The organism is Acetobacter sacchari, from assembly GCF_017377715.1.
GTDB classification, from domain to species: domain Bacteria; phylum Pseudomonadota; class Alphaproteobacteria; order Acetobacterales; family Acetobacteraceae; genus Acetobacter; species Acetobacter sacchari.
Genome location: NZ_JAFVMF010000028.1, coordinates 1 through 42,058, shown reverse-complemented (window position 1 = coordinate 42,058; position 42,058 = coordinate 1). Strand labels below are relative to the sequence as shown.

31 protein-coding genes, 1 tRNA gene and 2 pseudogenes are annotated in these 42,058 nt (G+C 53.0%); 18 read left to right on the top strand and 16 right to left on the bottom strand.

Annotated features, from left to right (window positions below):
* The first annotated feature begins 381 nt into the window (after positions 1-381).
* Entirely contained in the window at positions 382-2,532 is a 2,151-nt protein-coding gene (locus J2D73_RS18180; protein ID WP_207883671.1) for a prolyl oligopeptidase family serine peptidase, read from the top strand.
* Positions 2,533-2,819: 287 nt separating this feature from the next.
* On the opposite strand, the gene hemJ is transcribed toward J2D73_RS18180, so the two are convergent.
* The 3 genes from hemJ to hemE are packed head-to-tail and all read right to left on the bottom strand — an operon-like array spanning position 2,820 to position 5,085.
* The gene (gene hemJ / locus J2D73_RS18175; RefSeq protein WP_207883670.1) at positions 2,820-3,269 is read right to left on the bottom strand and encodes a protoporphyrinogen oxidase HemJ; all 450 of its coding nucleotides are present in this window, start codon (positions 3,267-3,269) and stop codon (positions 2,820-2,822) included.
* On the bottom strand, positions 3,266-3,976 hold the full coding sequence (locus J2D73_RS18170; protein ID WP_207883668.1) for an HAD family hydrolase: 711 nt from the start codon (positions 3,974-3,976) through the stop codon (positions 3,266-3,268). Before J2D73_RS18170 ends, hemJ begins: the two co-directional genes overlap by 4 nt.
* On the bottom strand, positions 3,973-5,085 hold the full coding sequence (gene hemE, locus J2D73_RS18165) for a uroporphyrinogen decarboxylase (protein ID WP_207883666.1): 1,113 nt from the start codon (positions 5,083-5,085) through the stop codon (positions 3,973-3,975). The genes J2D73_RS18170 and hemE overlap by 4 nt, the downstream gene beginning before the upstream one ends.
* A gap of 390 nt (positions 5,086-5,475) precedes the next feature.
* Here hemE and J2D73_RS18160 point away from each other — a divergent pair, with 390 nt between their 5' ends.
* Together J2D73_RS18160 and J2D73_RS18155 are read left to right on the top strand one after the other, a co-directional pair.
* Positions 5,476-6,102, top strand: coding sequence for a Maf family protein (locus J2D73_RS18160; protein ID WP_243430078.1), 627 nt, complete (start codon positions 5,476-5,478; stop codon positions 6,100-6,102).
* A gap of 96 nt (positions 6,103-6,198) precedes the next feature.
* Positions 6,199-6,274 (top strand) — tRNA-Ala (locus J2D73_RS18155).
* 717 nt (positions 6,275-6,991) lie between these two features.
* Here the strand turns inward: J2D73_RS18155 and J2D73_RS21195 are convergent.
* Both J2D73_RS21195 and J2D73_RS18150 read right to left on the bottom strand, forming a co-directional pair.
* Complete coding sequence (locus tag J2D73_RS21195; RefSeq protein ID WP_341535126.1) at positions 6,992-7,063, bottom strand: helix-turn-helix domain-containing protein; 72 nt, start codon at positions 7,061-7,063, stop codon at positions 6,992-6,994.
* A 2-nt stretch (positions 7,064-7,065) separates the two neighbouring features.
* Positions 7,066-7,365, bottom strand: coding sequence for a recombinase family protein (locus tag J2D73_RS18150; RefSeq protein WP_341535125.1), 300 nt, complete (start codon positions 7,363-7,365; stop codon positions 7,066-7,068).
* A gap of 165 nt (positions 7,366-7,530) precedes the next feature.
* Here J2D73_RS18150 and J2D73_RS20920 point away from each other — a divergent pair.
* Positions 7,531-7,725: pseudogene (locus J2D73_RS20920) on the top strand (IS3 family transposase); the annotation flags it as partial.
* A gap of 125 nt (positions 7,726-7,850) precedes the next feature.
* Here the strand turns inward: J2D73_RS20920 and J2D73_RS18140 are convergent.
* The 7 genes from J2D73_RS18140 to cynS form a co-directional block, all read right to left on the bottom strand.
* On the bottom strand, positions 7,851-8,432 hold the full coding sequence (locus J2D73_RS18140) for a type II secretion system protein GspK (RefSeq protein WP_207883664.1): 582 nt from the start codon (positions 8,430-8,432) through the stop codon (positions 7,851-7,853).
* A gap of 259 nt (positions 8,433-8,691) precedes the next feature.
* Positions 8,692-8,865, bottom strand: coding sequence for a hypothetical protein (locus J2D73_RS18135; RefSeq protein WP_207883663.1), 174 nt, complete (start codon positions 8,863-8,865; stop codon positions 8,692-8,694).
* 295 nt (positions 8,866-9,160) lie between these two features.
* Complete coding sequence (locus J2D73_RS18130) at positions 9,161-10,360, bottom strand: phosphodiester glycosidase family protein (protein ID WP_207883662.1); 1,200 nt, start codon at positions 10,358-10,360, stop codon at positions 9,161-9,163.
* A gap of 1,334 nt (positions 10,361-11,694) precedes the next feature.
* Entirely contained in the window at positions 11,695-13,473 is a 1,779-nt protein-coding gene (locus J2D73_RS18125; RefSeq protein ID WP_207883661.1) for an acyl-CoA dehydrogenase, read from the bottom strand.
* A 1,052-nt stretch (positions 13,474-14,525) separates the two neighbouring features.
* On the bottom strand, positions 14,526-15,161 hold the full coding sequence (locus tag J2D73_RS18120; RefSeq protein WP_207883660.1) for a TetR family transcriptional regulator: 636 nt from the start codon (positions 15,159-15,161) through the stop codon (positions 14,526-14,528).
* A 441-nt stretch (positions 15,162-15,602) separates the two neighbouring features.
* Positions 15,603-16,067, bottom strand: coding sequence for a nuclear transport factor 2 family protein (locus J2D73_RS18115; RefSeq protein ID WP_207883659.1), 465 nt, complete (start codon positions 16,065-16,067; stop codon positions 15,603-15,605).
* A gap of 102 nt (positions 16,068-16,169) precedes the next feature.
* Positions 16,170-16,640, bottom strand: a complete 471-nt coding sequence (gene cynS / locus J2D73_RS18110; protein ID WP_207883658.1) for a cyanase — start codon at positions 16,638-16,640, stop codon at positions 16,170-16,172.
* A 265-nt stretch (positions 16,641-16,905) separates the two neighbouring features.
* Between cynS and cynR the strand changes: the two genes are divergently transcribed.
* On the top strand, positions 16,906-17,805 hold the full coding sequence (gene cynR, locus J2D73_RS18105) for a transcriptional regulator CynR (RefSeq protein WP_207883656.1): 900 nt from the start codon (positions 16,906-16,908) through the stop codon (positions 17,803-17,805).
* 324 nt (positions 17,806-18,129) lie between these two features.
* Complete coding sequence (locus J2D73_RS18100; RefSeq protein ID WP_207883655.1) at positions 18,130-19,716, top strand: class I adenylate-forming enzyme family protein; 1,587 nt, start codon at positions 18,130-18,132, stop codon at positions 19,714-19,716.
* Between the two features lie 318 nt (positions 19,717-20,034).
* On the opposite strand, the pseudogene J2D73_RS21455 reads toward J2D73_RS18100, so the two are convergent.
* A pseudogene (locus J2D73_RS21455) lies at positions 20,035-20,172 on the bottom strand (IS630 family transposase); the annotation flags it as partial.
* Between the two features lie 347 nt (positions 20,173-20,519).
* On the opposite strand from J2D73_RS21455, the gene J2D73_RS18095 reads away from it, so the two are divergent.
* The 9 genes from J2D73_RS18095 (at position 20,520) to J2D73_RS18055 (ending at position 28,298) form a co-directional block, all read left to right on the top strand.
* Entirely contained in the window at positions 20,520-21,299 is a 780-nt protein-coding gene (locus J2D73_RS18095; RefSeq protein ID WP_207883653.1) for an enoyl-CoA hydratase/isomerase family protein, read from the top strand.
* A 284-nt stretch (positions 21,300-21,583) separates the two neighbouring features.
* Positions 21,584-22,696 carry a nitronate monooxygenase gene (locus J2D73_RS18090; RefSeq protein WP_207883651.1) on the top strand — a complete coding sequence of 371 codons (1,113 nt, stop codon included), beginning with the start codon at positions 21,584-21,586 and terminating at the stop codon, positions 22,694-22,696.
* Between the two features lie 39 nt (positions 22,697-22,735).
* Entirely contained in the window at positions 22,736-23,161 is a 426-nt protein-coding gene (locus J2D73_RS18085) for a Zn-ribbon domain-containing OB-fold protein (RefSeq protein ID WP_207883650.1), read from the top strand.
* Between the two features lie 11 nt (positions 23,162-23,172).
* Entirely contained in the window at positions 23,173-24,309 is a 1,137-nt protein-coding gene (locus J2D73_RS18080) for a thiolase family protein (RefSeq protein WP_207883648.1), read from the top strand.
* Positions 24,310-24,358: 49 nt separating this feature from the next.
* Positions 24,359-25,150 (top strand): SDR family NAD(P)-dependent oxidoreductase, encoded by a 792-nt coding sequence (locus tag J2D73_RS18075; RefSeq protein ID WP_207883646.1) that lies wholly within the window; start codon positions 24,359-24,361, stop codon positions 25,148-25,150.
* Between the two features lie 68 nt (positions 25,151-25,218).
* Positions 25,219-25,980, top strand: coding sequence for an SDR family NAD(P)-dependent oxidoreductase (locus tag J2D73_RS18070; protein ID WP_207883644.1), 762 nt, complete (start codon positions 25,219-25,221; stop codon positions 25,978-25,980).
* The gene (locus tag J2D73_RS18065) at positions 25,977-26,189 is read left to right on the top strand and encodes a hypothetical protein (protein ID WP_207883642.1); all 213 of its coding nucleotides are present in this window, start codon (positions 25,977-25,979) and stop codon (positions 26,187-26,189) included. Before J2D73_RS18070 ends, J2D73_RS18065 begins: the two co-directional genes overlap by 4 nt.
* A gap of 156 nt (positions 26,190-26,345) precedes the next feature.
* Positions 26,346-27,128: an enoyl-CoA hydratase/isomerase family protein gene (locus tag J2D73_RS18060; RefSeq protein WP_207883640.1), complete on the top strand. Its 783-nt coding sequence runs from the start codon at positions 26,346-26,348 to the stop codon at positions 27,126-27,128.
* Positions 27,129-27,131: 3 nt separating this feature from the next.
* Positions 27,132-28,298 (top strand): acetyl-CoA C-acetyltransferase, encoded by a 1,167-nt coding sequence (locus tag J2D73_RS18055; protein ID WP_207883638.1) that lies wholly within the window; start codon positions 27,132-27,134, stop codon positions 28,296-28,298.
* 897 nt (positions 28,299-29,195) lie between these two features.
* Here the strand turns inward: J2D73_RS18055 and J2D73_RS18050 are convergent.
* On the bottom strand, positions 29,196-30,437 hold the full coding sequence (locus J2D73_RS18050; RefSeq protein WP_207883636.1) for a YdcF family protein: 1,242 nt from the start codon (positions 30,435-30,437) through the stop codon (positions 29,196-29,198).
* Between the two features lie 247 nt (positions 30,438-30,684).
* On the opposite strand from J2D73_RS18050, the gene J2D73_RS18045 reads away from it, so the two are divergent.
* The gene (locus tag J2D73_RS18045; RefSeq protein WP_207883634.1) at positions 30,685-33,102 is read left to right on the top strand and encodes a TonB-dependent receptor; all 2,418 of its coding nucleotides are present in this window, start codon (positions 30,685-30,687) and stop codon (positions 33,100-33,102) included.
* An 825-nt stretch (positions 33,103-33,927) separates the two neighbouring features.
* Positions 33,928-34,473 carry a Hint domain-containing protein gene (locus tag J2D73_RS21305; RefSeq protein WP_369334008.1) on the top strand — a complete coding sequence of 182 codons (546 nt, stop codon included), beginning with the start codon at positions 33,928-33,930 and terminating at the stop codon, positions 34,471-34,473.
* Positions 34,474-38,879: 4,406 nt separating this feature from the next.
* Here the strand turns inward: J2D73_RS21305 and J2D73_RS18035 are convergent.
* Positions 38,880-39,275: a hypothetical protein gene (locus tag J2D73_RS18035; protein WP_207883631.1), complete on the bottom strand. Its 396-nt coding sequence runs from the start codon at positions 39,273-39,275 to the stop codon at positions 38,880-38,882.
* A gap of 1,661 nt (positions 39,276-40,936) precedes the next feature.
* On the opposite strand from J2D73_RS18035, the gene J2D73_RS18025 reads away from it, so the two are divergent.
* Positions 40,937-41,440: a Spy/CpxP family protein refolding chaperone gene (locus J2D73_RS18025; protein WP_207883627.1), complete on the top strand. Its 504-nt coding sequence runs from the start codon at positions 40,937-40,939 to the stop codon at positions 41,438-41,440.
* Between the two features lie 70 nt (positions 41,441-41,510).
* Here J2D73_RS18025 and J2D73_RS18020 read toward each other — a convergent pair.
* Positions 41,511-42,058 (bottom strand): MFS transporter (locus J2D73_RS18020; RefSeq protein ID WP_207883626.1); only part of this gene is annotated, 548 nt, incomplete at its 5' end.

Sequence of the window (42,058 nt, the reverse complement as noted above, 5' to 3'; positions counted from 1 at the left end):
CGTCCACATCCAGAGCTTGAATCACATCAGACCGATTTTCCAAACAGGCTCTTAGAAATATATTCTCTAAAACTATGTTGTCTCTCTTAGAGTAATATCCGGCACGAAATCCTCTGAATTTTTTATTTTAACGAATATATTTATAGGTTATGCAATATAATTTAATAACATATTCTGATAAATCTCGGGCATAACATGAAAATATATAACTTTATAAATTTTTTTGTTATGTATTTTACTTTATATTTACAAGACGAATACTCTTTATAAAGTTAAAATTTCATTATCGTTTTGCATATATGAGGTACCCAGACGCGAATCAACTACATTTGTATAGAATGAACGCTGCCCGCTAGAGTCCCAACAAGGAAGGGAAACTTCATGCGCCGATCGTATTTTGCTCTTGCCGCCTTCATCCTGGCACAAACAGGCCTGTCGGTGCCGCTGAAAGCAGCCACAAGCCCTGACGAAGCAGACTATCTAAGTGAAATAGAAGGGGTAAAGGCTCTCGAATGGGTGAACGCCCAGAACCGTCGAACATCCGATACACTTGAAAGCGATCCCCGCTACAAGGGATTTTACGACGACGCGCTCGCGGCTGGCGAAAGCCAGGACCGACTGCCTAAACCCCGCTTTCTTGACGGACAGATATGGAATTTCTGGCAAGACGCCAGACACCCTCGTGGCGTGTGGCGCCAAACAACGTTGGGCGCCTACCGGCAGAAACTCACCAGTTGGGTAACGCGTCTCGATATCGATGCTCTCGCAAAAAAAGAAAATAAAAATTGGGTGTTCCAGGGCGCCGACTGTCTCGCGCCCAATGATCGGTATTGTCTCGTCGCCCTGTCCAATGGAGGGGAAGACGCACAAACCTTGAGAGAATACGACACCCATATGGGGTTATTCGTTCAGAACGGTTTTAGCCTGCCACGCTCCAAACAATCGTCGGCATGGGTGGACCGCGATACAATTCTGGTAGGCCGCGATTGGGACGGAACTGGGGCGACCCTGACCACGTCGGGCTATCCGTTCGTTATCAAGCGTGTGGGGCATACGCAGTCTCTGGAGAATGCCGTAGAAGTCGCGCGAGGAGAAAAGAGCGACGTCGCTGTGGAGCCTGTATCTCTGACAGACGGCGACGGCCACAAACTCGTGCTTATCCGGCGCTCCCCGACTTTCTTTACCAACCGTTTCGCGATTCTCGACGGAATGGAAAGCGCGCTGGAGGGGAAAGAGCCAGGGCATCTCCGCTGGCTGACACTGCCTGATCACGTAGAACTGCAGGGCATGCTCCACGGACGGCTCATTTTTACCGTGAATGATGATTGGATGCTTCCCGACCGTCGACTCATTCCAGCAGGCAGCCTGGTCTCCGTCGCTCCTGCTGCAAGCGATCAAGACGTGGAGCTTCTTTTCACTCCCAACAGTTCCCAGGCGCTTGATGAAGTCGCTGTGACGCGAAATACTGTCGTCGTTACCTATTTCGAGAACGTCCGCGGCCGAGCAGTGACCCTGACTGCTCCGCAAAAGACCGGGGAGCCTTGGATCCGACACGTCCTGCCTTTGCCAGACATGTCGACAGTTCACATCGTCGATGCAGATCGGACATCGGACAGGGCGTTCCTGACGGTCGAGGGATATATCTCCCCACCTCAGTTGTGGCTGGCAGGGGATGCTTCCGAGGCGGCTGAAAAGATCCGTGAAACCCGAGCTATGTTCGACGCCACCAACCTGACTGTGGAACAGTTTTGGGCGCGATCAACGGACGGCGCCAGAGTCCCCTATTTTATCGTACATCCCAAAATGATGAAAAAAAATGGGACCAATCCGGCGCTACTGACTGCTTACGGCGGGTTTCAGGCATCTTATACGCCAACCTATGCACCCGAGATCGGTCGTCTCTGGCTCACCAGAGGGGGCGTTTATGTCGTGGCAAATATTCGCGGTGGCGGCGAGTTCGGGCCAGCGTGGCATGAAGCAGGACGAAAAACAAAACGTCAAAAAGTATATGACGACTTTTTCTCGGTAGGTCGCGACCTCGTTGCACAGGGAATTACGTCCGTCGCACATCTTGGCATTCGAGGTCGTTCCAATGGTGGTTTGCTTATGGGTGTAGAATTCACCCAGCATCCAGAGCTGTGGAACGCAGTTATAATTGGTGTTCCACTTCTCGATATGCTCCACTACGAGAATATGTCCGCCGGCGCATCATGGGTGGATGAATATGGTTCGATGAGCGTTCCAACGGAACGGCTTTTCCTGGAATCAATTTCACCGTTACAACACCTTCGGGACAAAATTCATTATCCTGAACCATTCATTTTCACTTCGACAAAAGACGATCGGGTTGGCCCAGTACATGCGCGGCGTTTCGCGGCGCGGTTGAAAGAACTTGGCGCGCCGTTTCTATATTATGAGGATACGGAAGGCGGGCATTCCGGAACGGTCAATGCAAAGGAAGTCGCCCATGAGCGCGCGTTGGAAGCTGTCTATCTTTCACAAAAACTGATGGATAAACAAGACGTCCGCTAGATATAGGTAGATCGTAACAGTCACATGCCTCACCAATGAAATTCGTAAAATTGCGACTGTCTTTTGTCCCAGTGGTAATAGACAGTCGATTTTTAAATCGTTATCTATCAGAAAATTCATAAATTGATGATCTAAATATCATTTGAGTCATATGTTCAATATGCATCGAGTTTCGTAAAACACTTCATTTAAATTATTTAATATCATTCTATTTCTAGTGTGCGTTGTATGTTAAAAATTTATATAAAAATTTCCACGACAAGGAAGAATAAATAAAATACGAAACATCAAAATGGTTTCACAACGACCATAATCACGATCACAATCATCAAAATCGTCGGCACTTCATTTGCGATTCTGTAAAATCGCTCTGATCGGGCATTTTTGTCGTCCGCAAAATCACGACGCCACTTCGCGCAAGCTCCATGAAAAGCAAACATACCTGCAAGGGCTAGAAGTTTGGTGTGCCACCATCCCGCTTTCCAATCTATCACCCCTGGAGTCAGAACAAGAAGCACGCCAAATGCTAATGACGCCATCATCGCCGGATTAATAATTGCGCGCAGAAGTCGACGTTCCATAATTTTAAAACGCTCGCTTTCCTGCGAACCGTTTATCACCTGACAATGATAAACGAACAGACGCGGCAGATAAAACAGACCGGCCATCCACGCGATCACCGCCATGATGTGCATCGCCTTCAACCACGGATACCAAGGCTGCAACACGCTTATCATGGTGTTTTCAGTTTTTGGGAAAATAGCGTATTTTCTAAAAGTGGCTGAAATTCCGACAGCGTTTCGATTCGAATCAGATTGTCGTCATGTGGAGCGGGCTCTTGCGCTGGACGAAGAAGGACACAGGTCATTCCGGCCGCCAGCGCTGCCCGCGCCCCTGTATCGCTATCTTCCAACACGACGCATTCTGCAGGCGCCACGCCTTCGAGGGCCGCAGCATAGAGGTACACATCCGGATCAGGTTTCGGTTTTTTCATATCCCTTGCTGAGTGAATGCGTCCTTCGAGTCGATCATAAAGACCGGTGACACGGAATTTCACATCCATCTCGGCCATTGAAGAGTTTGATCCCACTCGAACAGGCAAACCCAAATCGATGACGCCATCCAGCATCGCATGTGCGCCGTCGACAAGATCAACACCATGTCCAAAAGCCTGAACAAAGCGATCCTGAATTGTGAGACACCAGTTCTCACCCAAAGTTCTGCCGGTAGCCTCTTCAATGTCCGTCTGGATCGAAGAAAGCGCCCTTCCAGCGAACCGCGCGACGGCAGCTTCGTCGGGCACATCCAGTCCCGCCTCCCGCGCAGCTTCCGCGACAATCCGGCAACTCATAGCCTCGCTGTCGACCAAAACGCCGTCGCAATCGAAGATCACAAGCCGCAATCTGCCCTCAGGCGATAGCGCCGAACCGCACGCCAGTGTCATGTGTCGATGTTTCGGATAGTCGCGATCAGTTCGCCAACATGTTCAGGCGGCGTGGTTGGCAGAACGCCATGGCCTAGATTGAAGACATGGGCTCTGCCACGTCCTGCCTCCCGAACGGCCAGGGCCTCCTTACGCATCGCTTCGCCACCCGCAAGCACCGATATCGGATCAAGGTTTCCCTGCAGCACCAGTCCCGGCGGAGCCTGAGCCGCAATCGCCTTGATGTCCGCCCCGGTGTCGAGCGCGAGAACATCGACCCCGGTTTCGCGAGCGTATTCCAAAGCCATAATGCCCGCCAGTCGAGGGAAACCGATGATTTTGACGCCGGGATGGCGGGCCTTCAATGCGGAGACTATCTGGCGCGCAGGCGCAATCACATGACGACGAAATTCCGTAGGTGGCAAAAGCCCAGCCCAGGAATCGAACAACATCACCGCCTGCGCGCCTGCTTCGATCTGCGCCGAAAGCATATCCACCGTGCTTTCCGTCAGCAGCGCTATCAGCCGGTCAAACAGGGACGGTTCGGAAAACGCCATCAACCGAGTTTGCGCAAACTCTCGCGAACTACCACCGTCGACCATGTAGCAAGAGACCGTGAAGGGCGCCCCGGCAAATCCCAGCAACGTTACGCTGTTGGCGGGCGCCGCACCAACCGGTTCGCTCAGGGCGCGACGCAGCCGAGACAATGTCTCCATGACTGGCGCAGTAACCTCCGCGACGCGACGGGGATCCAGCCGCGCCAGATCGGCTTCATTGCGGATCGGTCCGAGAACCGGACCTTTATTTTCAACGAAATCAAGAGATTGTCCCATTGCCCACGGGAGAATCAGAATGTCCGAAAACAGAATGGCGCCGTCCATCGCAAAACGACGAATCGGCTGCAGCGTCAGTTCAGTCGCGATATCCGGCGTCATGCACCGGGTGAGAAAATTCGCCCTTTCGCGAAACGCCCGGAATTCGGGGAGGAAGCGCCCTGCCTGGCGCATGAGCCACACCGGAGGAGGCCATACGGCTTCACCGTTCAGCGTTCGTAAGAGCCGCCGACCTTGATCCGTCGTATTTTCCACCGTCACCGCCCGTTCACCTCGTATCTCGATCAGTGCCGCCATCTCTAAACAAGAAAAGAGAAGAAAGAAATATTGGGTTTGTTATGAGCCCTGTGGATTAAGGGGTACCCGTCTTTCCAAAAACGTACCCCATGTTTCCCCAGATGTGTACAGATTGTGACTCATTGAAAAATAGGCGTTTTTTGAAGTTATCCCGCTTTACCCGCAGAAAGGCTGTGTACAACTCACCGTGCCCGGGGGCGAAGGACTTGTCCCCGGTACTCGGTACGTCCGAATTACGCCTCCAGTACTATCCACATGTACCCCAGTACTAAACGGCCTGCCCACCGAAGTACTCACCTCCTGCATCACACCCAATGTTTCGAGTCGATTGTCGAGAGCTATGTAGAGATCGCAAAAACCGACTCGGAAACTGTCACTAAGGGACGTCATATGCAGTGTGAACTGATGGGAAAGCCTGAAATTTTTCTTGCGAGTGGTTCGAGTGCCCGACGCTCGATTCTGGCGGCGGCGGGTCTGGGCTTCAGATGGCGAGCGGCGGTGGTCGATGAGGCGTTCTACAAGACGAAGGCGCGCGCAATGGGTCAGGATGCCGATGCGGCGGCGCTGGCGTTGGCTGAAGCAAAAGCTGAGGCTGTCGGGACGAGCCCTGATGTCTCCAGACTGTCCCTGATCATAGGCGCGGACCAGATGCTGAGCTGCGAGGGGCGCTGGTTCGACAAACCCACAGACCTTGAGGACGCGCGAAACCAACTTCAATATCTGAGAGGGCGGACTCATCTACTGCACAGCGCCGTGACGCTTTGGCGCGATGGAGAAATTATATGGAGGCATATCCAACACGCTTCCATGACAATGCGGACATTCTCGGACGCGTTTCTCGAGGGGTATCTGGAGCAAGAGGCCGATGCATGCCTCTCCTGCGTCGGGGCGTATCGGGTGGAGGGGCCTGGGATCCAACTGTTCGAGGCGATCACTGGCGATCAGTCCACCATCCTCGGCCTGCCGATGCTCCCGCTTCTTGGGGCGTTGCGGCGCTGTGGCGCAATTGGAGCGTAGGGTTTCAGGTTTTATCTTACGATAGGGGGTTGCCAGAGGTTTCTAGCAAGGTTATACCGCGCCCACTCCGCACGACGCCAATAGGCGACCTTGCGAGGGGCCATAGCTCAGTTGGGAGAGCGCCTGAATGGCATTCAGGAGGTCGTCGGTTCGATTCCGATTGGCTCCACCAGTTCCCTTCTAGAAATTTTCAAAATTCAGCAGATGATCGAACTGTGGCAGTCGAGTTTCGGACTCAATCCGGACTCTTTTGAGTCACATCGACCCCGACTCTTTGAAAACTTGATTTCTTTCATATCCGGCAAAAAATCTGCGCGTGAGACTGGCGCGGTTGAGGCCCCAGATCGCCCCTCAAGATTTGACCCGCCCCCCCTGCCGGCGCAGGCTCCCGATACATGCGTTTCGAGAATAAATAACCTGTAAGCAGATGTGTGTCTGCATACCTCTTTCTCACTGTTGTTCGAAAAAAAGTGTAAGAGGTGTAAATGTGTAATTTTGTTGCTTAAGTATATGATTTTAAATTGAAATTCCAGTTACACATTTTGCCCTTACCGCTTACACTTTTATCAAATGCGTAACTCACGAACGTTGAAATTCGGCAGTTTTCTGCGGATCGTACAAATCTCGGGGAAGTCCGCCACGCGCTCCCGCACGATATCAGTCGCACCTGAAGCGTTATGAATTATATATCTTTTTTATAAATGCGCCGCATTTCCCGCCCGGAATGCTCCATTTTGCGGGAAGAAAATCACCGCACTGCCCGCGCGCACGGACCGTCCTCTTCGGTGTGTTGCGCTGCACCTTGCGGGTTGCTCGATGCGATGCGTAGGCGGGATGGAGCGCAGCGTCCTGCGTCGTCACATCGCCGCTCTTTGCGCAAGGACCGGGCCTAGAAATCCCGCCCGAGGCAGCGATAGACGGAACTGAGGCTGATCCCCAGGCGCCGACTGATTTCGGTAATGGCTACACCGTCTCGCGCCAGATTCTGAACCTGATTGCTTTTGGCGCGGGCCGTGGGCGCCCGGCCCTGATACTTGCCCTCTGCCCTGGCGCGCGCGATGCCTTCCCAAGCATCAGATCCCGTTCGAACTGAGCAATGGCGCCCAGCATGGTCAGCATAAGGGCGCTGGTGGGCGAACTAGTGTCGAGCTCTGCGCCACCCATGCTCAGGATACGAAGTTCTGCTCCGCGCTCGCAGACGCGCTTCACAAGCGCAAGCAGATCTCCGGTGGAGCGCGCAAGGCGGTCCGGCTTCGTGACCACGAGGGTGTCGCCCTTGCGCAGGAACGAGACGGCAGTGGTCAGCTACGGGCGACTGTCCTTCACGGCGCTGATTCAAAAGGATCGGGCAGCCAACTCACTAACTTGGGCTGAGTTTCTTACTTGTGTGTCCGCATTCCATGAAACGCCGTGACAACTACGTGGTTTGCAGAGGGCTTCTTCAACCGGCTTAAGCGTGAAAGGATCAAGCGCAAGACACACCGGACCTGTGGGGAGGCGAGGCAGGACGTGTTCGATTATATAGAGACGTTTGACACTCCGAAACGCAGGTAATCTAGGAACACGATGTCGTCGCCCGCTGAGTGCGAACGGCAGCAAGTGGTGAAGCGCGCAGGCATATAGGAAGCTCAGGGCTATTCAGTTCGGAGCACGGACGCGCCCGCTCGATTGTCACCACCGAGAGAAACTCCACATACAAGCCGAAATCATCGTCCCTTACGTTCAAAATCAGGCGCGAGCGACCGCAATCAGCGATTCATCGATCTTTCCACATCGCCCGTTTCCCAACGCATGACGCGCCATGGAACGGGCCGGACTTGGGGGAGAAGCGTAACCTCCACGTGACGGAGCATCACGCCGCCGGCGAATGACGCCTTTGCGTCCACGACGACCAGCGTTTGGTCATTCTCCATATCTTCCTTCTGATGAGCCTGCTCCAGAATGGAGAGCCTCCTACTTACAAGCCCAGCTTTGAAGAGCGCCGTCCGGACAACGGGATCATTGGTAAGGGGCGATGTCCCCTGGATCTGCACAAACGAAATATGTGGGGCAAGCGCCTGAATTAACTCGCGTGTCATCCCCGGGACAACTCCAAGATCGTCGAAAGTGTGAAACGGCGCACCGAGCGATACGCAGCGACTTCTTTCCCCTCCTTGCGACAATGGGACCAGCTCATGCAAAGTTGGATTTTTCCAGATGAAAATTGCTTTCGCCAACGTCGTCGCCTCGTCCGGCGGTGGCCCGCTCGCAACCAGTAACGCCTGCATCAATCTTACATTGACAGCGTTGAAATTAATTTTGTTTCGCTCGATAATGGCACGGACCTGCACTAGGCCCTTTCCGTCACCAAATGTCTTCCAGACGCCGTTGGCGCCACTCGTGCCGGTTGCGACAGAAAACAACTCCGTCGTAATGGCCGCGTCCGCCATGGTCTCAAGTCTCGCTCGCTGAAGTGTAGTATTACTGAGACGGAGGGTAGTGCGACTGGTCGCAAGGGTCTGGCTTACCAGAAGGGCAAGAAAGCCGAGCATCCATAAGACCAGTAGCAGGGCGAACCCATCCTCTTCGTCGCGTTGTGAATGGCGACGATCAGTCATTCAGACCAGTAATGTACAGCACGCAGTGTTGCAGGTTATATGGCCCTGTCATCAGCACGATGTTCAGGTCGTGTTGCAACACGGCCGCGCGAGGGAGCTTTTCCCGCAAGTCGGCTGTCAGCGCGTAGGCGTCCGTCTGATTATGAATGACATGCGGCGTGATCAAGAGCCGACGCGCCTTTCGTTCGTAGATGGAGGGATTGAGGAATTATGGATGAAGGTAAGTTTTTGAAAATGATATGTATAAGTGATGTTTATTGATTGTCCTTCGTGTTGAGATTCGCTGTGCGTTGAGTGCTAAGTCGAAGTTGTGCAAGCGTGCGTCGTTATGCGGTTTCACAGGCACTGGGAAATTCCAAAAGGATTCGTGATATTTTCCTGATTAAGAAAAATCCATCAATTACGTTAATGATTTAAACGGGAAGAGGAGGGCTCCTCGAACCCTCCAGACTAGTAGGGTTTCAGTTCGCTAACGTTTTCTGCGGCACTTGCACATAGAAGAAAGCTGGCACCGGTCGAGCATTACCATCGGGTTGGGTTGGTTTCGAGCAGGTATAACCCGCAAGTGCACAACCGCTCTGAGGCGCTGTCGTTGTTGCTCCTGCCCAACGCGCCTGATTGCTATTAACTACAACGCTGGCTGATCCACCACCGTCCAGTTCCAGAGCCACGTCACTACCCAAGGCTTTAAAAAGAGAAGCCAAATTCGTTCTTGTTACGCCAGAAGTATACCCACCACCTTCAAAAATAAATAATTGGTCAGTCGATTTCTTGTACGCGATTGCAATTCTCGTGGTCGACTTTCCACCTGAATCGGGTCCGTCCCCAGCATCTGCACTCGAGGAACTGAGATTAGGCAACAACTCTGCGCCCGATATGGCTGTAAACCGTGCGTCATCATAGTTATAAGGCGCTTTTCCTATCCTCGCTTTAAAATTCAGATCGGTTAACGCGTTATTTTCAACAATATCGATCTGCCTATTATAAGAATCATAGCTAGAAGGGTTCGTATAATCGTTTCCCATAAAAAAAATCATGCTCTGCACTGGCGATTTTTCTGAGATTGTTTTTCCAATAAAATATGGAGGGCCAGCAAGATATTGGTCGTTTCCGTCGTAGCTACCGTAGTCATTGTTTACATGGCCCGGGTTGTTGTCGTAAAAAACCCCTAGCGGTCGGCTACATTTGTTTGTAGCCCATGTTATACCATTTCCTTGCGCTCGTACGTCGAAATAATTAGCATTTATGACGACTGTCGGAAAAATGTTTTTCCCCTTTAAAATCGATGTAGCCATACTCGCTGGGAGAAGCTCCCATGTCTGCGGTATACTGTCGATTTTTGCATTCGAATTATCTGTGCACTTGGCGGAGTTTGGGGAGCCATAGACGCGAAATGAGAGCGGCTCCAACGGGCCATTACTCGAAGATATCGTTTTTGTTGCTCGGTTTATCGTGACAAGCCACGCGCTTGTTTTTACGCTGCTCGACCCGGTTGTATCCAACGGAATTGGATGTGATGTATCAAACTGATAGACCACAACGCTCCTCTTTTCAACATCTGCCGGAGGAGATATAGCTTTAATTACATCCTCGACCGGTGTTGCTCGTGCAATTTCTGGGCACAACAGTAGTCCATAAATTAACGCCAATCTGAGACGCATTTTTCTCTCCATCATTACAAACTGTTATGGAATTTATTAGGTGTACGTAATTTTATCATCTTCTCGATCCAGCGGTCTTACCATTTTCAACACAAAGTTCCTGTTCGTGCTTCGTTTTAAGTAGACCGCCCGCGTCGATACTTGACAGTAAGATCGACGACGAGACTATTACTTTCAGAGAGATCGTAAGTGATTCAAGTGAAGCTTTTGTGGCGCGACGACACGGAGTGCTAAAAATTCGGGATAGTAGTTTTCGGTTCTCTTATATTCAATCCAACCGGTTCTGTTGCGTAATTCGTTGAATGGACGCATTAAGTGCTTTCCCCATGCATTTTTTGCCTGACGGCGTGGGAAAGCAAAGCGGTGGCTCGGAAAACCGAGCGAGTATAGCGCTATATATGTGTGAAATTCTATGGCTTTGCAATCGATCTTCCATGTGATCAGACGTTGTGAACAGCCTAATGTAATGCATTCATCGTCTCGATGAGGCCTCTCCGATGACAGCCGCTCTGCTATCGCCTGTCGGAGACAAAGAGGGCAGAAATACCGTTTGCACGGCAGAGCGTGAACGCGGCCGTAATTTCGGGGACGGCGAAGCAACGCTCCCTCTCCACATTCACCTCTAAATAAAAAAATCCCGACGAATTTCTTGAATTCGCGATTTACTGCTTCGAGTGTGTTGAGAGTCTCCTCGAGCCAATATCACGCTTTCCTTTACGTGCGGTAGCCTGGCGTGCCGAACGCTCGGCTGTTCCCCGCGTTTCTGCGTAACCGACAAATATGACGCCGTAGTCCGTTACAAGTCGCTGCTCGGTGAGTGCGAATATATCGACGGGAGAATCCACTGTTCTCGTAATAGCCGTATCGAAAACTTCGAGGGTGGCCGCATTTACGGTTGGTGAAATCGCCCGAAATCGTTCGATCCAAAATTGATTTATTATTCGAAACATTCTTCGGATACGTAGTGACTAAGCGGTTCCGCTTACGACTTGGCTGAGGCAAAAAGGGATCTCTGCGATCAAACGGCTGTTGCGATGGTGGCAAATCGCAACCCGATGCTCTCATCCCGATCACTGACTTTGCCCCATAGCCTTCTCATTTCAAACGGCGACGATCGAGGCGTAGACTGACGGCTTGAAGTTACAAATTATAACTTTTGTGAAGTTGAATGCAACAGATTGCTCGCAATGGCGACAAAAGTACCTTTCAAAACCTCTTGTACTTTGACTGGGGACATGCGCTGGGAAGTTATACGCGCCAGTCTCACGTGCAGAAATGCTTATTCTTGATTTTCCAAACAGACTCTCAAAGCCGTCCGGCTGATAAGCGTGAAGTCAGACCTGATCGTCGGAGAGCGCGACGATGGCGTCGCTGCTAGCCGTAATTTCCCTGCGCAACGCCTCCATTTGCGGCATCCAGTGCTGCGCAAAAAAATTCGCGGTCACGATCTTCGCTCGTAGGAATGTCTGATCACTGTCGGCCGCGGCAAGCGCCCCCTGTGCGGCGAGCGCGCCTCGCCCGAGCTGCCAGCCAATGGCCGCGATCCAGAACAGTTCGAGGATCGGCACCGAAACCAACAGAACATCGGGTTGGCTGTGGCCATAGCGATCCAGAAGGATATTCGTAACCGTGTCGATCGTATCCGCACCGGTCACCAATGCCGCGCCAAGAGCCACGAGATCCTCGTGTGTGCAAGCGGCTTCACCCACGTCACGCATTTGTGTCGCCAATTTCCGCGCCTGTGCGCCGCCATCGCGCGCGATTTTGCGTCCGACGAGGTCATTTGCCTGGATGGCGGTGGTTCCCTCGTAGATTGCAGAGATACGCACATCGCGCCAATGACGAGCGGCCGGGCAATCCTCCATATAGCCAAAGCCACCATGAATTTGGACGCCGAGTGATGTCAGCTCGTTTGCGGCCTCGGTATTGCCGCCCTTAAAAATCGGCGTCATGAAATCAACGAAGTGCTGCGCTTCATTGCGCTGCTGTGCATCGGAGCTGCGCAGGGCCTGATCGATGGCGGCGCCGATCACGACGCAGAGTGCGCGCATGCCTTCCGCGGCAGCCTTCATCCGCATCAACATGCGCCGCACATCCGGATGGCGGATGATTGGCACCTTTACATCGGATGCGCTGCCCGCTTCGCTACCTTGGATGCGTTCCCGCGCGTAGGAGCGCGCAGTTTGCAACGCATGTTCGGTCGCGGCCAATCCCTCGGTTCCAACTCCGAAGCGAGCTTCGTTCATCATGATGAACATGATCTCGAGGCCTTTGTGGAGGTCGCCCACAAGATAGCCGATCGCCCCCTCTTCACCGCTATCGGTCGGTTCCGATCCGTAGAGCATTGTCGTCGTCGGCGCGCTGTGCTGGCCGACCTTCACCTCGATCGAGGCGCAACGGACGTCGTTACCTGGTCCCGGATTGCCATCTTGATCAAGCAATTGCTGCGGAACGAGGAACATCGAAAGCCCTCGCACACCCGCAGGCGCGTTCGGCGTCCGAGCCAGGACCAGATGGATAATGTTGTCGGTCAGATCGTGTCGACCCCAACTGATGAAGATCTTTTGCCCTTTGACGCGGTAAGTGCCATCCGCGCTCGGGGCGGCCAGCGTGCGGATTGCGGAAAGATCAGATCCCGCCTGTGGCTCGGTCAGGTTCATCGTGCCTGACCAACGACCCTTCACTAGGGCTGGGAGAAAGCGCTCCTTCAGGCCGGCCGATGCCCTGGCCTCCAGCGCTGCAATCGCGCCATGCGTTAGTGTCATGCAGCCGGTGAAGGCCATGTTCGAAGAGCGCCACAACTCTTCGGCCATTGCTGCGATCGCTCTCGGGAAACCCTGGCCGCCGTAGTGCGGGTCACATGGCAGCGCATGCCAGCCCTGTTCAATGAATCGCGAATAGGCTTCACGGTAACCAGTGGGGGTCGTCACTTCGCCATCGCGATATTGCAAGCCTTCCCGGTCCCCCACTGCATCGAGTGGCGCAATTACCATTTCAGCGAAGCGTGCGGCTTCCGCCAGGGTGGCAATGGCCGTGTCCCGATCCAGATCCGTTTCCGGATAAAGCGCCAGCACCCTTTCGAGATCGATAAGGTGAGTGAGGGCGAACGTCATGTCCTTCAACGGAACCTTGTAAGACATATCTGCGGCGCCTTGCATGTGATGCGTGGATGTTGTGTATCTTGAGAAGTATAAAACTTGCTTGTCAACATACAATAATGTTTGCAGCGAATTTCTGTGCGAAAACGAAGCCCTTCGCACAGCCCGTCATCTGGTCCTGGCGACCGTCCACAGCGTTTATGGTCGACGCTGTCGCGTGCGCCAATTGTGGTGATTGCTGCTTTTCGTGCTCGCGAATACGACAAGGTGCAGGGGCGAATGTCGTGATTGGGGACTTGGAAGACGGCGTGGCGGCGGATGACAAGGTGGCGTGCCGCCGATCTCTGACCACAATGCTCCTCAATTGGCATTCCGCTTGACCGCTTGGGCGCAACACTTGTGGACGCTCAAATTTACGAAGATCAAACGGCGGGATGACGGAATGATCTCGTCAACAAATCGGGTCATCCTGCAATTTAGCTACAATTCGCATATGTCCATCGACCGGAAGTCCCGGTTGCTCCGCAGATGGAAGGCGAAAGATGCAGCAGGCAGCGACAGCGCGAGATTAAGAGAGGGACTGCTTCCGTTGCTTTTTCTGGCGATATGGTGTCCGACCACCATGGCGGGGGGTACACAGACGGCAGCGGCTGTAATCATAACCCTTGCCGGCGTAGAGCTTTCCAGGACGGCTGCGTGGGTGCCCTGTCTCTCTCCGAATAGAGTAGCGCATCCAAGATAGACTCCAGCATCCTGCTGTAATGGGGGCAAGTCCCATGGAATGCCGCTCTGAAGAACAAATCGTATCGCCGTCAACGCCGAACGACCGAAAGTGCGGGGGCGTCCACCTCTCGGGCCACAGGAATAACAGGACGAAGCAGTTCAATAGCTGCACATAGCCCGTCGGAGACAAGAGCGGAGAACATTCATCCTTACTCCGCATTCAAACCAAAGCACAACAGGTCTGGAAACGCGTTCTTAGCACATTGGGAGCTACGCGGACCGCGACAGTCGCATCCTCGTACATTCCGTGTGGAGGCTGCCCGCACCACCACTTTTGACTTCAATCAACCGTTCTTCGATCCCCCCAACTTCGGACGAAGGCTCAGGTTATCCCGTATAAGTAGGATGAATTCCTCTGCCACGCCCTCCGCATCGAAGGCGGTATCGCACAAGGCGAAGTTGGTTTGACCCCGCAGGAAGGAGTATATAATCGCCGCTTGGCGTTTGACATCAACGTCGGGCCGAATAGTATTGTCCGTGATTCCATCACGAATAATACTCTCGATTCTTTCAAGCCCTTTTGCATTCAGTCGTGTTATTGTCCGCCGCAGCACTGGCCGCACAATAGCCTCACCAATCAACATGCTCAAAGCCCGGACGCTACGACCTTTCGCGCGCGTGTAACTACGCACAAGCGTCTCAATTCGAAGCATCCCACCAAGCGCTCTGGATTCCTTTTCGAAATGTCGATTGTAATCTTCGATAAGAAACTCTACTACGGCAACTAACAAATCATCCTTTTTCCCGAAATAATGCGCAGGCAGACCCCGACTATATCCAGCTGCTTCGCCAACCTCCGCCAAGGTGAATCCGTCGTAGCCACGGCTGGCCATAAGTTCGATTGCCGTATCGATAAGCCGCTTCTCGGCCTCCTCACGCCTTTCCGCCTGAGACCGTCGTCGCTTGTTCGCTTCTGTCACGTTTTACTCGCGCCCCTCGCTACGCCCCCCAATTTATCGACTAGCTTGATATCTCTCCGGAGGCAACGCCACACTAATATTGGGCGTATTGCCAGTTGAAGGGTTCGAAGAAGCCCCGTCTGATTTTTTTCAGTAGAAATGTCAAACGGTTACGATTCTTATTTGAACGAACCGGGAGGGTTTTTCGACCTCTCCAAACCGTATGCTGGCGGCGGTCGCCGAGGGCGCCAGCGCCGCAGGCATCGCCGGCTCAGGATCGGCGCCAAGGGATGCGGCCCCTCGGGCCCTGGGCGGCGATTGCCAGCCCAGTAGGATCGCGACATAGCACGGTTTGATTTGTTGCATTCCGGCTCAGATACTAGACGCAACGCCCCCCTAACTGCGCATGGGCATCCCATTTGCTTACCGGCGTACGACGAGCGCCATCGCCAGTTTGGTCCATCACATGCCGAGATCACTTAGCGAAGGGTGGTCATCCGGCCGGCGCCCCAAAGGCCAATGAAACTTCCGGTCTGACTCGGCTATCGGCATCTCATTGATGCTGGCGTGACGGTTAGACATCAATCCGTCTTCAGCGAATAGCCAGTTCTCGTTTCCGTAAGCACGGTACCACTGACCGGCGTCATCGCGATACTCGTAGGCATAGCGAACCGCAATACGGTTATCGGTGAAAGCCCACAGCTCCTTGATGAGCCGGTATTCGTGTTCCTTGTTCCACTTGCGGGTAAGGAAGGCCTGCGCCTCGTCCCGATTTGTCGCGAACTCGACCCGGTTACGCCAACGCGTATCGGGCGCGTAAGCCAGAGCGACCTTGGCGGCATCGCGGGTGTTCCAACCATCCTCGGCAAGGCGAACCTTCTGAACCGCGGTATCGTGGGTGAATGGGGGTAGGGGTGGACGAGACATAGCTTTTCCCTTCGAGATTGAAATGGTCTTGACGAGAGTCGAGGCTGTAAACGCCCCAGGAGAGAGGCGGCAATGATAGGGCCGCGCCCTTGAGCGCCGACGTTAAAACGGTTTGGTCGGGAGATATTTCCCGTCGAGCGTTACGACGCAGCGATGCCCACCTTCCGGATCTTCCCGCTTCTCAACCTTGAGCTTGAAATTGATGGCGCTGATGATGCCGTCACCGAAATCCTCGTGGACGAGAGACTTCAGGGTCGTGGCGTAGACCTGAATCATTTCGTAGAAGCGGTAAATGGTGGGGTCAGTCGGCACGCCATCCGGGAAACTGCCACGGATCGGGATCGCTTGAAGCAGTTCCACATCCCCATCAGTGAGATCGAGCGTCTTACCGACTGCCTCAGCCGCGTTCGCCGGCAGCGGGTGTTGCCCAAGCAGCGCAGCGGTTACAAACTCGCGGGAGAGGCCGCTGGCTTCAGCGATCCCGGCCCAGCTGAGCTGCTTCTCAGCCTTCCGCTGAACGACGGCCTCGGCGAGCGCCTTGCGAGCCGCCTGGGTTACTTGCACTTGGGTCATTAGCTCACCTACCGACTAGATTGAAACTCAGGCGATGCCACCCGAATGGTGGGTACGAAAATCCGAAACCCTAACCTGAGGCTTTCCTGGAGGAGCGGGAAATGCCGCACTCGCCTCGGAATACTTCCCCTCTCTGAACTTTTTGAGCCCTCCGGTAAGTCTCTTCATCTGTCGACCTCCAAGTTTCGTGAGGTAGGTATCGACTTTCTGGCTATAACTGTCCAAGACTGATTGCATATCGGTTCTATAAGCAGGCGTTATACAGATGCTCCTCCGTCACCTTCGTTATCTTTCATCGGTTGTGGAGTATGGGAGCTTCACACGAGCGGCTCAGGCGCTGCACGTGTCCCAACCCGCGCTATCGCAGCAGATACGCCAGCTAGAGGAACAACTCGGCGTGCAACTGCTTGACCGTACAGGAAAATCAATTCGCGCGACGGACGCAGGCGCAACATATTTGGATCATGTGCGCCGCGCCTTTCGCGAAATTGACGCGGCGAGTCGTGCCGCGCGCGACGTTAACGATTTAAGTTCTGGCGTGCTCCGGCTCGGGTTTACGCCGAGTTTCAGCGCTTATCTGACTGCGCCACTTGCAAGACGCTTCCGCGAGAAATATCCGGGAATCACCCTTGATCTAAGCGCCTTGTCACAGGACGAAATCGAAGCAGACCTTGCGGACGACAAATTGGATTGCGCCCTCGCATTCGGGTCATCGAGGGCAAGCGGAATTGTTTCGCATCCTCTCCATACGGAACGGTTGTCATTGGTCGGTCGATACGACCACCCGGTAATGGTGAATGAAGTTATCGATATTGCGCACATCGAAAAAGAAGAATTGATCCTATTAACTGGCACGTTCGCCACGCGTCAGACCATTAATAAACATTTCAAGCAGCATGGCATAGAACCGAAGGTCGTTATCGAAACCAGCTCTATGACGACGATTATTGAGCTGGTTAAGTCCAGTGCGCTGGTCACAATTCTTCCTGATGCCGTCGCCATCGAACGCCAAGGATTGCTATCTCGGCCGCTCGTGCCGCCACCCCAAGAACGGCAGGTGGTATTGCTGCAAAGAGAGGGCGCCTACCGCTCCGCTGCTGCACGGGCATTTATCGCCACGCTCGACTTATTCGTGCAAGAATTAAAAGCCACTCCGCTTTCGTAGCGCCATCGCGCGAACGTAATAGCTCTCCCCGCCTGAAAGGCCCGTCAGCGGCCTCTGTCGAAAACACTACGTTAACGTGACTGCCCCCTCAACCTGTGTCGCTCGACGAAACGGCCGGGATGTGGCGCGGGGCGCCTTTGCTGGCGATGGTCGGGCGGTAAGCAGGTCGAGGCGGTTCCCCAACCGGAAATCTGACACACCCCGATTACGCATAGCACTCTTTACGCGATGCGCCTGGTGGAGACCTCAGCAGAGGATTCACCGCACAGCGAGTGACATTAAACTTGCTATCCAATAAACATGTTTAAATAGAGGGGAATACTGATGACTAATGAAATCAATTTGGAGAAGGGCGTTCCTGTGGCTGTGGAGCCAGTGCCTGGAAGCCTCGAGTTTTGGGCAGCCGAGCGGCGTGATGATATCGCGATCGTGGACGGCGATCGGCGGCTTTCCTACGGCGACTGGAATGACTTAGCCGACGCTTTGGCGGATGCGATGTCCGACGCTGGCCTGGGAAAGGGTAGTGTCGTCGTTGTGCGGTTGCAGATCCGTCATGAATGGGCGATCGTGGCTGCCGCATGCGCGAAACTCGGGTGCGAGATACTAGGCCTTAACTGGCGACTTACGCCCAGTGAGGTGGGCTATATTCTACGTAATAGCCATGCTCAGGCATTGATATGTGACGATGAGCGGCCAGATGCTTTGTTGTCGACGCCGGAGGAATTTCCGCTTCGCCTTCGCGTGTCGTTTGATTCGTCGGTGGGAGGTTTCCTGGCCTGGAACGATCTCGTCTCGAGGCACGCTCGGCCCCGTTTCTCCAAGGAGGAAGCCCCGCTCATCATTTACACTTCGGGGACGACTGGTTTCCCCAAAGGGGTGAAGGTCGGCAAGGTTGCTCCACGGTCATCGATTACTGAGCTGCGTGAATACATGCAATCGGTTACGCAGGTCCGCGCTAGGACGGCGGATGAGATCGTCTTGATTACGTTGCCAATGCATCATGGCGCAGGTCCCGCTACCGTGCGCGCAGCGCTCGCCACAGGGTCACTGATGGTGTTCTTGCGCAGGTTCGATCCGGAGGCAGTCCTCGCTTTGATCGATCGCGAACGTGTCACCAGCTGGACTGCGGTGCCGACGATGTACAAACGGCTTGCAAGCCTCCCTGACGATGTGATCGCCCGCTATGACGTTTCATCCTTGAAGATGCTTGGTATCGGTGCGGAACCAACGACGCCTGAATTGAAGCAGTGGATCGTCGATCATTTCGGCCCAATCTTGTGGGAATCTTATGGCTCGACCGAAACGGGGATGATTTGCGCCCTTATGCCTGCGCAGCAGGCGATCCGCCCTCAATCGAGCGGACTCCCGCATCGACATGTGACCATCGAGATCAGAGATCCCGATGGCCAGTCGCTGCCGGCGGGCACGGATGGTGAGGTTTGGGTCCGTACGCCCGTGACTATTACGAATTATGTGAACGCAGCAGCGCTTGGTCAGGATACACTCGATGACCGCGGGTTTTTCCGCACGGGCGACATCGGACGCCTGGATACCGAGGGTTATGTGTTCATTACAGGTCGCGCAAAAGATATGATCATATCTGGTGGTGTGAACATCTATCCTGCCGAAATCGAGGCTGCAATCTGCAAGCATCCCGCCGTACAGGACGCCGCGGTTGTCGGGATACCCGACATTGAGTTCGGCGAACAGGTGAAGGCAGTTGTTGAGCTCAAACCTGGTGCGTCGCTCGAGAAAGCGGCGCTGCTGTCATTTGTGTCACCGCTGCTGGCGTCTTATAAACGACCGAAGACGGTTGATATTGTCGACGCCCTACCGCGAAATACGATGGGAAAACTGCTTAAACGTGAGTTGCGCGATCCCTACTGGGTGGGGCGTGAGCGTCAAGTTTGAAAGGTGTGACCCGGGAGTCAAGTCATCTGCCTCCGCTTAGAGATTTCCGGGTCACGTTGTATGATGTGGAGTATTGGAAAAACTCTTCTTTCATTATATAATAAAAAAAGAAATCAATTGATTTTCCATCCATAAAAAGGTCAGAGCCTGGGTATCTCTAACTCTCCTCTTCCGAGATGTAGATAGATGTTGTATGCTATTTTCTATACTCGAGTATTGTCGATGCCGATTCTCAGGGCGGTCAGTGGCATCGCATCGGCTCGGGGTGGACTTGTAACGGATGTGTTCCGGTCAACAGAGCTACTAGAGCTTGCATCAGCCGCTTGGACACTTCCTATAGCGCCGCGCCATATTCGTGGAGGCTCGGATTTTGTCGACGAAGATTTACCGTGCAGGATCAAGATCGGGCTGGGCATCGAACCAGTCCTGTCGTCGTGTTACGATGTTCGGTCGGTCGGAACAAATCTTCCCGTCCAAAGCGTGAACCATACCGCAAGAATTTTACGAATCTCCTAGAGACACAATGAAAGGTTCGGATACGCGCCCAAATTAACTTGCTATATGAATAACAAATATATAGTAAATTGGGTCTGAGAGGTTCGGGATGACCGGCGCAGGAGCAGAGGGTGCACGGCGACCTCAGGGTCGTGCGCAGGGATTGCAGGTGGCTGTGACGCCTAAAGAAGCAAACCTTGGGTGCGCTCCTGCCGGGTCGTCTCTCATCGAAATGCGGCCCGCAAGTGCGACCGTATGGTCGCCATCACTGTTAGTGATCAACAAAAACAAAATGAGGAGTAGCGCGCATGAGTGATACGGTCATGCTGGAAAAACGGGAGGCGGTGGCGATCATCACGTTGAACCGCCCGGATCGTGCGAACACATTGAATCGGGAGTTGAAGGAGGCTCTTCAGGCCGCTGCGCTCGACGCTTCGAATGATACGGCGATTCGCGCGGTCATCGTGACGGGCGCCGGTCGGCATTTTTGCGGCGGCGCGGATCTGCGCGAGATCACGGCGGCAACGCCTCAGTTCGCGACGGCGGCCCCCTCGGCAGGTATTGCGCTCGATTGGGTGCCCAAGCCTGTCATAGCGGCAATCAACGGCGCGGCGATGGGCGGCGGCCTTGAGATTGCCCTGTCGTGTGACTTCCGCTTCATAGCTACGACCGCGAAAGTCGGTCTAACCGAGATTCGCTTTGGTGCGCTGCCAGCTGGCGGCGGCACCGCTCGAGCGCCGAGGCTGATCGGCCTGGCCAATTCCAAACGCCTGATCATGATTGGCGAACCGGTCGACGCTGCGGAAGCTCTTCGCATGGGTCTTGTCGACGAGGTCTGCGAGCCTGACCATCTGCTCGCCCAAGCTCTGGAAATGGCGAAAAAGCTTTCCGAGAGGGCGCCTTTTGCCATGCGCACCGCGAAGATGCTCCTTAATGCCAGTCTGGAGGTAGGCCTCGACACAGCGCTGGCCTTCGAGAAGGCGATGATCGCGAAGATGGCGACTCCTGAGGAAATGCAGGCGGCCCGTGATGAAGCTGCTGCTCGCAGCACGACCTATGCCAACATCTTTTCGAAGGAGGGGAGTTGACGGCAATCCAATGACGCGAGGTGCGAGCATGACGACAACGGTCGAGACGCGGGCTGTTTCTATGTCCGTCACATATCCGTTTGACGCGACGGCAGGTGGAAGTGATTTGTCTTCGTGCTCTACTGTGCGCCAAGGTTAGTCGAAAATCTGTTGCGTTAGCGGGAATGGATCGCGCTGATCTAGTCTTGGTTCTCTAGTGCAATGCTGAGCTGTCTTCGACCTCGCAGCCTTGGCGGCAACGCCATCTTCTGGCTGGGGCGGTTGCTGATTGGCGCCACCATGGGGTGGCGCCAATCAGGCCGGATACGCTCCACAGATCATCCCTTTATTCTTGGTGTCATAGGAAGAAGTTATGTCCGGGGCGGCGGAATGAAGGATTTGTTTCACGATACAGTGCGAAGAGGAGCAGTCACGTGACGGCATTGAGTAAAGCAGAAAAAGTGACGTCTATTGTATCGAGTCTCACAATTCCTCTGATTGCAGCGCCGATGTTGCGCGTGTCGGGGCCAGACCTCGTTATCGCGGCTTGTAGGTCGGGTGTGATCGGGGCCTTCCCGACGCTCAATCCCGGCTTGGCCACTCCGCCGGAACGGCTGGAGGATTGGCTGCAAAAGATCACCACTGCGCTGGCCGAGACGCCCGGCGCGGCGCCTTTCTGTCCCAATCTTGTAATGCGCAGTGACAAGGTTACCGAACAGGTCGATAAACTCGCCCGATATGGCACGCAGATCGTCATTACCAGCGTCGGTTCACCTGCGCCGATTATGCCGCAGCTCAAGGAAGCGGGGATTGTTGTTCTGGCGGACGTAGCGACGCTCGCACACGCGCGAAAAGCGATTGACTCCGGCGTCGACGGCCTCATCTTGCTCACAGCTGGCGCCGGCGGGCAGACGGGATGGCTCAATGCGTTTGCTTTTGTACGTGCTGTCCGCGCAATGTTTGACGGCCTCATCGTGCTTGCTGGCGGCATTACCGACGGCGCCTCGCTATTGGCGGCCCGTGTCCTTGGTTGTGATCTTGCCTATATGGGGACGAAATTTATCGCAACTAATGAAAGCATGGCTAGCGACGCCTATCGCCATGCGTTGGTCTCAGATTCGATGGATGACATCGTGCTGACCCGCGCATTCAACGGCTTGTGGGGCAGCTATATGAGGTCGTCCATCATCGCAAGCGGCCTGGACCCGGATCGGTTGGATGAGACGATTTCAGAACAGACCGCGCGTGAGGCCTACGGCGCCAGCGCGCGGGGGCCGCGCCGCTGGACCGACCTCACCAGCGCGGGGCATTCAATCTCCGGCGTGACCCGCATAGAAGGAGTAAAAGAACTGGTAGATAGAATAAGGGAAGAATACGAAGTGGCCTGTCGGACGAAATTTAATTTGCTTGACACATAGCAAATATATTGTCAGCTTTGAGGAAGCAATTTTGAAGTGATGAGAGATACAGCCAAGATGATGCAGACCGGGCTGGGCGACGAATTGTTTCAACCGACCGGGGCGTCTGGGGACTCGGCTCCTCCTGCGCTTTATGGTGGCCGTTGTAACTCTTGCGGTTATGTTTTCTTTCCCCCGCAAAGTTATGGCTGCGAGCGTTGTGGGTCGACAAAAATCGATCGCACGGAGTTGGATGGCCGCGGAACGCTAATCGCCAGCGCCGTTGTGCATAGGCATTTGGACCCGGCGCGACCTGCGCCATTCATCGTCGGCTCGATGGAGCTGGAGCGGAGAGTCGTCGTTCGCGGTTTAATCGAGGCAGGCCAGGACGCATTGGCGCCGGGATGTCCGATGGAAACGATGATCGTGGCCGAAACCCGACCTGATCGCGGTTCGACCGATATCCGTTTCAGGCCGGCCGTATAAAGGACAAGGCAATGGTGAAGATTTTGGGCGATCTTTCGCCAGTCTATGTCGTGGGCATAGGGTTTCACCCCTATCAGCACGCCAGCGACACTCCCTATGTCGCGCTGGGGTTGCAAGCGATCCGCGAAGCCCTGACCGATGCGGCGATCGCGTGGGAGGATGTTCAATCGAGCTATGTCGCGACAGCGTTGCTCGGCATGGCGGCGGGCCGTCCTATGCTGCGACACCTTGGGGCGCATGGCCAACCGCTTGTGCATATCGAAAACGCTTCCGCTTCAGGATCGACCGCGTTTCGTCATGCATGTCTGGAAGTGGGGGCCGGGATCAGCGACGTTGCGCTTGTGGTCGGCGTCGACAAACGGACCTCGCCAGTCTTCCGTGCGCCAACCGGAGTCCCCAGTCTGGCCGACGATGCTATTGTGCCTGCGACCCATTTCGCCTTGCTCGCGGATGAATATTGCAGCCGCCATAACGTCGCCCCGGAAGATGTGGCGCTCGTCGCGGTTAAAAACCACGCGAACGGTGCGCTCAATCCTAATGCCCAGCGGCGTAAGGTCAGGACGCTCGAAGAGGTGATGACCCGGCCCATCGCCGGGACGCTCACTGCTTTGCAATGTACGCCGATTGGGGAGGGCGCGGCTGCAGTCATCGTCGCGTCGGAAGAGGGAATTCGAAGGCTCGGCATTGATGCGGGCAGGGCGGTACGGGTTGTGTCATCGGCGGCCGGCAGCGAAAAGGCTGGCAATCAGACGAATCCCGATACTGCATTGTCGGCGGAGATCATGGCGCAGGCGATCCGTGAGGCGCAGATCGGGCCTCGAGATCTCGACGTGATCGAGGTCCACGATGCGTTCGCGATCGAAGAGCTTCTCTATGCGGAGGCGACCGGAATTTGCGAGCAGGGCGAGTTCATTCCTCTTCTCAAGGAGGGCGCCTTCGACATCGGGGGGCGGTGCGCCATCAGCGCGTCTGGGGGGTTGATCGCCATGGGCCACCCGATCGGGCCGACCGGCGTGGGACAGGTCGGTGAGATTGTTCGCCAGTTGCGGGGTGAGGCGACAGGACGACAACAGCCCGGAGCACGTACCGGGCTGGCCCACATGGTGGGTATTGGAGCGGTCTGCTACGTGCACGTTCTTCAGAAATAACACGTAAATAATACAATTTTTCCAAATATTTGATTCAAAAGGAAGTGCAATGGACGATATATTGAGCCTCGGCGGGCGAATCGCCTTCGTAACGGGGGCAGGTCAGGGCGTCGGGCGCCAAATCGCGCTGCATCTGGCCGCGCATGACTGTGCTGGCGTCGCAGTGAACGACTTTCATCTCGATCGAGCGGAGGAGGTTGCTGTCGAAGTGCGCGCGGCCGGCGGTAAGGCGATCGCGGTTCAGGCTGACGTGACTGATCTCGCCGCCGTCAAGGACGCCGTTGCCAGAACAACCCGGGATCTCGGCCCGATTGGCGTGCTTGTCAACAATGCCGGAAACATGGGCACCAACCCGTCAGAGGACGCGCGCAAACCGTTCTGGGAAACTGGTCCGGAGGCCTGGAATCATGCGATCGGCGTGAACTTCTACGGCGTGCTCAATTGTGTCAGCGCCGTCATTCCAGGAATGATCGAGCGTAAGGCGCCCGGCCGTATCATCACGATTATTTCTGACGCGGCTCGTTATGGCGACGTTGGGCTCGAGGTGTACGGGGGGGCGAAAGCTGGTGCTGCGGGCTTCAGCCGTGGTGTCGCAAGAACGCTGGGTCGTTACGGAATTACCGCGAATTGCGTCGCGATATCGGCTACGCGCACCCCTGCAATCGAAGCGAGTTTGCAGGATGCCGAGCGGGTCAAAAAGGTATTCGAGAAATATATCATCCGGCGCCCTGGGGAACCGACCGACGTCGCCAATATGGTGTTGTTCCTTGCATCGGACGCCAGCTCTTGGATTTCGGGTCAGACCTATCCCGTCAACGGCGGTTTTACGCTGGCGCTTTAATATGTCCCTACCGTGACAGGAGTTATGCATTCTTTTGTAAAACGGGCGCAAAAGCGTAGGAGAATTCCATGATTATCAGTGGAGTGGCCGCCATCGTCACGGGTGGCGCATCCGGCCTGGGTTCGGGCACGGCGGAGCGGCTCGCCCGTGCGGGTGCGAAGGTGACAATCTTCGACCTGAACGGGGAGCTGGGACCTGCCAAGGCAGCCGAAATCGGTGGACATTTCGTCAAGGTCGATGTGACCAATGAGGATGCCGTGCGCTCCGCAATCGGCGAAGCCGAGGGCCTGCATGGCAAAGCGCGTATCCTTGTCAATTGCGCGGGCATCGGGCCGCCTGCCAAGGTCATCAACCGTGACGGCTCTGCCGTTGCTCTGGCGGATTTCGCGAAGATCATTACGATCAACTTGATTGGCACCTTCAACACCATCTCCAAATTCGCCGAGCGTCTGCACGACGCCGATCCCCTGGGGGAAGAGAGAGGCGTGATCGTCAACACTGCCTCGGTCGCCGCTTATGACGGGCAGATCGGGCAGGCGGCCTACGCAGCGTCGAAGGGCGGAGTGGTCGGCATGACACTGCCGATAGCTCGCGAATTCGCCCGCTATGGCATCCGCACAATGACGATTGCGCCGGGGATTTTCTGGACGCCACTGCTCGCGAGCTTGCCACAGGAAGCACAAGACTCGCTTGGCAAACAGGTGCCGTTCCCTAGCCGCCTCGGCCAACCAGACGAATATGCCCAGTTGGTCGAAAGCATTATCACCAACCCGATGCTCAACGGGGAGACGATTCGCCTCGATGGCGCAATCCGTATGGCGCCGAAATGAGCATCGGGGCCGAGCGCATTGCGGAGATGGCGGCGAAGGGCGAGAATTTTGTTTGCACTGTCGTCTCGCCTGATGAGCAAGGCCCGCGTCGGGATTGTCATGACCGCCCGATCACTGGGCTGTTCGTCGAGCTGAAGGAAAAGGCTCATGTCGTTGGCGTCCTGATGCAGCATACCGATCTCGAGCTGGACGAGTTTTTCCATGCGTAGAACTGCGATTTTACTGAAGAAATCCGGGTTGGCGATTTTGCCATGCATCAGGGGGCGGGTGGTCTGTGGCGCCGCTACGTCCGCCCAAGCGGAAGAGCGGACCGCGTGTCTGCCTAGGTCGATCGATCTTGCCGCGTGCGCGATGGAGAGGGTGGGATGACGGAGCGCTCGCTGCTGGTCGAGGTCCGCGACGGGGTCGCATGGTTGACCCTCAACCGCCCTGATGCTGGCAATGCGATTGACATACCGATGGCCCGAGAACTGCTCGCCGCGGCGATCCGTTGCGACCACGATCGGGCGGTCCGTTGCGTCGTGTTGACCGGCGCGGGGCGCATGTTCTGTGTAGGCGGCGACATCGCAAGCTTCCAGGCGGCGGCGGATCGAGCCGATGACTATTTGAGCGAGCTTGCAGGAACCATGACGCTAGCGCTGTCGCGCTTCGCGCGCATGGGCAAGCCGCTGCTGACGCTGGTCAATGGGCCTGCAGCGGGAGCAGGCCTAAGCATGGCGATTGCGGGTGACATCGTACTGGCCGTTTCGTCCGCACACTTTACTTCTGCGTACACCGCGATTGGTCTTGTTCCGGATTGTGGGCTGACGTGGTGGCTACCCCGCGTCGTCGGCCTTCGCCGCGCGCAGGAATTGATCGCGACTAATCGCCGCGTCGCCTGCGAAGAGGCGGTGGCGATTGGTCTTGTCACCCGTCTTGTTGACGACCTCAATGGCGCGGGGGCGGAAACTGCCGCGGCACTCGCATCGTCGGCGACGGCCGCGCTCGCGGCAGCCCGTCGCCTTCTTCTCGAGAGTTATTCTGCATCGTTCGAAACCCAATCCGAACGCGAAGCGCGGGCGATAGCCGCCGCCGGTGTGGGCGATGAAGGGCGGGAAGGCGTTGGTGCCTTTCTGGGCAAGCGCAAGCCGGATTTCAAGGGAATCTGACATATGGCCGAAGCTTACATTGTCGATGCCGTTCGCACCGCGGGTGGGCGGGCGCGCAAGGGCGGATTGGTCGACGTACACCCCGCCGATCTTGGTGCAACGGTGCTAAACGCGCTTGTGGAACGCACCGGCATCGACCCCGCCGCGATCGACGATGTCATTGTCGGCTGCGTTAGCCAGGTCGGCGAGCAGGCGTTCGCATTCGGTCGCAATCTGGTGCTCGCCTCAAAGTTGCCCGACAGCGTTCCTGCCGTCACAATTGACCGCCAGTGTGGGTCATCGCAGCAGGCGCTGCATTTTGCGGCTCAGGCGGTGATGTCGGGCACACAGGACGTTGTTATCGCCGCTGGCGCCGAGAGCATGACCCGTGTGCCGATGGGCTCCAACTACACTCTCCATGCGCAAGCCGGGATCGGTGACGGGCCATGGCCGAAATCAATTCGGCAGCGCTACGGCGTCACGGAATTCAGTCAGTTCCACGGCGCACAGATGATCGCCGATAAGTATGGTTTCAGCCGTGCGGCAATGGACGAATATGCGCTGGGCAGTCATGCCAAGGCGGCTGCGGCGATCGACGGCGGCGCCTTCAAGGCCGAAATTGTGCCGATTATAACCCCGGACGGCCATGTTTTCGACGAAGACGATGGGGTGAGGCGCGGCGGCACGATGGAGGCAATGGCGTCGGTCAAAGTGTTGGCCGAAGGTGGCACGATCACTGCCGCAAATGCCAGCCAGATGACGGACGGCGCCTCTGGCGTCATGTTAGCGAGCGAAGCAGCTCTCAGGCGTTTCGGACTTTCGCCGATGGCCCGCATCGCTAACCTTACGGTTACCGCCGGCGATCCGGTCATCATGCTGGAAGAGCCGATCGCGGCGACACGCAGGGCTTTGGAGCGATCGGGGCTTTCTGTCGGCGACATCGACTTGTTTGAAGTCAACGAGGCGTTCGCTTCGATACCGATGGCGTGGCTGAAGGCGACGGGCGCAAATCCGGCGAAGCTCAATATCCATGGTGGTGCGATCGCGCTCGGCCATCCGCTCGGCGCCAGCGGCACAAAGTTGATGGCGACACTGCTCCACGCTCTCAAGGCGCGCGGCAAGCGCTACGGCCTACAAACAATGTGCGAGGGCGGCGGGATCGCCAATGCCACGATTATCGAGGCTGTTTGACCAAATTGTTTAGCATACACTAGCTCATGATTTGCTGCGACTTTCTTCAAGACATTGGACAGGATGTACAGAATTTAGCGATTCGAGATAGATTTGTGTTCAGCAAGTCGGACAAAATCTCGATGAAAGATCAGGAACGCATTTCCAGACCTGTTGTGCTTTGGTTTGAATGCGGAGTGAGGATGAATGTTCTCCGCTCTTGTCTCCAACGGGCTATGTGCGGCTATTGAACTGCTTCGTCCTGTTATTCCTGTGCGCCCGAGAGGTGGACGCCCCCGGCACTTTCGGCCGTTCGGCGTTGACGGCGATACGATTTGTTCTTCAGAGCGGCATTCCATGGGACTTTCCTCCATTACAGCAGGATGCTGGAGTCTCTCTTGGATGCGCTACTCTCTATTCGGAGAGAGACAGGGCACCCACGCAGTCGTCCGGGAAAGCTCCACGCCAGCAAGGGTTATGATTACAGCCGCTGCCATCGGGCGTAATCCAGCCACACCGTATCGCGAGAACCGGACCGATTATCGGACAGAGTATTCAGCGCTCAGGTAACCAGCGTTTTGAACATCGGCACGGGATCAAAGGACGAGCGGCCGCCTTTGCTCGCATCCGCACAGGTTAGAGTCTTACCCCGATCGGGGCGAAAGACCCAAAATTGACATTCGAAGAAACTCTTCAAGTCGGTTGCCAGGCCCACTCGGCCGGTCAGGTTGCTATTCAGCATCGACGAAGCCAGCCGTGATTCGTGCTCCATCTCGCCGTCATCGCAGAAGGGATTCAGTCACACAAAACCACGCGTAAATAAAGATTTTTTAGAATAATTCACACTCCGCTGTATGAAAAAATATAAAATTGTTGTAAAAAATTTGACAAAAAATCAAATACATAATTCTGATATCTCTAGGGATCTAACGGATCCCATGGGTCTGTTTTGTTGCACTCCTTGTTGGGAACAAAAATTGTCAAAAACGGTGAAAGCCGTTCACTGATCTTTCCCGGTTCACACTTTAATTCGTTCATATTGCGGTCAGAAAAAGTTGAGCTTGAAATATAATCACTTTGAGCACGATCCGTTACTATGACTGCGGGTCTATCCTCTGGGGCCCCAAGGATCTGTAGAGTCCGCGAGGCGTTGCGCAGGTTTGTTGTCGTGTGACGTGCGTAAGGTTCGGTGACAATTCGTCTTGCTGGAATATTAAAATGCTCAATGAGAAAACGCCTCATTTCAACAGCTTCTACGAAATTAGTATGAGCGGGGTGTACCGCGCCACCAGAGACAATGATAAAAGGGGCTAGCCCTTGATTGAAACTTTCGACAGCTAGCGTAAGGCGAAATTTCCCCAACGCTGAGAGTTGTGTGCGTACGTCTTCTGGCCCCTCGCCGGGAACAATGATAGCCGTATAAGGATACCTTTTCCAACTTATATGGTGTGCGAAATCTAACGCAGGAGCGTTCCAGTCGCTCCACAATTCAGAAAACCGAATGGCGTCCATTCTATCGTTGGCGTCGAGAAAAAAAAGAGCACTCATTATCACGTCCTTAAAAAAAGGTTGAGACGCGTCGCCCTGTTGGAATGATCCACTTAGGACTTTTGCTTGCATTCCAATAACCAGATCGAAAAAATCTTTTGCACTTACGTCCACAGAAGCTGCATCTATTTTAGGGTAATGAGGATCTTTCCCCTCACCATAAACAGACAAAATATAATTGATGGCGTCCACATCTAAATCCCATTGTTTTTCGTCATATTTCAATCGAGAGCCTCTTGGAATTTTCTGCAGAATTTTGCCAAAAACCGTTCGCTCATGCTCGCTAATCGCCCATGACCGGATGATGCAAAGTGGTTGTGGCGTACAGGTCGAACTATCGCCTAGTCTTTGACGACGCTCCTGAGATAAGGCGACCATACTTGGAGTAAAAAACACCTCCTTCTTCCATGCTGTGTCTGCCATGATTGCCGAAAGGCGGGGAAATATTGCCTCCTGCAATTTCTGAAGTCTGACGTCATGATAATAAGAAAATTTATTTTCACGGGTTTTGATCGTCATGTAGGCGCCCGCAAGAGCAAAAACCAGCAAAGCAAATGATATACCGACGAAAAATGACGCAGGTTTGCGTGTTTTAAGAGGGATTTTTTTCAACGTGGGCATTCCAGAAATGAGGGTTTGTTAATCCGTAACGATTGGAGGCGACTTACAATGCGACATGGCACATCAGAGGCCTCTCTCTGACACATACAATGAATTTCGACAAAACAGCACAAGAGCATCATAAAAGTTTCATGCACAGAGATTTAAGCCTCTCGTAAAGATCGCCAATGCATCACGAACGATGCCGCGGATACACGTGACGTTTTCTCCCCGAGGCAGTGACCTCTCTAGGATAACAATGACAGATAAATACTTAAAGACCTCCCGGAGCTTCTTCCGAAGGCGACTTCTTTTTTCTTGTATTATTGTGCCCTGTTGTCTTGCTGTTGTTGACGGAGATGCTTTTGCTGGAATCTCTACAAAAATTCGTCCCCATCATAAAGCGGAACTCCCAACAACAGCGGCGGCGCAACGCAGTCGACCGGCTCGCGTAAGCAAGTTTGTATCGCAGTCGAAGGCGGAAGAGTTCAGTGTGCGTGCGCCGCGACATAATGCTGGTGGGGGACTTTTGGTCAAGCAAAGCGCGCCTGTTTCTGTGAGTGAGGTGTCGCGAGCCTATATTTCCAAACAAATTCCCACTATCTCGCCCACGCAGCTGATTGCCAGCTTGCCAGGCGTTCAGGCAGGTAACGAAGGTCCTATCAACACCGAAACCGAGACCATGCACATTCGAGGCCTCGATCAGTCTCAGATCGGGTTTCTGTTTGAAGGCGTACCAGTTTCAGATGCGTTCAGCTATGCGCCATGGGCGACGTCCATGGTCGATAATGAAAATCTTGCTTCCATCAAGGTTACACAGGGCTCTGTTGATCTTACTGCTCCACTCTATAATGCAGACGGAGCAATGGTCTCGATGCAGGAGATACGCCCTACAGATGAGTTTGGCGGATATATTGATTTGTCAGGCGGAACGCACAGTCTACAAAAGCAGTTTCTCCGTTTGAATACGGGCGAAATTGGTCACAGTGATGTCCGTGCATTTGCCTCTTTTTCTCACTCAGGGGCTAATGTGTGGCGCGGACCGGGGAAAATTGAGCGCTATCATGTAGACGCCAATGTTGAAAAGCAATGGGCTCCAGGAAGCAGCACAGACATCATTTTTGGTTATACACGCTCGCATCAAAATATCTATAGGACCTCAAACTTGGCGCAGTGGAAGAATTATGGAACAAGTTTTAATTATAACGGAATATATACCGCGGGAGATACGAATTATTACAAATTAAACGAACGATTTACAAACGTCTTATTCAGCGCGATGCACAACGATTTCAAATTATCTGACGCCCTGACGCTTCATATAGAACCTTATACAACGTTCCAGAAAGGTCCAAATAATTATGGATCAACCATTCCTGTTGCGGGAGGTTATCTCGGTACCGAGAAGTATGGCGCTTTAGATGGTTACCAAGGTCAATCCGGCAAGGTCACTGTTGAGAGTGTGCATCCCTGGAGGCAAAACACCAGTGGCCTTACGACCAATCTTGACTGGAAGGCGGGGCACAACACGCTTTCACTATTTTATTGGTACTCTTACGGAAATCACACCGAGTATCAGCACCAATACGCTTTGTCTCCGTCTGGAGCCTGGAGTTACGGCGATAGATATTTGACGGTTAATGGGGTGCCCATTACGGGTTATCAGGAAAATACAGTTCAACAAGTCAATGCGATTGGTCTGGACGATAGCGTGAGTTTGTTGGGAGATAAGCTCCTGATCGACGTTGGATTCAAGGTTTCCATGGCGTCTGTCAGTGCGACAGAAAACCTTCCTGGCTCTGTCCCATACAAGGCCGGGAAGAGCTACTTCGAGCCCACCCCGCAACTGCTCGCCAGCTATTATATCACAAAAAAAGATCAAATTTACTTGAATGCGACGACATCCTACCGACTGCCATCCGGGTGGAGCCCTTATGTTCCGCAGTTTTCAATGACATCGGCGACGCCCTCCAGCACGCCCTCAAAAAATCTCGGAGCAGAATACTTTATTGGTCAGGAAGTCGGCTACCGCCACAACGGACCCATTAATGTTTCCGCTTCGTGGTTTCATTACAATCTCACCAACCACCAGATCAGCAGTTCATCCTACCTACCCGGAACTAGCGTACTTATCAGCACGCAGATTGCCGCAGGTGGTGAAGAGGCTTGGGGTTTCCAAGGAGAAGTGGGGACCCGGCCATGGCGTCACCTCAGCGCTTATGCGTCTGGCCAGTTTCTACATACTCGACTGGGAAATGATGTTGACGCTGGAACCGATTATCTTACGACAAAGGGAAAGAGGGATCCCGGGGCTCCAAAATGGAGTGGCGCCGTGGGTCTGACATATGATGACGGTATTTATTTCGGAAACTTTAACATTCGCTATCAAGGTTCCCAGTATTCTACATTAATGAACGACCAGAAAATTCCTGGATACGTCACGGCGGACCTGAACATCGGCCGCAGTTTGCCGTCGTTCAACACGCGGCTGCATCCAAAAATCATGGTTAACCTCGTCAATATGGGAGGTGTGAACTACTTGTCGTCCATCAGTGGATTCGGCCTCACCGCCGTAAAGCAGAAAGGCATTTTTGGAAACACAGTCAACGCATCTACCCCGAGCTACATAGTTGGCTCAGCATTTACAGCGGTACTGACAATTTCGTCCGATTTTTAAAAGTACCTTTAAGAGGAGGTGATAATACGCCATTTGATCTCTGCTTTAATCGCGGTGCTGGTGATTGTGACGAGACACTGCGCAATCTCGCCTATGCCCTCGCGACAGTCTGCCTTTTTGCATCGAGTCAGAACGAGCCCCCGAATTTGACCCACTTTTACCTAGGGTGTGTTCTGTAATTTCGTGGATAATGGATTCAGTAAAACTGAATGACGTAAGTTCGGAAGTCGTACCCCTCTTACGTATTAGGCGAAGAGTGCTCGTTGGGGGTCCCGTCCTGTCCCGGTACGGGAGGGCGTGGAATAGCGACGGCATGATTTGTGCGAACTGTTCAACGGATTGCGTTACGTGATCCGCTACGAGATCGCTTTGCATCATGCCGAACGATCTGCTGCCTTCACGGTTCGCTGTATCTGAATATCTTGCTCAGTACGCGTTACGGCCGTTGAGGCTGGCGTAGATTACGATCTTGACCTCGTTGAGACGCCAGAAGCCGCCCCGAATTTGTGGCTCCAGCGGTGGCTTGTCACACACAACATGACAATCCCGCGCCATTTGCAACGCACCGTAGACGTGCTCTTTCCACCCAACCTCCTCAACAAAGCTGACAGGACAGAGCCGCTTCCTCCTCCTCGCGTCGAATAAAGCATAGCGCAAAAATCAGATTCAAAATCATCAATCAACGCACTGTATCCCCGAAGTTGAGAGGTTGGAGCCCAAAGCAACGACGTTTCGCTCCGTCCAGATGAACGATTGAAACATAAAAATTAGATCAATATTATTCTATATTCTTATTATTTGAATAAATAATAAGAATATAGATTCATTAGCGATTCAAGTCTGTACGTCGGAAATAGCGTAAAGTTCGATTCTCACATAACTAATTTCAACGCCAATTCATATATTAACTTCGATCTGGCGGCTGCGACGGAGGACATAACGGGTGAATCTCCCGTATGGACTGAAAATTCTGATGGAAGTTATACATTTTCAGTAAACAAAAACGGAACAATTATAACGTTAGCTACGAATATATCTTTTGCTTCGGGCGTAACTCCAGACGATATAACGTGGGATAGTGAAAACGACACGTTTACATGCTTTCTTGGCGGGTCGATGTTTCGAACGCTATTCGGAGATGTCGCCGTTCAAGATCTGAAGCGTGGCGATAAAGTTGTCGTGCACGTCGATGGCGCGGAGAAATTTCGCCATGTGATTTCGGCAGGGCGGGCGCAATGCAACGTTCGACCAGACCTGCCCTTGGATCAGGCGGGATATCCTGTTCGTATTGTTAAGGACGCAATTTCTGACGGCGTAACCTTCAGGGATATGTTAATTACCTCCGAGCACTGCTTGTTTTTTCGGTGGTAAATTTGTCCCGGCTCGGATGCTCGCGAACGGCCGTTCCGTTTTCTACGACACCACGATCACATCCTACGAATACTACCATATCGAAATGTAAGAACACTCCGTCATTGTGGCCGACGGGATGCTCACGGAAAGCTACCTCGCCACAGGAAACCGTCGCGCTTTCACTCAAAGTAGGAATGTCGTGTCCATTACACTACCTCGCAATCCGCGTTGGGATGACGCTGCGCCCCCTCTGGCAGTTTCTCGCGAAGTCATGGAGCCGCTTTTCCGCCAACTCGAAACTCGCGCTGGTCTTCTGGCCTGTCAGGTCCGTAATGAGGCTCAGCCTACGACGGATGAACCCGGCCTGCATCTGATCGCAAATACAGGTGTCTCAATCCATTCGACCCGCGAGGATAATGGGCGGGTGATGTTCATGGTTCCGGCGTCTGTCCAATCTGTCCGGATTATGTCTCATGCCAGTCGGCCTTGTGACGTTATTGGACCGTTTGTCGACGACCGTCGACGGTTGGGTGTCTTAGTCGGCGAAATCACACTTTTTGAAGGTAAGACGGCCCGGACACTGACGCCTCATCTGCAAGAGGGTGACTTGGCGGGGTGGAGTAGTCTGGAAGGGGCAACGCCCGTTGGACGTCTGGTAATGCTCTACTTCCGTTTGGAGAACTACCGATTGGAAGAGGTGCCCTGGTGGTTTTGCAGATACGCGCTGCCGGTCCTTATCTGTTGATAGACACGCAGTCTGACGACGCTGTTCTCCAAGCTTAATATGCAGAGATACCTTGGCGATACCGGAACGTCAGGGCAAACTTTTTTGCGATGAATTTTCGTAGAGTGTTTCGTCAGTTATGAGGGGGTAGAGACAAGTTGTGCTGCTGCAGGGTGGGTTGGCTTCAGCTTGTTGTCGCGTGTCTCTACGCCTCTGCGTTGCATCAGCCAAGCGAAACGGAAATTGATAATGCTTTTACCTTGCAAGGTTATAAAACAGGTAATTGTAAAAGATTCTTGTTTTGAAGGTTTCCCTTCCTCGTGGTACTGCGGGGACCATGAAGCAACTCGTTTTCTTTGGTGTTAGGGAACGGTTGCTCGTTTTGCGAAGTGAGCGATTAGCTCGAAGTTCTTTTCTTACCATGAATTTTGAAATGCTCAGGCCCCATCTAAGCGAGGTTCCCACCGGTTCAAACGGATATTAAAAGCGGTGGCCTAAACGTTGACGCCGTAGCAATATTCAAAACTCCAGTTATCCAAACGTCGAATAATCTGTTCGTCGAACAACGTGATTGTCTGGACCATAATCGCTTGCCGTTCAAGAGTCTTTCGATCAAGACTCGTTTGATTTGTGATTTTTGTCCCTTTCTTGGAGTAGGGAGAGAGTGAATGCGTCGGCATTGTCTGAGCGATGGTCAGTAGGAGCGGACAAAAGATTTTTCCTAGATCGCGAAGGTCATGTCGGTAGGACGGCTGCAGATAGCCGTCTGTTGTGGAAACGGTCCGGTATCGTTACCGTGGCTTAGGGAAAGGCTGTGGCTCTTTCCGTGACACCCGGGTAAAGGGCGGACATCGTTGAAGCAGAGCCACTGCTCGATGGAGTCGACCTCCAAGCCTTCATCGCCGACAAGGCTTATGACTACGATCCGGTCATCGAAAAGCTCGAGCATCAGGGGGGTACGCCGGTTATCCCGTCAAAGAAGAACCGTATCTGCCCGCATGAAATCTGTTTTTCAATATATAAAAACGGAACTTCGTTGAACGCTTTCGCGCGCAGCATGAAGTCGTGCGAAGGTGCGACGACACGCTGAAGTCAACTTTTCTCGCAGCCGTGTAAACTAGCCTCCGCCATCATCGGAGTTTACTGGCAACACACCCTAGATAACGATGACATGACTTCAAGCGTCTAGACGGATAGATTCATAGCTGAAAAATCAACGATTCTCGTGCGTAGAGTTGATGACTAGTCTCGAATCATAATTTCAAACTTGTGCGATGCTATGATTAGAAATCATAAAAAATCTTTTGCATTCGCATGGTTGAGAAGACCCACTCAATCATGCGGATAGGATCGGCCCAAATTATCTATAATACCCGTTGGTTTACCCCCTTGCGCGCATTGGCGTCAAAGCAGGTTTATTCTGCGCAGTGTATTGCGCTCCACACATAAGTGTAAAACGAAGATTATCACTCATAATTACTGATCAGTGTTTTTTGGCCGAAGTATTGGAAATAACGGAATTTAACTTCCTATTAATCCAAGAAAAAAACTTGTTGGTTCTTTTCTGTTTTCCTCGTTGGATGTTTTTGTTCTATTGTCAATTTCCATTTGATAGGAAAATTGTGGGACATTTGTGTCTTTATCGATGCAGGCGTGCAAAGAAAAACTTTCCCAACTCATTTCGTTTTTCGAGGTGAAAATTATTTTTCTTCCTGGGTCGGACATAGCGTATCCATGAGTCGTCTTTATTCTGAACAAATCATTCATGAAATGATTATTATAAAATATATTTTCGTTTTGTTTTTTCTATAGGGGGTAATGTCAATAATTCGCAATTTGTGCACGAATTATTAAGCAAAACTTTTCCATTTTTAAAGTATAGATAGAAAATTTCACCGAAAACGTAAGTTATAATTACGATATTGTTTTTGATTTTTTTGCAAAAATTGGTACAGAAAAATTATTTGTTTCATAAAAATAATTTGACCAAGTCAAGTTGTTTTCAGGTAGAGAATAATCTAATATATATCCGTGAAAATCCATAATACGAAAAATATCTTTTCTGAAATATTCCTTGCTTATTTTATATTTTTTGTTAGACAAATGTATCCAGATATTACAAAAAAAACCTCTACTTCCCTGGATTTGGTATACATTTTCTTCCTTATCAAACGATTCATTAGAATTGAAAATAAAAACTTATGGGATGAAATATCTCTGTAACCAGAAGATTTAATGGTTATGAGTTTTTTTATCATTAGAAAACAATAATAGGAATGCCTTTCATGAAAAATATTGGAAAAGGATTTTATTCTATTTTAGTGCCCCCTTCTAATTTTTGATATTAAAAAGCACGCCTCCCGCATGTCGTCTTTAAGCATTGACGTAACAATGTTTTTTAAATTTTCAGATCCATGTAATTGATCGAAAACGACATGGCCACAGTGTGGAAATACTGATTCTCTAAAAGAGAATAGACTTCTTAATTTTATTACGTTGTATTTATCTAAGTTGTTGTATGGATCGTAACATATAATGATATTATTGTTGGAATATTTTCCGGTTATGCACTCATTTTTCATTGCTTCTGTGTAATTCTTTTCTATTATGTCATGCATATTTCCGCCAAGTAAGTGGCTTCTGAGTTCAGGTTCTTGCGTATCGATAAGGTTTGGATCTATCGTCCATTTGGGAGACAATGCTAAAACACTATGAATATTAAGAAATTTTGAATATTTAATCGCCGGGTATGCTCCCATGGAAGGGCCGGTGGCTATTATTTTTTCATATTTTTGAGACAATTCTCTTATTTTTAAAATAAGTGCGTCGATCTCATCATTTATAAATCAGTCGTCTTTTTTTTGTTGTCAAGTTAATTGCTGAGATTTTGTTTTTTGAATACGCTCTCTCCAAAAAATGTTTTTGTTGCGAGGTGTGTTTGTTCTCTAGCTGTGAAGGTTAGAACGCAATATGCTATCTCCCTCATGAAAATGAAGAACCAGCTCTCTACCTTCCATAACAATCATAATTTGGGTCCTGAAAACGATAGCGATTGTTAAAAAAAATAAAATTATTTTTAACATATGTCTTCCAGTTGTTCTGAGTGAAAGTTCAACTTGTCGGAAAAAAATTTCTGGTTGGAATTGTTCATGTCACTTTTTGATGTTACATTATGTAACCGATAATTTTATTCTTTGATCGTATAGAGTGTCGAAATAGACAGTGGTCCGTTTTGGGTGTGCGTGACCTGCTTCCGAGTACTTGCCAGATGAAAGTAGAGTATTCTCAGAAGTCGATCTGTCGGAGGGGGCAAAATATTTTTTATAAATATCAACAAAAGCACTTTGAATTAGGTTGGGAATATTGGTGTTCCCATTGTCTCTTTACATGTTTTGAGAATCTGTGCAGTAAAACGGATCCGGTAGATACGCCAAAACGCAGCGCATGTCGCTCGACGATGACATCATCCATGGTTCTGGATGCCATGGGAAATTTGCAGCGAAAATGCTTCTCGTCGCGGCGCCATCCGCCGAGGTAAAACGGCGGATGGTAAGTCTGATTAGTGAATTGCGCACGAATTAGCCGATCGGCGGTGAACCGAATCAACTTCCTTCGTTCCGTGCGTCATTGAGCAGCTTTTGGATGGTTTGTTACACTCAATTCCGGGGGCGATACTGAAGAGCGTGTTGCTCTGCGGCGGTTAGAAAATGTCCTTAATAAGATCGTCGCCGATACCAAATCCTGCACCAGCCGCGATAGATTGGCCGAAGCTCGAACTCAACAGGTTACCAAGAAAACTTCCGGATTGTTGCGGTGCGGGAGCTTGTGGCTGTGGCGCATATCCTGCAGGTGCTTGCTGCGTAACTTCTTGCGAGGCCGCGGTATGCAGCGATTGCAGAAGAGCGACCACCTGCTGCTGTTCGGCCTGAAAGGAAAGCGCGATTTCTTTCAAATCCAGCCCCCACTCACGGGCCTGACTGTCGCCTCTCGCTGCTGCGGCCTGCAGCTTCCCGGCAAGTGTTTGAAGCGCCTGCGCAGATTGTTGCGCCTGAGCCTGAAGTTGGCTGTAGGTTTGGTCTATGATCTGCATATCCATGAATTGACATCCTTTGACACATTTAAAATGAGACTTCTAACTGATTGGTAGGCATTTGTCAGCGGGGCCGGGCTGTTACGCGTCACCACGTTCCTGTGGCGTTTGCGGGAACGCTACCGCGTGATGCTTCGCTCATTGCGGTGATTCAGAGGGGCCGCGTCGCTAGTTCAGAACCGATGCTGCGGCGCTCTAGCCGGGTATCTGTGGCTAGAGCCGCTTCTCGCCGTTCTGATGCGAGGCACACCTACACGTTCGGAGGAGGGGGGCTGCCACCGTGCTCTCATGTTTTTCTAATGGTGTGTTAAGCCGAAGGTCGTCTGTGGTTACGTAATCTCTCCAAGACCCACAGCATAGGCGTCACGCCGAACGCATAAGGAGCTGCCACCATAGCAACGTGATCAACGGATACGTAAGCTGGATCCATTCCGTCGCTATCGAGAACGATATCTTGAAAAGGCGGAAAGGTTGCCAACTCGTTGCGGCTAAGTGCAAGTGTGGCGGGGTGCTTGAACACCAGAAACGTTTCGGTCGATTCGTGGCTTTAAATCACATCGGTCAGCAAGCGCGTCGCGAGCAGAATCGCTGACGTCGCTACGAGAAATGTGGCCGCGCGACGCATGATTACAGCTCCGCATAGGCTCAGTTACTTGCCCAGCGGAGTGCTTGCGAATGCTTGACACAACGATCAGCTATCGAAATCCAGTGGCACGAAGCTCTGAACGAGGCCAACCGGATCAAAGAACAGCATCTCCTGACTCTGTAAGAAGGAGTTTCTGAGACGTAGTTCGGGGAGATGAATCATGCCTGGCGGACGGCCCCAGAGCCTCTGATCGAGCATTGCCTGTCGGCGTAAGAATAGACGGTGTGGTGACGGGGAGGCTCTGGATAAGTTAGGCTCCTGCCTGATCGTGGGTGCACGGCAGGAGGACACGTTTCAGACACAGGGCCGCCCTGAGTGTATCGAGTTGCAACTTCTTATGCCTTGCTAGGCCTCAACGTAGTGTTAAGTCAGCGTATGTCGTTTTGAGGGAGTCACGTTACAGTTCTCCTGCCAGCATGTTCGTTGTAGCCCGCGACTTGGGCGGGTCACCCTGACCTCGGCTGAATCGCCCCGATAACGCCTGCTCGCCGAAGCTTGTGAAGTCGCAACTGACCCTGCAAGAAGAGCGTCCCGCCTGTCCGCGCTGTAATTTTGTGGCCATCGGCTCCGTCGGCTCTTTTCGTTTTAGAAAATCCCGTAGTCGTCGCCAGTTCGTCGAAGCGGGCCGCCGAGCGCCGAAAGGCGGACTTTTGCCGCGGCACGCAATATAGAGCTTTCCGTGCCTTCCAGTTTTTTCAACATTGGTTGGAAGATACCCGAAAATATTTCCTCCAGTGGCGAGCTCAGGTAATCTGAGCATGCTCACGGGAGGCGGATTCCGCTGCTTGAAGCGCGGTTCCTTCTAATTCGGGAGCGACGCCGTAATCCCGTTCGAAATCGCGCCAACACTCATCCATGAAAGACAGTTAAGAGCACGTTCACTTCAGATTAGATCGTTACATCGGTCAGCCGTCTACTTACATTTCGTATCAATGCTGGGTGGCGTCGTGACGCATACTTGGGTTGTGGTCATGTAAATCGGGCGAGTGACTTCGGATCCCGCCCCTCAGGATGGAAAACGATGAAGCGGACTTTGCTTGCAGTAATGCCTACGATGGCGATCGCTCTGGGCTCTTTTGGTCTGATCGGTTGCGCCGTCGCCCACGATCATCCCCCCATGGAGGCTGGCCCGGGCCCTCATGGTCCCGGCATGGGCGGACCTGGCTTTCCGATGCTCGAAGGGCTCGATCTTACATCGAAGCAGAAATCGGCGCTGCATGACATCTTCAAACAGGTTCATGAGGACAAAAAGGACGCTCGTGATCAGGGACGTGATATTCACGAGCAGATCACGAACATCCTGTTAACCCCTGGCGCTGTCGACAAGACGCAACTGGCGACGTTGCAGCAGCAGGAAGAGGCTCTGCACGCGAAGGAAGACGCCGCTCGCCTGGACGTCGCCGTGAAAATTCATGATCTCCTCACGCCGGAACAACTTGCTAAGGCGAAGGCGCGGCACGATCAGGTGTCCGCACTTCTCAAGCAACTGCACGACATTGAGCGCCCCGGACCGCAGCCGGAATAGTTTTCCAAACACGCTCATTTTGTAACAATTCTGGAGACCGCATGCCTCCAGAATCGGCGCCGCGATGACCTTATCGTCGCGATGACGAGAGCGGCGGCGCCACGGCTTCCAAGGATTGGCCCTCCGCGTCGACGCCCCATTTCAGGGTGACGGCCGCCGCCGCCAACATCAGAATCGCTGAAGCCAGATAGCCGCAAGCAAGCGGCACCGGCCCGGGCGCTTCGATCAGCCGGCCGAATAGCGTCGGCGCCGCGACGCCCCCGAACAGTGTGCCGACGGCATAAAACAACGCGATGGCCAGAGCGCGCATTTCCAGCGGAAATATCTCGCTAGCGGTGAGGTAGGCGGCGCTGGCTGCGGCGGACGCGAAAAAGAAAATGGTCGACCAGAAAACTGTCTGCGTAAACGCTGTCAGAACGTTTTCGCCAAACAGCCAGGACACGGCCAGCATGAGCAAACCGGAGACCCCGTAACTGATCGCGATCATACGCCTCCGGCCAACCGTGTCGAAAAATCGGCCCAGCAGGAGTGGTCCCAGCAGATTGCCGAGGGCGAGCGGAAATATGTAAGAGCCTGTTTGGAAAATCACGGGTGAGCATTTCTGCGCATGAGATTGGC

What these genes read in the sequence shown, in the direction of transcription:
- J2D73_RS18180 (WP_207883671.1), top strand. Translation starts at nt 382, where the DNA reads ATGCGCCGATCGTATTTTGCTCTTGCCGCCTTCATCCTGGCACAAACA.
- hemJ (WP_207883670.1), bottom strand. Translation starts at nt 3,269, where the DNA reads ATGATAAGCGTGTTGCAGCCTTGGTATCCGTGGTTGAAGGCGATGCAC.
- J2D73_RS18170 (WP_207883668.1), bottom strand. Translation starts at nt 3,976, where the DNA reads ATGACACTGGCGTGCGGTTCGGCGCTATCGCCTGAGGGCAGATTGCGG.
- hemE (WP_207883666.1), bottom strand. Translation starts at nt 5,085, where the DNA reads ATGGCGGCACTGATCGAGATACGAGGTGAACGGGCGGTGACGGTGGAA.
- J2D73_RS18160 (WP_243430078.1), top strand. Translation starts at nt 5,476, where the DNA reads ATGCAGTGTGAACTGATGGGAAAGCCTGAAATTTTTCTTGCGAGTGGT.
- J2D73_RS18130 (WP_207883662.1), bottom strand. Translation starts at nt 10,360, where the DNA reads ATGCGTCTCAGATTGGCGTTAATTTATGGACTACTGTTGTGCCCAGAA.
- J2D73_RS18125 (WP_207883661.1), bottom strand. Translation starts at nt 13,473, where the DNA reads ATGACGTTCGCCCTCACTCACCTTATCGATCTCGAAAGGGTGCTGGCG.
- J2D73_RS18115 (WP_207883659.1), bottom strand. Translation starts at nt 16,067, where the DNA reads ATGTCTCGTCCACCCCTACCCCCATTCACCCACGATACCGCGGTTCAG.
- cynS (WP_207883658.1), bottom strand. Translation starts at nt 16,640, where the DNA reads ATGACCCAAGTGCAAGTAACCCAGGCGGCTCGCAAGGCGCTCGCCGAG.
- cynR (WP_207883656.1), top strand. Translation starts at nt 16,906, where the DNA reads ATGCTCCTCCGTCACCTTCGTTATCTTTCATCGGTTGTGGAGTATGGG.
- J2D73_RS18100 (WP_207883655.1), top strand. Translation starts at nt 18,130, where the DNA reads ATGACTAATGAAATCAATTTGGAGAAGGGCGTTCCTGTGGCTGTGGAG.
- J2D73_RS18095 (WP_207883653.1), top strand. Translation starts at nt 20,520, where the DNA reads ATGAGTGATACGGTCATGCTGGAAAAACGGGAGGCGGTGGCGATCATC.
- J2D73_RS18085 (WP_207883650.1), top strand. Translation starts at nt 22,736, where the DNA reads ATGAGAGATACAGCCAAGATGATGCAGACCGGGCTGGGCGACGAATTG.
- J2D73_RS18080 (WP_207883648.1), top strand. Translation starts at nt 23,173, where the DNA reads ATGGTGAAGATTTTGGGCGATCTTTCGCCAGTCTATGTCGTGGGCATA.
- J2D73_RS18075 (WP_207883646.1), top strand. Translation starts at nt 24,359, where the DNA reads ATGGACGATATATTGAGCCTCGGCGGGCGAATCGCCTTCGTAACGGGG.
- J2D73_RS18070 (WP_207883644.1), top strand. Translation starts at nt 25,219, where the DNA reads ATGATTATCAGTGGAGTGGCCGCCATCGTCACGGGTGGCGCATCCGGC.
- J2D73_RS18065 (WP_207883642.1), top strand. Translation starts at nt 25,977, where the DNA reads ATGAGCATCGGGGCCGAGCGCATTGCGGAGATGGCGGCGAAGGGCGAG.
- J2D73_RS18060 (WP_207883640.1), top strand. Translation starts at nt 26,346, where the DNA reads ATGACGGAGCGCTCGCTGCTGGTCGAGGTCCGCGACGGGGTCGCATGG.
- J2D73_RS18055 (WP_207883638.1), top strand. Translation starts at nt 27,132, where the DNA reads ATGGCCGAAGCTTACATTGTCGATGCCGTTCGCACCGCGGGTGGGCGG.
- J2D73_RS18045 (WP_207883634.1), top strand. Translation starts at nt 30,685, where the DNA reads ATGACAGATAAATACTTAAAGACCTCCCGGAGCTTCTTCCGAAGGCGA.
- J2D73_RS18035 (WP_207883631.1), bottom strand. Translation starts at nt 39,275, where the DNA reads ATGGATATGCAGATCATAGACCAAACCTACAGCCAACTTCAGGCTCAG.
- J2D73_RS18025 (WP_207883627.1), top strand. Translation starts at nt 40,937, where the DNA reads ATGAAGCGGACTTTGCTTGCAGTAATGCCTACGATGGCGATCGCTCTG.